Source organism: Pseudomonas sp. IPO3747 (assembly GCF_013385245.1).
Classification (GTDB): domain Bacteria; phylum Pseudomonadota; class Gammaproteobacteria; order Pseudomonadales; family Pseudomonadaceae; genus Aquipseudomonas; species Aquipseudomonas edaphica.
Map to the genome: position 1 here is coordinate 1,016,386 of NZ_JACAQL010000002.1, position 55,879 is coordinate 1,072,264.

Below are 55,879 nucleotides of genomic sequence, written 5' to 3' on the forward strand. Positions count from 1 at the left end.
GGTGGACGGTCGCCCACGCTCGGCACCTTGATGGTTTCACCGGCACCAGCCAGTTTGGCCAGGGCGCAGGCGTAGCGGATCTTGATTTCTTCGGCGTACTGGGTCGGTGTACGCAGCGCCATGGCGATGTCGTTGGTGACCTGGTCGCCCGCAATCGGGATCACGGCGGTGTGACGGATCGCACCTTCGGTGAAGATCGCGATGTCGGTGGTGCCACCGCCGATGTCGACCAGGCACACGCCCAGCTCTTTTTCGTCGTCGGTGAGTACTGAGTAGGCCGAGGCCAACTGCTCAAGAATGATGTCGTCGATTTCCAGGCCGCAGCGGCGCACGCATTTTTCAATGTTCTGTGCGGCGTTGACGGCACAGGTCACCACGTGAACCTTGGCTTCCAGGCGCACGCCCGACATGCCCAGCGGCTCACGCACGCCTTCCTGGTTATCGATCACGTAGTCCTGCGGCAAGGTGTGCAGCACGCGCTGGTCAGCCGGGATCGCCACGGCCTGGGCGGCGTCGAGTACGCGTTCAAGGTCGGCCGAGCTGACTTCACGATCACGGATCGCCACGATACCGTGGGAGTTCAGGCTACGGATATGGTTGCCGGCCACGCCGACGAACGCCGAGTGAATCCGGCAACCGGCCATCAGCTGCGCTTCTTCAATGGCGCGCTGGATCGACTGCACGGTGGACTCGATGTTCACCACCACGCCCTTCTTCAGGCCCCGGGACGGATGCGTGCCGATACCGACGATTTCGATCACACCGTCTTCCCCGACCTCGCCGACCAGCGCCACCACCTTGGAGGTGCCGATATCGAGACCGACGATCATTTTTCCGCTTTGCACGTTTGCCATGGGTCCTGCCTCTTCTTAATTCTTCGCGACAGCGGGTTTGGCTGTCGTCGGCGCAGCTGGTTCACGCCAGCCGACGGCCAGGCCGTTGGCGTAACGCAGGTCGACGCTCGCAATGTTCGTAATCTGTTCTTTCAAGGTCTTGTCATAGATGGCAATAAAGCGGCGCATCTTTTCCACCAAGCGGTCGCGTCCCAGCAACAACTCGATGCCCGGGCCGGAACTGCCTGCCCCGGTGGTCAAAAACCAGCTGCCCCGCTCACGCAATTCCAGGCGTGCGATGGAGAAACCCAGTGGCCGCAGCATCTGGCTCAGCGCCTGGTACTGCTGCATCACTTGCTGCTGCGCCCGCTGTGGCCCGAACAACTGCGGCAGGTGCTCATAGTTGGCCACCTCACGCGGCGCGAACGCCTGGCCCTGGTTGTTCAACAGTGCGCCATCGCCCCAACGGGCCACGGGCAGTTGTTCTTCCAGACGAATCGTCACCTGGTCCGGCCATACACGGCGGACTTCGGCGTGAGCGATCCACGGCATCTGTTCCAGTTCTGCGCGCATACCGGCCAGGTCGATGGTAAAGAAGCTCGCCGCCAGGTACGGGCCGATGCGCTGCTGTACCGCTTGCTGGCTGATGTAGCTCAAGTCGCCCTGTACGCTGATCTTGGTGATCGGCCGGTCGGCATACGGCAACAGGCGTTGTGCGCCCTCGTAAGTACCGAAGCCCAACGCCACCAGCAACACCGGCCAGAACAGCGCTTTAAGAAAACCAAAGTTGGCTTTCGGCAGGCGCGCCGACATCGGCTCTTTAGCCACCATTCGGCTGGCACCTCGAGGCACCGGCTTGCGGCTGGGCACTGGAGGTTGCTGATGACGAAGCGATGCGCCGTTCATGGGGTTAGCCTCTTGGCTCAATGCTTGCGGCCAGGATCGCCAGCACCAACTGCTGGAAATCCAGACCGGCAGCACGGGCTGCCATAGGTACCAGGCTGTGGTCGGTCATGCCGGGAGCGGTGTTGACTTCAAGGAACCAGAAATTCCCTTGGTCATCCTGCATCACGTCTGCCCGCGCCCAACCGGCGATACCCAGTGCCTCACAGGCTTTCGCCGTGAGGTCCATCAATTCCTGTTCCTTGGTTGCGTCGAGGCCACACGGGATCCGGTACTGAGTATCGGAAGCCACGTACTTGGCGTCGTAGTCGTAAAAGGTGTGGGGCGTGCCCAATGCGATAGGCGGCAATACCTGGCCACGCAGGGTGGCGATGGTGTACTCGGGACCCTGGATCCACTGTTCCACCAACACTTGCGAATCGTAGGTACTTGCCGCTTTCCATGCGTCGATCAATTCGGCGGCCGAGTTCACTTTGGCCATGCCGATACTGGAGCCTTCATGGGCAGGTTTGACGATCAAAGGCAGGCCCAGTTCCTTGGCTGCAGAAATACAATCGTCTTCGCTGCACAGCACGCTGTGACGTGGGGTTGGAATACCCAGGCTGTGCCACACCTGCTTGGTGCGCAACTTGTCCATGGCCAGTGCCGAAGCGAGGATTCCGCTGCCGGTGTAAGGGATGCCAGCGCACTCGAGCAAGCCTTGCATGCTGCCGTCTTCACCGCCACGGCCGTGCAGAATGATGAAGGCACGGTCGATCTTCTCGGCCTGCAAGCGGGCAAGGAAATCATCGCCCACATCGATACCGAATGCGTTTACGCCGGCGCTTTGCAGCGCTTCCAGTACGGCATTGCCGGACTTGAGCGAGACTTCGCGCTCAGCGCTCTTGCCGCCGAACAATACCGCTACGCGGCCGAAGTCGGCAGGCGTTATGGTCGAGAACAGAGTGTCGTAATGCGTGATCATTTCGACTTCCCCTTTGCAGCCGCAAACAGCGGGCTGGCGAGCAGCTTGGGCGCAAGGCCACCGATATCACCGGCGCCCTGGCACAGCAGGATGTCACCGGCACGCAGCAGCGGCTTGACGATCGGCGCCAGGTCCACACCGCGCTCGATGTAGATCGGGTCCAACTGGCCACGCTGACGGATGCTGTTGCACAGCTTGCGGCTGTCGGCGCCCGGAATCGGCTCTTCACCGGCCGGGTAGACTTCCATCAGCAGCAGCACGTTGGCATCGGCCAATACATTCACAAAGTCGTCGTACAGGTCGCGGGTGCGGCTGTAGCGATGCGGCTGGTAAACCATCACCAGACGGCGCTCCGGCCAGCCACCGCGCACGGCTTTAATAACGGCTGCAACTTCAGTTGGGTGGTGACCGTAGTCGTCCACCAGCATCACGTCGCCGCCTTCTACCGGCAGTTGACCGTAGACCTGGAAGCGCCGGCCGACACCGGCAAAGCGCGACAGGCCTTCGACGATGGCTTCATCGCTGACGCCTTCATCGGAAGCAATGCAAATGGTCGCCAGCGAGTTCAATACGTTGTGGTTGCCCGGCATGTTCACCGATACGTCCAACGGCTCGCGGTCAGGGCGCAGCACGGTGAAGAAGGTTTGCATGCCTTCCTGGCGCACATTGATCGCGCGCACGTCGGCGTCTTCGCTGAAGCCGTAGGTCACGGTTGGGCGTTTGACCGATGGCAGGATCTCACGCACCACCGGATCGTCCAGGCACACCACGGCCAAACCGTAGAACGGCAAGTTGTGCAGGAACTCGACGAAGGTTTTCTTCAACTTGTTGAAGTCACCGTCGTAGGTGGCCATGTGGTCTTCGTCGATGTTGGTCACCACAGCGACCAGCGGCTGCAGGTGCAGGAAGCTCGCATCACTTTCATCGGCTTCGGCGATCAGGTAACGGCTGGTGCCGAGCTGGGCATTGGTGCCGGCTGCATTCAGGCGGCCACCAATCACGAAGGTCGGGTCCAGGCCACCGGCGGCGAACACCGAGGCGATCAGGCTGGTGGTGGTGGTTTTGCCGTGCGTACCAGCCACGGCGATACCGTGGCGATAGCGCATCAGCTCGGCCAGCATCTCGGCGCGTGGCACCACTGGAATACGGCGCTCAAGGGCGGTGGCCACTTCCGGGTTGGAGGTGTTCACGGCGCTGGATACTACCAGCACGTCAGCCTCGGCGGCGTTCTCGGCGCGGTGGCCGATAAAGATCTGTGCGCCGAAGGTTTTCAGGCGATCGGTCACCGGCGACTCTTTCAAGTCCGAGCCGGATACCTGATAACCCAGGTTCAGCAGTACTTCGGCAATCCCGCACATGCCCACGCCGCCGATGCCGACGAAGTGGATACGACGGATGCGGCGCATTTCGGGCTGCGGCATGGCTTTCTGATTCTCAACCATGGGCCACCTCCAGGCAGATATCGACCACGGTGCGGGTTGCGTCAGGTTTAGCCAGGCGGCTTGCGGTGCTCGCCATGCTGTTGAGTCGTTCCGGTTGCATCAAAACCTCGGTCAGGCGTGCGGCCAAATCGGCGGCGCCAGTCGTTCTTTGCGGCAGCAGGAAGGCAGCGCCCTCCCCGGCCAAATATTCGGCGTTGCGGGTCTGGTGATCGTCGATGGCGTGGGGCAAAGGCACCAGCAAGGACGGCAGACCGGCGGCGGCCAGTTCACTGACGGTCAGCGCACCAGCGCGACAGACCACCAGGTCGGCCCAGCCATAGGCATGGGCCATGTCTTTGATGAAAGGCTGTACGTTCGCCTCGACACCGGCCTCGCGATAGCGGGCAGCGGTGATTTCATCGTGGTTTTTACCGGCCTGGTGGAACACTTCGGGACGCAGGTCCACGGGCAGCAGCGCCAAGGCTTCGGGCAGCAATTTGTTCAACGGCTCCGCGCCCAGGCTTCCGCCCAGGATCAGCAAGTGTGGCTTACGGCCCTCCAGCGCCTGACGGGCAATGGCCATGAACAGTTCGGTGCGCACCGGGTTGCCGGTGGTACGCAACTTGTCCGAGGCGCCAAAAGTCTTCGGGAACGCCTCGCACACTCGGCTGGCCAACGGCACCAACAGGCGGTTGGCAGTGCCGGCAACGGCGTTCTGTTCGTGCACGATCACCGGTACGCCGGCGAGCTTGGCGGCAACACCACCAGGGCCAGTCACATAACCACCAAAGCCCAGCACGCACACCGGCTTCAACTCACGAATCACTTTGCGCGCCTGCCACACCGCCTTGAGCAACACGAACGGCGCCTTGAGCAGGGACAACTTGCCCTTGCCACGCAAGCCGGTGACGTTGATCAAGTGCAGCGGCAAGCCGGCATTCGGGACCAATTCGTTTTCGATGCCACGTGGCGTACCGAGCCAATGCACGGTGTAGCCACGGTTCTGGAATTCGCGCGCGCAAGCCAGGGCCGGGAACACATGGCCCCCGGTGCCGCCTGCCATGATCAGCACATTAGCGCCCATGGTCCGGCTCCTCGGCAAAATCGCTCTCGCTGAATTCCATCTCTTCGCTGCCCAGGTGGGTGCGACTCTCCCACTCGATGCGCAGCAGCAAGCCCAGGCACACGCAGCAGATAACCAACGAGCTGCCGCCGTAGCTGAGAAACGGCAGGGTCAAACCCTTGGTCGGCAAGCGACCGATGTTTACCCCGATGTTGATCAGCACCTGACCAATCCACAAAAACGCCAAGCCGTAGGCGACATAAGCTGCGAAAAACTGCTTGGCTTTCTCGGCCCAAAGACCGATGTAAAGCGCCCGTACGCAGACGAACATGAACAGTGCAACGGTGCACAGGGAACCCACGGCACCGAGTTCTTCGGCCAGCACGGAGAACACGAAGTCGGTATGCGCTTCCGGCAGGTAAAACTGCTTCTGCACGCTATTGCCCAGCCCAACACCCAGCCATCCGCCGCGACCAAAGGCGATCAGCGCCTGGGTCAACTGGTAGCCGGAGCCGAACTGATCGGACCAGGGGTCGGTAAAGGTAATCAGGCGCGCCATACGGTACGGTTGTGCTTCCACCAGCAGGTAAACCGCGACCACCGCCAGCACCACCATCATGGCGAACCGGAACAAGCCCACACCGCCGAGAAACAGCATCGCCGCCGCCGCGCCCATCATTACGACGGTGGCACCGAAGTCGGGCTCCATCAGCAACAGGCCAGCCATGGGCAGCAGCACGATGAACGGCTTGAAGAAGCCCATCCAGCTTTCGCGTACTTCTTTCTGGCGACGGACCAGGTAACCGGCGAGGTAGATCACCACGAACACCTTGGCGATTTCCGACGGCTGCACGTTAAACGCGCCGAAGCCGATCCAGCGCATCGAACCGTTCACCTCACGGCCGATGCCGGGCAGGATCACCATGATCAACAAACCAAACGCGCCGATCAGCATCAGCCAACCCAGGCGCTGCCAGGTAGCGATAGGGATCATCATGGTGACGATGCAGGCGCCGAGACCGATCACCAGGTACACCAGGTGACGGATCATCATGTACAGGGTGTTGCCCGACTGCACTGCGGCCACTTCCGAGGACGCCGAAGTGATCATGACCAACCCCAGGCCCAGCAGCGCCAGGCAGCCGGCGAGCATTGGGAAGTCGAGGTCGATACCGCGACCTGTGATGATCGGCGACGGGTACGGCTTGATAATATTTCTGAAATTCATGCCAAGGCCTCCACGGCGCGAGCGAACAGCTGGCCGCGCTCTTCGTAGTTCTTGAACATGTCGAAACTGGCGCACGCCGGCGACAGCAACACCGCATCCCCCGGCTGGGCCAGGGCCTTGCATTGAGCAATCGCATCGTCCAGCGAGGTTGCGCGTACCTGCGGTACTGCGTCGCCCAACGCGGCGGCGATCAAGTCCGCGTCACGGCCGATCAGCACCACGGCGCGGCAATGTGCAGCCACCGGGCCTTTAAGGTCTTTGAAGTCGGCACCCTTGCCGTCGCCACCGGCGATCAGCACAAGCTTGCCGTCGATATCAGCGCCGAGCCCTTCGATGGCAGCCAGTGCGGCACCCACGTTGGTGGCCTTGGAATCGTTGTAGTAGCTCACGCCATTGAGGTCGCGTACCCACTGGCAGCGATGCTCGAGGCCGCCGAAGGTGCGCAGGCTCGACAGCATCGCATCAAATGGCAGGCCGACGGCGTGACCCAACGCCAGGGCCGCCAATGCATTGGATTGGTTGTGCGCGCCATGGATTTTCAATTCACGTACCGGCATCAGGTTCTGGAATTCGAAGGCCAGGTATTTCTCGCCGTTCTCTTCGCGAATGCCGAAGGCTTTGAAATCCGGCTTGCCCAGGCCAAAGGTCCAGCAGGGCATGCCTTCGCCCATCAGCGGACGGCTCAGGGCATCCTGGCGGTTGACCACAAATTGCCTGGCACCACGGAAAATCCGGTGCTTGGCCAGGTGGTACGCCGGCAGGCCGCTGTAGCGGTCCATGTGGTCTTCACTCACGTTCAACACGGTGGCGACTTCAGCCCCCAGATCGTGGGTGGTTTCGAGCTGGAAGCTCGACAGTTCCATCACGTACAACTCGATGTCGTCGCTGAGCAGGTCCAGCGCTGGCGTGCCGAGGTTACCGCCCACGGCCACGCGCTTGCCGGCCGCAGCCGCCATCTCGCCGACCAGGGTGGTCACGGTGCTTTTCGCGTTGGAGCCGCTGATGGCCACGATCGGTGCCTTCGCATAGCGCGCAAACAGGTCGATGTCGCCGGACAGCTTCACGCCACGCGCCGCTGCCGCTTGCAGGGCCGGTGTCGCCAGGGCCAGGCCGGGGCTCACGTAGAGCTCGTCGGCACGGCACAGAAACTCGACATCCAGCTCGCCACAACGCACTTCCACGTGCGGGTAGTCACGGCGCAGCGTGACCAGCTCCGGTGGATTTTCCCGCGTATCGGCCACGGCAAACGACGTGCCCCGGTTCGCCAGGAAGCGAACCAGGGACATGCCGCTCTTGCCGAGGCCGACAACGATGCGGAAGTGGTCTGAAGCGATCAGGGACACTCGTTTCTACCTCAGTTTCAGGGTGGCAAGGCCGACCAGTACCAGAATCACGGTGATGATCCAGAAACGGACAATCACACGCGGCTCGGGCCAGCCCTTGAGTTCAAAGTGGTGGTGAATCGGCGCCATACGGAACACGCGGCGCCCGGTCAATTTGAAGGAGGCCACCTGGATGACCACCGACAGGGTTTCCATCACGAACACACCGCCCATGATGAACAACACGATTTCCTGACGGACGATCACCGCGATGGTGCCCAAGGCTGCGCCCAGCGCCAGCGCGCCGACGTCGCCCATGAAGACTTGTGCGGGATAGGTGTTGAACCACAGGAAGCCCAGGCCGGCACCGATCAGCGCGCCGCAGAACACGATCAACTCACCTGCGCCCGGCACATACGGGATCAGCAGGTATTCAGCGAATTTCACGTTACCCGACAGGTAGCAGAAGATACCGAGCGCGCCACCGACCATCACGGTCGGCATGATCGCCAGACCGTCGAGGCCGTCGGTCAGGTTCACCGCGTTGCTGGAGCCGACGATCACGAAGTAGGTCAGCACCACAAAGCCAACGCCCAAGGGAATGCTGGCGTCCTTGAGCATCGGAATGATCAAGGTGGTTTCGACGGCGCTTGGCGCGGTCATGTACAGGAAGATCGCAGCGCCAAGGCCAAACACCGACTGCCAGAAGTACTTCCAGCGGCTTGGCAGTCCCTTGGAGTTTTTCTCGATCACTTTGCGGTAGTCATCGACCCAGCCGATCGCGCCGAACAACAGGGTCACCAGCAGCACCGTCCACACGTAGCGGTTATGCAGGTCGGCCCACAGCAAGGTGCTGATACCGATGGAAGACAGGATCAGCGCACCGCCCATGGTCGGGGTGCCGGATTTGGACAGGTGCGACTGCGGGCCGTCATTACGAACCGATTGACCAATTTGCAGGTTCTGCAGGGTGCGGATCATCCACGGCCCCAGGAACAGCGACAAAGACAGCGCAGTCAGCACACCCAGGATCCCGCGCAGGGTCAGGTACTGAAAGACCGCGAAGCCTTTGTGGAACTGTTGCAGATACTCAGCCAGCAGCAGCAGCATTAATGTTTCTCCGTACTTGAGCCACACAAGGCCGCGACGACGTTTTCCATCACCGCGCTGCGCGATCCCTTGATCAAAATGGTTGTGTGTTTGTCGTGTTCAGCCGCCACCAGTGCCTGGATCAGCTCGGCCTGGGTAGCGAAATGCCGCGCACCGAGGCCGAAGGCGTCAACGGCGTGGGCCATGTTCGGGCCAACGGCGTAAAGCGCGTCGACTTTACCGCTCGCGTAGGCGCCGACTTCACGGTGGGACTGCTCGGCCCAGTCGCCCAATTCGGCGATATCGCCCAGCACCAGCACCTTGCGCCCGGCGAAGCTTTTAAGCAGGTCAATAGCGGCGCAGACGGAGGACTGGTTGGCGTTGTAGGTGTCATCAATCACACGCATGCCATTGGTCGCCAGTTGTGCCACGGTGCGGCCTTTGACCGGCTGCACCGCGCCCAGGCCGGTAGCGATACCGAACAGCGATACGCCCAGGGCGGAGGCGGCAGCGGCGGCGGCCAAGGCATTGGCGACGTTATGGTTGCCCAGCAGGTTCAGTTGCACGTGCTCGCTGCCTTGCGGTGTGTGCAAGGTGAAGGACGGGCAACCACGGGCGTCGACGGTGATGTCGGCTGCGTGGAAATCAGCCGCCGCGTTGAGCACGGCAAACGTCAGCACCTTGCGACCGGCGGCGCGCACACGCCAGGTCTCGAAGGCCTTGTCGTCGAGGTTCAATACAGCCGTGCCCGAGGCATCGAGGCCTTCGAGGATTTCGCCCTTGGCTTCGACGATTTTTTCCGGGCCACCGAACTCGCCCACGTGGGCGGTGCCGGCATTGTTGATAATTGCCACGTGAGGCTTGGTCAGCGCCACGGTGTAAGCAATTTCGCCGACGCGCGAAGCGCCCAGCTCGATTACCGCCGCCGTGTGTTCCGGGGCCAGTTCGAGCAGGGTCAGTGGAGCGCCGAAATCATTGTTCAGGTTGCCACGGGTGGCGAGCACCGGCCCGCGCGTGCGCAGCACGCCGGCAAGCAGTTCCTTGACCGTGGTTTTGCCGCTGGAGCCAGTGATGGCGGCAACGGGCTTATCAAATGCGGCGCGGTTCAGCGCGCCCAACAGCCCGAGGGCCAGGCGGGTATCGGCGACCAGCAATTGCGGCAGCGTCGAGTCCGTGACTTCACGCTGCACCAAGGCACCCACGGCACCTTTGGCGGCTACTTCGTTCAGGTAGTCGTGCCCATCGAAACGCGGGCCGGCCAGTGCAATAAACAGTTGCCCCGGCTTGATGTTGCGACTGTCGATACTGACGCCGTCGAAGCTGCAATCGCTCGACACTACGCGGGCCGACAAGGCCTGGGTCAGTTCGCTGAACTTCATCGCTTTAAGCATGGGCGACCTCCCAGGCAGTCAGGGCGTGATCAGCCTCGACCAGATCGGAGAAGGCATGGCGTTCGCCGTTGATTTCCTGGTAGTCCTCGTGACCTTTACCAGCCAGTACCACCACGTCCTCAGCACTGGCGCTGGCGATCAGCTGGGCAATGGCGGCGCCGCGACCGGCAACGAAGGTGGCCTTGGTGGCGTCTTTAAAGCCGACACGGATGTCGTCGAAAATCTGGTTCGGGTCTTCGCTGCGTGGGTTGTCGTCGGTAACGAGTACGCCATCGGCCAGGCGCTCGACGATTTCAGCCATCAGCGGGCGCTTGCCGCGATCACGGTCACCGCCGCAGCCGAACAGGCAGAGCAATTTGCCCTTGGCGTGTGGGCGCAGGGCTTCGAGGACTTTTTCCAGCGCGTCCGGAGTGTGGGCGTAATCGACCACCACCAGTGGCTGAGAGCCGCCACCCAAACGCTGCATACGGCCGGCCGGGCCTTCGAGTTTGGGCAGCACGCGCAGGATTTCGTCCAGGGCGTAATCCAGGCCAAGCAATGCGCCAACAGCCGCGAGCACGTTGCTCAGGTTGAAACGCCCAAGCAAGGTGCTGCGCAAGTGGTGTTCGCCCTGGGGCGTGACCAGCGTGGCGAGCACGCCTTCGTCATTAAATTGGGCTTCACGGCAATACAGATACGCGCTGGAATCTTCCAGGCTGTAGGTGATCAGGCGTGCTTCGCTGTCTTCGGCAGCCAGTTGACGGCCGAATGCGTCATCCAGGTTTACCACCCGGCACTTCAGGTCATTCCAGGCGAACAGCTTGGCCTTAGCGGCGGCGTACGCCTCCATGGTGCCGTGGTAGTCGAGGTGGTCGCGAGACAGGTTGGTCATTACCGCCACGTCAAACGCCAAGGCAGTCACACGGCCCTGGTCCAGACCGTGGGATGACACTTCCATGGCAACCGCCTTGGCACCGGCCTTTTTCAGGTCGGCCAGGGTCGCTTGCACGGCGATCGGGTTCGGCGTGGTGTGCAGGCCGCTTTGCAGCGCACCGTAAAAACCCGTGCCCAGGGTGCCGACAATGCCGCAATGCTGGCCTAGCAGGTCGAGTGCCTGCGCAACCAATTGGGTCACGCTGGTCTTGCCATTGGTGCCAGTCACACCGATCAGGTTCAACTGACGGCTCGGGTCACCATAAAAACGCCCGGCGATGTCCGACAGTTGCGCGGCCAGGCCCTTGACCGGAATCAAGGGCACGTCGGTGATCGGCAGCACGGTGGCGCCTTCCACTTCATAAGCCACGGCGGCCGCGCCTCGTTGCAGGGCATCGGCGATATGTGCACGGCCATCGAGCTTGCCGCCGGGCACCGCCAGGAACAGATCACCGGCGCGTACATTACGGCTGTCCAGGCTCAATTCACGAATCAGCAGATCGCGTCCGGCGTGGGCAAAAATCTTGTTCAGGCTAAGAGACATCAGCCGCGCCCTCCATTGGCTTTGACAGCTGCGGCCGGTGGTCCTGCGTTCGCTTGTTGAGTCGGCGGCAGGTTATCCGGCGTGATATTCATCAGGCGCAGGGTGCCGGACATCACTTTGCTGAATACCGGAGCCGACACCAGGCCACCGAAGTAGCCGGCCTTGCTCGGTTCATCAATCACTACGACGATGGCGTAGCGCGGATCGCTCATCGGACCGAAGCCGGCGAACAGCGAGCGGTAAGAGTTTTCGGCGTAGCCCTTGGTGCCGACCGAGGTTTTACGTGCAGTACCAGACTTGCCGGCCACGTGATAAGCCGGCACCTGTGCCCGGAACACACCGCGCGGGGCTTCGATCACTTGTTGCAGCATGCCTTGTATGGTCTTGGCGACTTTTTCCGGGATTACCTGGGTGGCTTTCGGCGCTTCGTCGACGTGAATCAAGCTCAGTGGAACCATACGGCCATTATTGGCCAATACAGAGAACGCATGGGCCAGCTGGATCGCGGTTACCGACAGGCCGTAGCCGTAGGAGAGCGTGGCAGTCTCGGCTTTTTTCCAGTCGCGGTAGTTCGGCAGGTTGCCCACGCGCTCGCCTGGGAAATCCAGGCCGGTGGGTTGGCCCAAGCCGATTTTTTGCGCCAGGTGATAGATGGTTTCGCCGCCGATATCGAAGGCGACCTTACTCATGCCGACGTTACTGGAGTTGATCAGGATACCTGTCAAATCCAACACTGGCCCTTCGCTGCGGGACACGTCACGAATGGTGTATTTGCCCAACTGCAAGGTGCCTGGGTAAACCTCGACCTTGTCGCTCGGCTTCCAGCGCCCGGTTTCCAGGGCGGCACTCATGGAAATGGCTTTCATGGTCGAACCCGGCTCGAACACGTCGATCATGGCGCGGTTACGCATCATCGCCGGTTGCAGGTTTCGACGGTTGTTCGGGTTGTAGGTCGGCTGGTTGACCATGGCGAGGATCTCGCCGGTCTTGACGTCCATGATCACCAGGCTACCGGCCTTGGCGCCGTTCTCGATGATCGCGTTACGCAGCTCGCGGTTGGCCAGGTACTGCAGACGCAGGTCAATCGACAACGCCAAGGGCTTACCGGCCTTGGCGTTTTTGGTCACCTGGACATCTTTAATCAGTCTGCCGCGTCGATCCTTGATGACCTGCCGTTTGCCGGGCACGCCGGCCAGCCATTCGTCGTAGGCCAGCTCCACACCTTCACGGCCGTGGTCATCAATGTCGGTAAAGCCAACCATATGCGCGGTGGTTTCACCCGCCGGGTAGAAACGACGAAACTCCTCGATGCCATAGACACCGGGGACTTTAAGGTCGAGCACTTGCTGGCCCTGCTCAGGCGTCAGCCCACGCACCAGATAGATGAATTCCTTGTTGGCCTGGGCTTCCAGACGCTCGCTCAAGGCTTTAGGGTCCTGGCCCAGCGCGGCAGCCAGCTCAGGCCATTTGTCCTTGGCGGTTTGCAGTTCCTTGGCATTGGCCCACAGGGTGGTCACCGGCGTACTCACGGCCAGAGGCTCGCCATTACGGTCGGTGATCAGGCCGCGGTGCGCAGGAATCGGGATATGCCGCAGGCTACGGGCATTACCCTCGCCGATCAGGAAGTCGCGGTCGATCACTTGCAGGTCGATAATCCGCCATGCAATCGCGCCGGCCATCAAAGCCAAGATGCCGAGCATCAGGCGAAAGCGCCACGGGTAAAGTGCACCTTCAAGTTTCATCATGGCGCCACCATCCGCACTTCGGCCGCACCAGGAATGTGCATTTTCAGCTGTTCGGTGGCCAGCACTTCAATACGGCTATGGGCCGTCCAGGTGCTTTGTTCAAGGATCAACCGGCCCCATTCCGCCTGCGCTTTGTCACGCACGCTCAATTCCCCGTACAGGGTGTTAAGCAATTGACGGTTGTAGTGGGCGCTGTAAGACACCGCAATTGCGGACACCAGCACGCCGACAAACAACAGCAACATAAAGAAGCTGCCGCCCGGGAGGGGCTTGGCGAAAAGCTTGCTCACCGCAGCTTCTCCGCGACGCGCATAACGGCGCTACGGGAACGTGGGTTGGCCTTGAGTTCGGCTTCGGAGGCGAACTGCGCTTTGCCATGGATTTTGATTTTCGGCACAAAGGCTTCGAAACGCACCGGCAGGTTGCGCGGCAGGTTATCGGACTCGCCCTTGACCAGACGACGCATGAACAGTTTGACGATGCGGTCTTCCAGGGAGTGGAAGCTGATCACCACCAGGCGACCACCCACTTCCAAGGCGTCCAGTGCGGCTTCGAGCCCGGCTTCCAGATCGCCCAGTTCGTTATTGACGTGAATGCGCAGACCCTGGAACGCACGGGTTGCCGGGTTCTTGCCCTTTTCCCACGCAGGGTTTGCGACCTTGAGCACTTCAGCCAGGTCGGCGGTGCGCTCGAACGGCTGGATTTCACGGCGCTCAACCACGGCACGGGCCATGCGGCCGGCGAAGCGTTCTTCGCCGTATTCCTTGAACACGCGAGTAATTTCTTCATGGGGTGCAGTGGCGATGAACTGCGCAGCGCTGATGCCACGAGTCGGGTCCATGCGCATGTCGAGCGGGCCGTCGTTCATGAAACTGAAGCCGCGCTCGGGGTCGTCAAGCTGTGGCGAAGATACGCCCAAGTCGAGCAAAACCCCGGCTACCTTACCTGCCATGCCGCGCTCGGCGACTTCGGCACCCAGCTCGGCAAAGCTGCGCTGCACAACGACAAAGCGGCCGTCTTCGGCCGCTAGCGCTTGCCCGGTGGCAATCGCTTGAGGGTCTTTGTCGAACCCGAGGAGTTTACCGTCGGAGCCGAGCTGGCTGAGTATCAACCGGCTGTGCCCGCCCCTGCCGAAGGTGCCATCCACATAGCAGCCATCCGCGCGTACGGCGAGAGCCTCAACGGCTTCGTCAAGCAGTACGGTGATGTGGTTAAAGCCGCTATCAATAGTCACAGGATCAAATCACGCAGTTCATCAGGCATAGCGCCCGGTTGTTGAATAGCAGCCAGGTCTGCTGCAGAAACAGCATCCCAGGCATCTTCGTCCCACAATTGGAACTTGTTCAGTTGGCCCACCAGCATTGCGCGCTTATCCAGCTTGGCGTACTCGCGCAAGCGCGGCGGCACCAGGAAACGACCACTGCCATCGAGTTCAAGGTCGACGGCATTACCGATCAGCAGACGCTGCAGGCGGCGGTTTTCTTCACGCAATGAAGGCAGAGCGCGCAACTTGGTTTCGATCAACTCCCACTCATCGAGGGGGTAAACACACAAACAAGGGTCAACGGCGTCAATCGTGATGATTAACTGGCCTGAACTTCGCGAAATGAGCTCGTCACGATACCGGCTCGGCATGGCGAGACGGCCTTTTGCATCGAGACTGATAGCGTTAGCTCCGCGAAACACAGATGCGTTTCTCCAAATTTTAGCGTTTTACGTTCAAAAAACCCACTTTGTGCCACTTTCCGCCACTTGCGCACACTATAGGAATGCGCCCACCACACCGTCAAGGCGCGGATTCAAGGAAAAGCCTTACAGAACGGAGATTTAGGAACGTAAAAGGAGGAGAAACGCGAGTTTGGCGATGTTTTTGACTCAGCAACCGCAAATAGCTCATGGAGCTACGGCTTAAAGTTAAAGTAATTTATTAAGAGTAAGATTTTTTTGGTATTACGAAGATGCATCTGCCAATGATTTGGCAGGGAGGGATTCTTGCGTTACTACCGGTTTTCTGCCCGAGATTCGGGCAGAAGGAAAAAAGGTGGAGAGTCGATCTGTAAGCCGGGTTCTGTCTTGAACAGTCATTCGTCTACGATGGCCATCACTGGACATCTTTAGCAACCTACCCGGTCCCAGCGCGGGCCACGCCTTGGGACCCTATTTGGTCTTGCTCCAAGTGGGGTTTACCTAGCCACGAACTGTTGCCAGTCGTGCGGTGCGCTCTTACCGCACCTTTTCACCCTTACCGGCACCGAAGTGCTTAGGCGGTTATTTTCTGTGGCACTTTCCGTAGGCTCACGCCTCCCAGGCATTACCTGGCACTTCGCCCTATGGAGCCCGGACTTTCCTCCCCCCCCTAATTTTCATAGAGGGCAGCGACTGTCCAATCGACTCTCCGCCGCGCAGGTTAACGGCACGACGGCTTGAGGACAAGTATTAAAAGTGCAGCAATGCCATCACGTTCGGACGGGATACCGGCGTAACCCCGGAACTATTCGGCTTTCTGCTTATCCAGCGCGACTTGATACAGCACGTTCTTACGCAAGCCGGTAATTTCAGCCGCCAGGGCTGCCGCACGCTTCAGGGGCATTTCCTTAAGCAGCAGATCCAGGATGCGCATAGCCTCGCTGCCCACCGCGCCTTCATTTTCCGGTGCGGTCCAGCCGGCCACCAGCACCACGCACTCACCGCGCTGCTGGTTGCTGTCGCCCTCAACGAACGCACGCAGCTCTTCCAACGGCAAGCCTTTGAGGGTCTCGAAGGTCTTGGTCAGCTCCCGAGCCAACAGCGCCAGGCGTTCGCCGCCGAACACCAGCTCCATGTCCTGCAAGCACTCGAGAATGCGGTGCGGCGCCTCGTAAAAGATCAACGTACGCGGCTCTTCCTTTAACGCTTGCAGTCGCGCACGGCGCCCAACCGCCTTGGCGGGCAGGAAACCTTCGAAGATAAAACGGTCCGACGGCAACCCGGCGGCCGATAATGCCGCAATCAGCGCGCACGCTCCCGGAACTGGCACTACATTGATACCAGCGGCACGCGCCTGGCGAACCAGGTGATAGCCAGGGTCGGAAATCAACGGAGTGCCGGCATCCGAGATCAACGCCACATCGTCACCCGCCAGCAAGCGCGTGATAAAACGGCTGCCTTCTTCTCGCTCGTTATGCTCATGGCACGCGGCTAATGGCGTGCTGATACCAAAATGCTGCATCAAACGCTGGGAGTGCCGCGTGTCTTCCGCCGCGATCAATTTTACGTCACGCAACACTTTCAGCGCCCGAGCACTGATGTCGTCCAGGTTGCCAATGGGCGTCGCCACGACAAAAAGCGAGCCTGCAGTGGAATTCAAAGGACCTGGAGCAGTCAAAACGCACACCTCGATGGTAAGGAAAAGTCGCATTGTAGCGCGTAGGCGCCTCGATAATATGCCCTCGAGGTCGGCCATCGATGCCGGCTCGCAACATTTACACGACCTAAATCGATGGTTTCACGCCAGTAACATCGCGCCTGGGCCAGTGCTTGGGTACAATTCCACGCTAATTTGATCGGTATCAGGAACACTTACATGATCGCTTGCCTGCGGCTGCTCTCCGCCCTCTGCCTCGCTGCCTTACTGGCCGCGTGCGCCAGCTCGCCCTCGTCCAGCCTTGGCGACCTCCCCCGGACCCCGGATGCCAGTATCGAGCAACTGCTCGAACAGGCCACCAAGGCCAGTACGCCAGAAAAGGCCGCGATGCTGCGCCTGAGTGCGGCAGACCTGGCCTACCACCAGAACAACCCTGGCCGCTCGTCGCAGATTCTTGCGCAGGTGCCCCTGGATGTCCTGAAGCCGGCCGCACAAGTCTTTGCCAGCACCCTGGCCGCGGAACTGGCCATGGCGCGCAACCAACCCAAAGCGGCTCTGGCCGCCCTGAACCACCCCAGCCTGCAAAGCCTGAAGGAGCTGCCGACTGGCCAGCAGATCCGTACCGGCACCGTGCATGCTCGCGCCTATGAAGCCGATGGCCAGACTTTGGCTGCCGCGCGTGAGCGGGTGGCCATGGCCCCGTTGCTGACGGGTGATGCCGCCAAGAGCAACCACGAAGCCATCTGGGCGCTGGTCGCCGCGCTGCCTGCAGAGCAACTGCAAGCCAGCGGCAACCCGACCCTCGACGGCTGGATCACCCTGGCCCAGGCAATCAAAGGCGCCGGCACCCTGGAACAACAGCAAGCCGCCATTGATACCTGGCGCGCGCAGAACCCAGGCCACCCGGCGGCAGTCAACCTGCCGACCCCGCTGGCCAAGCTCAAGGAGCTGGCCAGCCAGCCGCTGACCAAAATCGCGTTGCTGCTGCCGCAGGAAGGCCCTTTGGCGGCGGTCGGCAAGGCGCTGCGCGAAGGCTTCATGGCGGCGCACTTCCAGGCTGAACAAGCCGGGCAGAAGCCGCCGGTGATCGAGTTCTATGACAGCTCGCGCCTGACCTCCCTCGACGACTTCTACGCCAAGGCCCAGGCTGCCGGCGTGCAACTGGTAGTCGGCCCGCTGGAGAAACCACTGGTCAAGCAGCTCGCCTCCCGCGGGCAATTACCGATCACCACCCTGGGCCTGAACTACAGCGAACTTAACGAAAACCCGCCGCAACTGTTCCAGTTCGGCCTGGCCGCTGAAGACGAAGCCCGCGAAGTCTCGCGTCGCGCCCGTGCCGACGGCCTGCACCGCGCCGCCGCCATGGTGCCGCGTGGCGAATGGGGTGAGCGCGTCTATAAAGCCTTCCGTCAGGACTGGGAAGCCAACGGCGGCACCGTGGTTGGCGTTGAGTACGTCGATCAGCCGGTGGCCCTCGCCCAGCAGATTGCTGACCTGTTCCAGCTGCGTAAAAGCGAAGGCCGCGCCAAGAGCCTGCAAAGCACCGTCGGCACCGACGTCGCCGCGCAACCTTCGCGTCGCCAGGACATCGAGTTCATTTTCCTGGCTGTGACGCCGCAACTGGCCCAGCAGATCAAACCGACACTTAACTTCCAGTACGCCGGTGATGTGCCTGTGTATGCGACGTCCCACGTGTTCAGCGCCAGCGGCGACAAAAACCAGTACCTGGACATGACCAACGTGATGTTCTGCGAAACCCCGTGGCTGCTCAACACCACCGACCCGCTGCGCAACCAGGTTGCCGCGCAATGGCCACAGGCCAATGGCAGCCTTGGCCGCCTGTATGCGATGGGCGTGGACGCCTACCGCCTGGCACCGCGCCTGGGCCAACTCAAGGCATTGCCGGACACTCGCGTTGACGGCCTGTCGGGCAACCTGGGTATCGGCGCCTACCAGCGTGTTGACCGCCAGATGCCATGGGCGAAGTTCGTCGGCGGCGAGATTCAACGCCTGCCGGACACCCCGCGCTGATGCTCGAGCGGTCCAGCGCTCAAAGCGGCAAGGACGCCGAACTGCAAGCTCTGAACTATCTGCAACAACAGGGTCTGCGCCTTCTGGCGCAGAACTGGTTATGTAAACGCGGTGAGCTTGATCTGGTCATGCTTGACGGCGATACAGTAGTATTCGTCGAAGTCCGCTACAGAAAACACGCACAATGGGGTGGCGCGCTCGCCAGTATCGATGGGCGCAAGCGTCAGAAGCTGATACTCGCCGCGCAGTTTTTCCTGCAAAAAGAGCATCGCTGGGCTGACAGCCCCTGCCGTTTCGATGTGGTTGCCATGGAAAGCACACCGGCAGGCCCAGCTGATTTGAACTGGCTCAAGAATGCCTTCGACAGCTGATTGCCCGGATATCTTCACCACACACTTTTGCTCTTTGCTTTGCGGGCTGCACATTTTTGTGCCAAACAGCCGCGCTACTTAAGGTCACACAGATGGACATGCAATCCCGAATTCGCCAGCTTTTCCAGGCCAGCATCGACACCAAGCAACAGGCGATGGACGTACTTGCACCGCACATCGAGCAAGCCAGTCAGGTCATGGTCAATGCCTTGCTCAACGAGGGCAAGATGCTTTCGTGCGGCAACGGCGGTTCGGCCGGTGATGCCCAGCACTTTTCCTCCGAGCTGCTCAACCGCTTCGAGCGCGAGCGCCCGAGCCTGCCGGCCATCGCGCTGACCACCGATTCGTCGACGATCACTTCGATCGCCAACGACTACAGCTACAACGAAATCTTCTCCAAGCAGATCCGCGCCCTGGGCCAACCCGGCGATGTGTTGCTGGCTATTTCTACCAGCGGCAACTCGGCGAACATTATTCAAGCGATCCAGGCCGCACATGACCGCGAAATGATTGTCGTAGCCTTGACCGGGCGCGACGGCGGCGGCATGGCCTCACTGTTATTGCCTGAGGACGTGGAGATCCGTGTCCCGGCCAACGTCACTGCACGCATTCAAGAAGTCCACCTGCTGGCGATCCACTGCCTGTGCGATCTGATCGACAGCCAACTGTTCGGGAGTGAAGAATGACCGTTAACCGCCTCAGCCTTTTGGCCATTACGCTGTGCCTCGCCATCAGCGGGTGCAGCACGGCAATCACTGCGACACGCGACACACCCATTCAGGATGACCGGGGCACACGCACTTTTGGCAGCACCATCGACGATTCGCTGATCGAAACCAAGGTCAAGGTCAACGTCGCCAAGGCCGCTACCGACCTGGGCAACGGCGCCTCGCGCATTGTAGTCACCAGTTTCAACGGCGTGGTACTGCTGGCCGGGCAGACGCCGCGTGCCGACCTCAAGGCCCAGGCCGAACAAGCCGCCTCGACGGTCCAGCGGGTCAAGAAGGTCCACAACGAGCTGCAGGTCATGGACCCGATCACCCTGCTGGCCATCAGCAACGATGCGCTGCTGACCACCAAGATCAAGGCGCAGATGCTCACCGACAGCGGTGTACCCGGCTCGCGCATCAAGATCGTCACCGATAATGGGATCGTCTACATGATGGGCCTGCTGACCCAGGCAGAAGCCACCCGTGCCGCCAACCTGGTACAGGGCGTGTCCGGCGTGCAGAAGATCGTGAAAGTGTTCGAATACATCGACTGATGTAATCGCCAGCCACAAAAAAGGGCGCCGTGCATTGACTGCACGGCGCCCTTTTTATTACCCAGGGTTTACTGGTATTGCTGGTACGGGTTGCCCTGGAACTGGTTGTTCTGCTGCGGCGCCTGTTGTTGCTGCTGTTGACCAGGCTGGCCGTATTGCTGGCCGGGGATCGGGCCGAGGTTAACTTCTACACGACGGTTCTGGGCACGGCCATTCACATCGGCGTTGCTGGCAATCGGGTTATCCGGGCCGGCACCGCGGGCGCTCAGGTTGGTCGGGCTGACGCCTTGAGAGGTCAGGTAGTTGGCCACGCTCTGGGCACGACGCTGGGACAGGTCCATGTTCAACTGGCGGCTGCCCGTGCTGTCGGTGTAGCCGACGATCTGGATGGTGTTCTGGTTAAACTGCTTGAGGGAGTTGGCCAGGTTGTTGAGCGGCTGGTAAAAACTGCTGGCGATGGCGTCGGAGTTGGTCGCGAAGGTAATGTTACCCGGCATGATCAACTTGATCTGGTCGCCCTGGCGCTGCACTTCAACACCGGTGTTGGCCATGCTTTCGCGCAGTTTCTTTTCCTGCTGGTCGGCGTAGTAGCCATAACCGGCGGCGCCCAGGCCTGCAATAGCACCACCGATCAGTGCGCCCTTGCCACGGTTGTTATGGTCGATGGCAGCACCCGCCAGCGCACCGGCCAGAGCACCCAGGCCGCCGTATTTGGCGGTTTTGCTGATACCCCCTTCGGAACCGTTGCTGGCCTGTCCCTGGCTGCCGCCATAAGGATTAGGTGAAGCGCAGCCGGACAACAGGGCTACGGCGGTAGCGACAACAAGCAGACGACGCGGAGTGAACATGAAGGGAGCTCCTACTTTTGCATTCTGTGGTGCAGAGGACATTGGCAATCGACCTGTGCGGAGTTTGGAACGCGACAAACGGTAAAAATTCCGTGGCCACGTCCCGAGCCAGAACAAAATACTGGCCCCTATCACCGCCAGGGAAACCGTAGCAGACGCAGGCTGAACGCGACCTGCGTTTTTTGCTACTGCGGTGGTTGTGAGAGAACAGCCCCCGCCCAGGAATTATTTCCAGGCGTACCCTCAAGCCCGCACAAACGGGTTCTCGCGCATCTCATCACCCAAACAGGTGTCCGGCCCATGCCCTGTCACCACGGTCGCGCCCTCATCCAGGGTGTACAACCGCTGCTTGATCGAGCGCACGATAGTCGCCTGGTCGCCACCCCACAGGTCGGTACGCCCCACGCCGCGCTTGAACAAGGTATCGCCGGCGATCAGCAGCTTGGCATCGGCAAACCAGAAGCTCATCGAACCCGGTGTGTGCCCCGGCGTATGCAGCTCCACCCCACAACCACACGCCAACTCCTCGTCGTCCTCCAGCCAGCGGTCCGGCGACGGCACCGGCGTGTAGGGCACACGAAACATCTGGCATTGCATTTCCAGGTTATCCCAAAGAAATTGGTCTTCTTTGTGCAAATGCAGCGTGGCGCCGGTCTTCTCTTTCAACTGGCCGGACGCCAGGAAGTGATCCAAGTGGGCGTGGGTGTGGATAATGCTCACCACCTTGAGGCCCAGCGCATCAAGGCGCGCCAGGATCAGCTCGTGATTGCCGCCCGGGTCGACCACAATGGCTTTTTTGCTGATCGGATCGCCAATGATGGTGCAGTTGCACTGCAAAGGGCCGACGGGGAAGGTTTCGCGGATCAGCACGGGTTTTTCGATATTCATGGGCGTTCCTGCAAGCTCTATGGCACATTCCAGGCGCAGTATGGTGGAGCTTGCTGCGGATTCGAAGAGCCTCAACTGCTAAGCTACTCCAGCGCCATGGAACCCGCACCGCAGCGTCGCATTTGGAGCAAGACGTATGGCCAATTCTCGGATCATCTGCGAACACTGCGATTGCGTGTACGAAAAGGTCACGCTCGCCAAACATCAAAAGGCCCTGTGCACCCGTTGCGCGGGCGTGTTGCAGCGCTACAACGGGTTGTCGGTGCAACAGCGCCTCGCGCTGACCGTTACCGCAGCGGTGCTGTGGACCTTTGCCAATTTCTATCCGGTGATGAGCATCAGCCTCAAAGGCTTGAAAAACAGCGCGACCCTGTGGGACTCGGTGGTCGCGCTGAGCCTGGGGCCGATCACTTTTATTGCGCTGGTCGCGGCGATCTCGATCATCATCGCGCCGGTGTTTCAGTTGCTCTTGCTGATGTGGGTGCTGAGTTTCGCCCTGGCCGGCAAGCGCTCGCCAGCGTTCAAACTGTGCATGCGCTGGCTGGAAGCGCTGAGGCCGTGGAGCATGCTCGAAGTCTGCCTGCTGGGCGCCATGGTTGCGGTGTTCAAGCTGGCCGGCATGCTCGACGTGATCCCCGGCACCGGCCTGTTCGCCCTCGCCGCCCTCGCCTTGCTGCTGATTCGCATCGCCGGGCGTGACGTACGCGACTTGTGGGACGCCGTATGAACTCACCACCGACCGCCCGTGAACTCAACCTGTGCCTGTGCCATACCTGCGGCCAGCCGTGCGACATGCGCGACGAACCCAGCGAGTGTGAACGCTGCGGCGCGCCGCTGCATCGGCGCAAACTCCACTCGCTGACCCGCACCTGGGCCTACATGCTCACGGCACTGGCGTTTTATATCCCGGCGAATTTATTGCCAGTGATGAACACCACCCTGCTTGGTTCCGGCGCGGACAGCACCATCATGAGCGGCGTGCTGGAGTTCTGGCAGCATGGTGCCTGGGACATTGCCCTGATCATTTTCATTGCCAGCATTGCGGTGCCGGGTATCAAGTTTCTCTCGCTGACCCTGCTGCTGGTCACCGTGCAGCGCAACAGCCTGTGGGCGCGCAAGGAGCGCTCGAAGCTGTTTCGGTTTGTCGAGCTGATCGGCTACTGGTCCATGCTCGATGTGATTGTGGTCGCGCTGGTGGCCGCGCTGGTCAAGTTCCAGGCGCTGGGCACCATCGAGCCGCGCCTGGGCATTTTGTTTTTTGGTCTGGTGGTGGTGTTCACCATGCTCGCGGCGATGAGTTTCGACCCGCGCCTGATCTGGGAAAACCCACACAACGAGGAGATCTCGGATGAGTTCACGCAACACTGACACCCCCGCCGGCTCACCGGCGATCAAGACGCGGCGCTTCAGCGTTTCGCTGGTGTGGATCGTGCCGATCGTGGCGGTGCTGGTGGGCATCTCGCTGGTGGTACACAGCGTGCTGCAACAGGGGCCTATCATCGTCCTCAACTTCAAGACCGGCAACGGCCTGGTCGCCAATAAAACCGAAGTCAAATACCGCAACGTGGTGATCGGCCAAGTCTCGGATGTGGCCTTGAGCGATGACCAGAAAAGCGTCAACGCCACCATCAAGTTGGCCAAGCAGGCGGAAAGCTTCACCCGTGAAGACTCCAAGTTCTGGGTGGTGCGCCCGCGCATCGGTGCCGGTGGCGTGTCGGGCATCGATACCCTGCTGTCCGGTGACTATATCGGTGCCGATATCGGCCAATCCGATACCCGCGCCAAACAGTTCAAGGGCCTGGAAAACCCGCCGCCCATCACCTATGGCGAGCCGGGCAAACGCTTCACGTTGCATACCCAGGGCCTGGGCTCCCTGGATATCGGCTCGCCGGTGTACTACCGCAAGATCCCGGTGGGCCAGGTGGTGGCCTACGAGCTGGATGACGATGGCAAGGGCGTGAAGATCGAGGTTTTCGTGCATGCGCCCAATGATGTGTACGTCACCGAAAACACGCGATTCTGGAATGCCAGCGGCATTGACCTGAGCGTCGGCGCCAATGGTTTTGCGCTGAAAACCGAGTCCTTGTCATCGATGTTGGCCGGCGGCATCGCATTCCAGGCACCGCCCTACAGCCCCAACGACAAACCGGCCAGCGAAGATCACACCTATGAACTGTTCGACGACCAGCAAAGCGCCCTCGCCCCGCCCAACGGTCAAGGGCAATACATGGCGCTGCGTTTTGATCAGGCATTGCGTGGGCTCAAGGTCGGCGCGCCGGTGGAATTTCTTGGGGTCGAGTTCGGCAAAGTGGTGTCGATCAACCTGGACTTCGATGCCAAAAAACGCAGTTTCCCGATCAACGTCGGCATCGTGATTTACCCGCAATTGCTCGGCGAAGCCAACACCAAGCTGCTCAAGGCCACCAACCATGACCCTAACGATGAAGCAGGCGGCGTGCGCCTGATCGGCACCTTTATCGAAAACGGCCTGCGCGCTCAGGCCCGCAGCGGCAACCTGCTGACCGGCCAGCTGTACATCGCCCTGGATTTTTTCCCGAAAGCCGACAAAGTCACGTTTGACCCGAACCTGCGCCCGGTCAACATTCCGACCATCCCCGGCAATCTGGAACAGTTGCAGGAGAAACTCGAAGGCATCGTCAACAAGGTCAACCAACTGCCGATGGAGCGCATCGCCGGCAACCTCGACGGCAGCCTGGTTGAGCTGCGCAAAAGCCTTGCCCAGTTCAACGCCAAGACCCTGCCTGGCGTGCAGAGCACCCTGGGTGACGTGAGCAAGACCTTGCAGTCGGCCAACTCAACCCTGGCCGAAGACTCGCCGCAGCGTGAACAACTGACCCAGACCCTGGATGAACTGGCACGCATGTCGCGCTCCTTGCGCGAACTGTCGGACTACCTGGGCCGGCATCCGGAATCGCTGATCCGCGGTCGCCCTGACAACGCCGCGCCAACAGACCTGCAAGGGCCGCCGCGCAAATGACCATTGGAGCCGCCATGACCTTTCCCTTGAAACTTACCCTGGTCGCCGCGCTGGTGCTGCTCGCGGCCTGTCGCAGTGAGCCGATTGCGTTCCACACTCTCACCCCGGTGCACTGGAATAACAGCACTCAGGCACAGGCCAGCGATATCCGCATTGAAAGCATCAGCGTGCCGCCCCAGGTCGACCGCGCACAAATCGTGATTCGCCAGGGCGACAGTGGCGTGGCGATCCTTGAAACCCAATGGTGGGCCGCAACCCTGGCCGATGAGCTGAAAAGCGCGCTGGTGGATCAACTGGCCAACAGTCACGCCCGGCAGCCCCTGTCGTTGCGCCTTGAAGTGCAGCGATTTGACTCGGCGCCGGGCCAATACGCGCTGCTCGATGTGCGCTGGCGCCTGCGGTCCACAAGCGGGGGAGATGCCGCACCGCTGACTTGCCGCACCACCTTGCAGACACCCGCAGGCCCGAGCATTGATGACTTGGTGGTGGCGCATCAGAACAACCTCAAGCGTTTTGCCGCGTTGGTCAGCAAAACCGCCGACACGTCGCTGAAAGCGTGCCCGACTGCGCCGTAGCGAGACAGTCAGACCAGTGTGGGAGCTGGCTTGCCTGCGATAGCATCACCTAAGTTTGACTGATAGACCGAGGTGCCTGCATCGCAGGCAAGCCAGCTCCCACATAAGCCAGTTCCCACACACACCAGCTCCTACAGGAAAGCTGGCCCATTATCAGGCCAGCAGCCCCATCGACTTGGCACGGGCCACCGCTTGAGTCCGGCGCTCTACACCCAGCTTACTGTTGATATGGCTGGCGTGGGTTTTCACCGTGTGCAGGGAGATAAACAACTGATTGCTGATTTCCTGGTTCGAACACCCCTGGGCGATCAGTTGCAGCACCGCCAGTTCGCGGACGCTGAGGGTTTCCTGGCCGGACGGTACTTGGGCGTCAGCTACAACCGGTAACAGCACCAACAAACTCTGGTTCAGCAAGCCATGAGCCTCCCGGCCAAGCTGCTCACGCATCCAGTCCGGATAACTCTCCAGCAGCCGCTGAAAGGGTTGCAACGCCCCACCGGCGCCCGCCTCAAGGGCGCGGGCCAATACTTGCCGGGCCTGGTCTTGCTGCCCACACTCCAGCAGCAACTGCACCTGCTGGGTCAGGGCCATTAGGGCAATCATTTGCCGCCCACTGTTATGCGCTTGCTGAGCCAGCTCCTCGAGGCGTTGCAACGCGGCGGCCGGCTGATGACGGGTGGCGTCCAGCGCAGCCTGTTGCAGCTCGATATGTTGTGGCAAGTGCGGGTGAAATTCCGGCGCTGCTGCTGCGTGTTCACCGTTGTAGGTTTGCCCCAGCCGGGTCAACCAGGCATCTGCCAAGTCAGTGCGGCCTTGAGCCAGCCACAGCTCGCATTTGATCAGGGTGATCATCGCCAGGTAGTAGATCGGCGGCACATCCCAGATGTGCATCAAGCGCTCAGCTTCGGCAAGCTCGGCAAACGCTGTGGGAAAGTCCCCACGGCGCCCTTCAAAGCTGGCAATTACACAATGCCCGATCAGCACGCTGATATCCCGGCAGGCGCGGGCTTCGTTCAGACCCGCGCGTAAACGGACAAGGCCGGCCTCGGGCTGATAGCGCACCAGCAGCAGATAGCCCTCGTACAGCGACAACCGCGCGCGCACCGCGTACAGCCGCTGCGGCGCCAAGCCATGCAGACGTTGCAGCCCCTGGCGCACTTCGTCCAGGGAACGCAGGATTTCGCCCCGCGCCTGCAACACCCGCGCGCGATCGTAATGGGCCAATGCCTCGAACAGCGGGTTACCGACGCGCTGCGCCAGCTCCAGGGACTCACGATTCAGGCCACGGGCACGCCACAGGTCGGCATCGACGATTGCCAGGTTTGAGAGGGTCGACAGGCACATCAGGCGCTGGCCGTAACGTTTTTGCGGCAAGCTTTCCAACGCCTCGCTGCAGTAGCGCAGGGTCAACTCACGATCGCCTCGGCCTCGAGCGATAATCCCGCTCAGCGCCAGCCACTGTGCCAGCATCGACTTTTGCGCAGTGGCCGACGGTGCCGGCAGGAAGCGGCTGAGGTAGCCGGACAGTTCTTCGGCCGCATCCAGTTGGCAGGCCAGCCCCAATGCCCAGCTGTAGAGCACGATCAAACGCGGCGTGCTGATCAGCAGGCTGTCGGGCAAGTCCATCTTCCAGCGCAGCAGCATGCCGACGTTCTGTTCGGCCAGCAGTTGCTCCTCCGACAGGTTCTGCACCAGGTTCGCCGCCACATCCAGGTGGCCGGCGCGCAACGCCTGTTCCACCGCTTCATCGATCAAGCCCTGGGTGTTGAACCAGCGGCAGGCACGCAGGTGCAGGCTGGCAATCGGCACGGTGGCACTGCTCGCACGGCGGGTACGCAGCAGGTCGGAAAACAGATGGTGGTAGCGATACCAGTGGCCCTGCTCATCGAGCGGCACCAGAAACACCTGATGGGCCTGTAAATAACCGAGGATATGCGCGCTGTCGTGGGCTTCGCGCACGGCGTCGCACAGCTCGCTGCAAAAACGATCCTGAGGCGCAGTGTCGTAGAGGAAGGCTTGAACTTCTGCTGGCAGGCAATCAATGACTTCTTCGAGCAAGTAGTCGCGGATCAGCCCTTCGCCACCGTGCAAATGTTGTGGCAACGCGGCCTCATTGCCGGCTTCGGAAAGGGCCAGCAACCAGAAGCGCAGGCCAGCCACCCAGCCCTCGCTGCGACGAATCAGGTTGTCAAGGGCTTCGCCGCGCAACGAGCTGCTGTGCCTATCGAGTACGGCCAGCGATTCGTCGTGGGTCAGGCGCAGGTCTTGTTCGTGCAGCTCCAGCAGGTGGCGCGAGAGTCGCAGCCGCGCCAGGTGCCAGTCCGGGCGCTGGCGGCTGGTGACCAAAACCAGCAGCCCATCGGGTAAATGATTGAGGAAAAATTGCAGGCAGCGATCCAGCACCGGGCCTTGGGCCAGATGGTAGTCATCCAGCACCAGCAGCAAGGGCGCATGTGTGGACAGGTGCAACGTCAGCTCGTCGAGCAAGCCGTCGAGCCATTCTTCAAAGGCAAAGGGTTGGTGACGCTGACGCATTTTCAGTAGGCCCAGGGATTGGGCGCCGAGTTGCGGGAAGTATTGCTGCAAGCCGTCGAGCAAGCGCTCAAGGAAGCGGCCGGGGTCGTTATCCCGTGGGCTCAGGCCCAGCCACAGGCTTTGCCAATGCGCCGGCAGACTCTGACAAAACTCCACCGCCAACGAACTCTTGCCGAACCCGGCCGGGGCGCTCACCAGCAACAGTCGCCCCGCAAGGCCAGCACTCAGGCGTTCGCACAGGCGAGGGCGCAGCACGTAGCCGTCAGGCAGCGGTGGCCTGTAGAAACGCGCTTCCAGGGTCGGAATCACCGCGCTCGCAGGCCCTTGGATTCGGGACAGATCAGTCATCGCCGGGCTCTTGTAGAAGGCTGTTGTCGGCATTGCAGATGTCCGCAGACTAGCGGTAAAAGCGGCGGGTTTGTAGATCTTTGCGGCATTTGCCTGAAAAAGAACTGCGACAAAAAATATCCCCACATAAAAAAGCCCCGAACCAGTCGGGGCTTCACGCTGAGGGTGCGGCCTCAGTTAAAGCAGCTTAGCGAACCCCATCCTGGCGCAAGGCCGCCGGGGAGAAGTCTGCGGTGGAAGCGGTGAAACCGAAGTCATAGGCCTGTTTCTCTTCGTTCTTCATGCCCAGGGCCAGGTAGCGGCCGGACTGCAGGTCGTAGAGGGTTTCGATGGCGTACCACGGCACTTGCTTGTCGTAGTAGTTCTCGGCATGGGCTTCGGCGACGCGCCACAGTTGGCCACGACCGTCATAGTGGTCGATGACCGCCGCTTGCCAGGTGTCTTCGTCGATGAAGAAATCACGCTTGGCATAGATGTGGCGCTGGCCTTCCTTCAGGGTCGCAACCACGTGCCAGACGCGGCGCAGCTCGTAGCGGGCCAGGTCCTGGTTGATGTGGCCGGCCTTGATGATGTCGGCGTACTTGAGCTTCGGATCGTCGATCTTGTAGCTGTTGGAGGCAATGTAGATTTCTTTCTTGCCTTCGAGCTTCCAGTCGTAGCGATCAGGGGCACCGTTGTACATGTCGAGGTTGTCGGAGGTACGCAGGCCATCGGCGGCGGTACCTGGCCCGTCATAGGACACTTGCGGCGCCCGGCGCACACGGCGCTGGCCGGCGTTGTAGACCCACGCCGAACGCGGCTCTTTCACCTGGTCCAGGGTTTCGTGCACCAGCAGCACGCCACCGGCCAGACGCGCCGGTGCAGTCACTTGCTGCTTGAAGTAGAACAGCACGTTGCCCGGGTTTTTCGGGTCGTAGTCCTTCATTTTGTCGCGGAACACGAACTGATCGCGGAAGTACACCAGGCTGAACGAGCCATTGGTTTGCGGCGTGGCCTGGGTTACCAGGCGGGTCACGCTGCCACCGCGATAGCGGGTGATGTGGTTCCAGATGACTTCCACGCCGCTTTTGGGAATCGGGAACGGAATCGCGGTTTCGAAGTTTTCCAGGCCGTTGCCGCCGGACACCAGGTTGGTGCTGGTGGCGTTCTTCTTGATCGAGGCAAACACATCGGCCGGCACGGTAGCGCCGCGATGGGTCGGGTAGACCGGCATCTTGAAAGTGTCAGGGTAGCGCTTGAACATCGCGTACTGCCCCGGCGCCAACTTGTCTTTGTACTGCTCGACGTTCTGCGCGGTGATGGTGAACTGCGGCTGTTCGCTGGCATACGGGTTGGCCAGGAAGCCACGGGCATCCACGGCGCCGGCGTTGGTAGGCAGCGGCGACCATTTAGGAATGGTGCCGGCCGCGTTACCGGCCATTTCAGCGCCCATCGGCGTCAGGGTCGTGCCCAACTTGGCGGCTTCATCCGCCGAGACTGCCGCCATGACGTTGCTCGCCAGGATCGACAGCCCAAGCACACCCACGTGCAACAGACTTTTAGTTATTTTCATGTTCTGGTTCTTCCTGAAAACAGACTGCTTAAAGAGGTTGTGCTTAGAAGTTCACGCCGGCGCTCAGCGCGATGAAGTCACGGTCATCCACGGTGGTGAACTTGCCACCAAAGAAGTTGGTGTAGTTGAGGCTGACGGTGTAGGTGTTCTGGTACTCGGCATCCACACCCAGGCTGACGGCCTTGCGACCTTCTTCAAAGTTGCCGCCAGGGCCAGGCGAATAACCTTTGACGTCATGGGACCAGGCCACGTTGGGCTTGAGGTTCACACCGGCAAACACATCCGGGTATTCCCAAATGGCCCGGGCGCGATAACCCCAGGACGTGGCGGTGGTGTAGCCGTCGTTGTTGCAATTGGTGTTCAGGCCGGACGCATTGGGCAGGCCTGCGCCGTTGGCTGTCGAATTGTTAAGCGCATTGCAGAAGCCGCCGGGTAGCGTGCCAGGGCCGAAGACCGGATCACGGCCATAACGTGCCTGGTTTTTGCTCTCCAGGCCGCCCACATGGGTCACGCCGATTTCGCCCACGGTTGTCAGGCGAGAAGCGCCCATGACCTGGTCGAAGAAGTGCGTGAAGGTGGTCTGGAACTGGGTCACTTCCTTACGGTTGTAGCCGTGCAGGTCCTGGCCCGGTGTGCCCTTGAGCACCGATGCATTGCCAAAGCCCGGAATCGGCGTGACGCCCGCGTACAGGATATCGGTGGTGCTCAGTTGCACCGGCGCGTTTGGCCGGTAGCTCAATTCACCACTCCAGGCGGTGCCGGTAGGCAGCGTGGTGGAGAAGCTCAAGCCGTAGAGGCGGATATCTTCCGGGTACTCAACAAAGTACTGGGAGCTGCCTGCTACGATCAACGGACGCAAAGCCGCCAGCGGCCCCAGCGGACGGGTGTAGGCCGAGTTTGGCGCGCCGGTGGCGCTGAAGATCGGCGCACGGCTGTGATAGTTCATGAAGTACGCACCGAACTCCGTGTCCAGCGGCTCGAAGTTGTAGTGCATGGCCACGCCGAACTGGCCGCTGTCGCGTGCATCACGGTCACCGCCGCGACGTACCAGCACACCTTCGTTGTTCACGTCCACGCCCAGGGCGTTAAGGGTGGGCAAGGCCGCGCCAGGGATGGTGGAGCGCTTGTTCAGCACCCGCAGGTTATTGCTGCAACCATCCGAGATGACGTCCGGCTGGGAGAAGAATGTGCCGCAGTTATCGGTGACGGTCTGGTCCCACTCCAGCTGATAAAACGCTTCTGCGGACAGGTTATCGGTCAGGGTCTGCGAGACGTAGAACATGTTGACCGGAATCAAGCCTTCCTTGATCTCGGCGCCCGGACGACGGAACGCGGACACGTCGATCGGGTTGATGGAGTTGATACCGCCACCAATGAAGGTGCTTTCACCCCAGCTCACCACCTGCTTGCCAAACCGCACGTTACCCGGCTGATCGGCGATGGTGTAGTTGTGGTAGATGAAGGCATCGAGGATCTGCCCACCGGAAGACTTGGCGCCCTCTTTGCGGTTGTTGTTGCTGACGTTCTTGAAGTCCAGGTCTTCGTTTTGCAGCGCGAAGTCATACCAGTACTTGCCACGCACAAAGATGCCGGTGTCGCCATATTTCAACTCAAGGTCATGGATACCCTTGAAGATCTTCGAGAAGGAATCGCCCTTGTCGAAGTTCAAGTGGCCGTCATCGGAGGTCTGCGACAACCCCCTGCCACCGTTGTTGGCACCGATCAGGTCTTTATTGCGACCGGCAGTCGACCAGCTCGCCCCCACCGACAGGGATGAGTCGAAGCTGCCTTCGATTTCACCGATGTTGAAACTGACGCCGAATGCGGGCCCGGCGAGCGTAGAAGCGAGACTGACGGCCAGGGGCAGTCTTGCCCGGCGCCAGAACTGGTTTACTGAGGTCATCGACGCTACTCCATGTGCATTATTGTTATGGCAGTGAGTTCTTTCTTCTGGATGCATGTAACGGCCGGAATACAACGATCCCAATGCCGAACGGCAACCGGGCCCCCATGGCCCGCAGCGCAACATCCGTGAAAAACTCTGAGTGGGACTATAGCCAGCAGGGGGTAGCGCTTGATCCCTCTAAAGTGTGATTTGCATCACCAACCTGTCTGCCACAACCCTTTCGCCACGCCGACGAAGGCCGGCGCGGGAAGGATGGCTGAAAATTCTGAAATCACAAGTGAAGCCGCGAGTTAGAGCATTGCCGCGCCCGAACGGGCGCGGCGAAGGGGGTCAGAGCGTGGACAGGAACGTACTGTTGTTGGCCTGCCACTCGATGATGTCAACGCGGATACGTTTTTTGTCGAGTTTGCCGACACTGGTCTTGGGAATTTCAGTAACAACGGCGATCTGGCTTGGAATCGCCCACTTGCTCAAGTGCCCCAACTCCACGAACGGCTTGAGGTGCTCCTTAAGCTCTCGGGCACCTATCACATGGCCATCACGCACCACCAGCAACGCAAACGGGCGCTCGCCCCATTGCGGGTCGGCGATGCCCACCACCGCTACTTCGCGTACCGCCGGGTGACGGCTGACCAGATCTTCGAGGGCCAATGACGAAATCCACTCGCCGCCGGTCTTGATCACGTCCTTGATGCGGTCGCGAATATCGATCACGCCAAACGCGTCCAGGGTGGCCACGTCACCGGTGTGCATCCAGCCGCCTTCCCACAGTTCGGCGCCCTTTTGCGGCTCATTGAAATAACCTTCACTGAGCCACGGCGCACGCAGCACCAGTTCACCCTGGGACTCGCCGTCGGCGGGCAAAAAGTTGCCGTCGCCGTCGATAATTGCCGCTTCCACCAACGGCCCGGGCACGCCGGCCTTGATGCGGTAGGTGGTGCGCTCGTCTTCGGTGCCGGCCATCAACTCTTCGTTGAGATGGGCGCAGGACACCAGCGGCCCGGTTTCGGACATGCCATACGCGGCCGTCAGCTGAATGCCCCGCGCCTTGGACGCTTCATACAACGTGCGGTTGAGCGCGCTGCCGCCGATGACGATTTTCCAGCCGCCAAAATCCACGTTTTGGGCGGCCTTGGCGTTGAGCACCATTTGCAGGATGGTCGGCACACAGTGGGAGAAGGTGACCTTTTCTTTGCGCCACAGCTCCACCAGGTATTCCGGGTCGTAACGGCCGGGGTAGACCTGCTTCAAACCGAGCATGGTTGCCACATACGGCAAGCCCCAGGCGTGGACGTGGAACATCGGTGTGATCGGCATGTACACGTCGTTGGTGCCCAGCAGGCGCACGCTGTCGACACTGCCCATGATGGTGGCCACGCCCATGGTGTGCAGCACCAACTGGCGATGGGTGAAGTACACACCCTTGGGGTTGCCGGTGGTGCCGGTGGTGTAGAAGGTGGTGGCGACGGAGTTTTCGTCGAAGTCCTGGAAGTCGTACTTGGGGCTGGCGGCCGCCAGCAGGGTTTCGTACTCGCCGACCAGGTTCGGCAACTCGGCAGTCTTGGCGTCAGCGTCGGTGAGCAGCAAGGTCTTGTCGACGGTGGTCAGGTGCCCGGCAATCGCCTGGTAGAGCCCCACGAACTCGCTGTTGACCAGCACAAAGCGGTCCTCGGCGTGATTCATGGTGTAGAGAATCTGTTCCGGCGACAGGCGCACGTTGATGGTGTGGATCACCGCGCCGATCATCGGGATGGCGAACATGCACTCCAGGTAACGGTGGCTGTCCCAGTCCATCACTGCCACGGTGTCACCGGCCTTGACCCCGGCTTGGGTCAGCACATTGGCCAGGCGCGCGACCCGCTCGATCAGGGTTGGGTAGGTGTAACGCAGCTTGTCGCGGTAGATGATTTCCCGGGTCTTCTCGTAACGCGCCCCGGACATCAACAGGCGTTTGATCAACAACGGGTATTGGTAAGCGCCTTCGGCGGGCGGGATAACACGGGTCTGCAACATACGAATCCCTTATCTGACTGCACGGTCTTGGCTAAGACCTGCACTGTAGAGCGCTAATGTTTCAGCCAAATCAGCCAAAGGAATGATTTGCAGCGGCCAATGAATGCTAGCTTTGCGCCACTACTGGAGCCTTATAGCGATTCCCTGTGGGAGCTGGCTTGCCTGCGATAGCGTCGCCTCGGTGCAACTGATACACCGAGGCGCCTGCATCGCGGGCAAGCCCGGCTCCCACAGTGGCCGTGTGTTACCCGTGTGGCTTTATTTCATGCTGGTAAACGCCAACTTCACACCAATGGCAATCAGCACCGCGCCCATGGTCCGATCAAACCAATGCCCCATCCGCGCAAACCCGGCGCGCACGCGCTGCTGGCTGAACAGCATGGCCACCAGGCAGAACCACAACGCCGTCGCCACTGCCAGGTACACACCGTAACCAGCCTGGATCGCCAGTGGCGTGTGCGGGTTGATCACCACCGTGAACAGCGACAGGAAGAACAGCGTGGCCTTCGGGTTCAAGCCATTGGTGACGAACCCTGCGGTAAACGCCCCGCGTGGGGTGCGCTCGCCGACTTCACGGTGCAACTCGCCCTCGGCGGGCGGCTTGGCCGGCTGCGCGCGCAAAGCCTTGAAGCCGATGTACAGCAGGTACGCAGCGGCGGCCCACTTCAGCGCGTTGAACAGCACAATGGACTGCGACACGATCAAGCCGATGCCCAGCAGCGAGTACCCCACGTGCAGGAAAATCGCCGAGCCCACGCCCAGCGCAGTCCAGGTGCCGGCGCGACGGCCATGGGTAACACTTTCACGCACCACCACGGCGAAATCCGGGCCGGGGCTGGCCACTGCCAACAAGTGAATCAGGGCTACGGTCAAAAACTCGGCGACGTACATGCTCACTCCATTAAGTAACTGATTATTTCATCTGATAGGCTCGGCAGATTACGCCTTCGAACCTCGTCGCAAAAGGTACAGTTGAGAATGAACAATCGCCGCGCCGTCTTCCTTGATCACCCGTCCCTGGACCTGGGCGACCTCGACCTCAGCGAGCTGCGCAACAGCTTCAGTGATTTGCAGCTGTTCACCGACACCACGCCACAGAATGTGCTTGAACGCGTGCAAGGCGCCCAGGTGGTGATCAGTAACAAGATCCCCCTCAACGCGCAAACCCTGGCGGCCTGCCCTGAGCTCAAGCTGATCCTGGTGTCGGCCACCGGCACCAACAACATCGACCTCGACGCCGCCCGCGCACACGGCATTACCGTGAGTAATTGCCACGGCTACGGCACGCCATCGGTGGCGCAACACACGATCATGCTGCTGCTCAACCTGGCGACGCGTCTGAAGGACTATCAACAGGATGTAACGGCAGGCAAATGGCAACAGGCCAAGCAGTTCTGCCTGCTGGACTACCCGATTGTCGAGCTGGAAGGCAAAACCCTCGGCCTGCTCGGCCATGGTGAACTGGGCGGCGCGGTGGCACGCCTGGCCGAAGCTTTTGGCATGCGCGTGGTGCTCGGCGCCATTCCCGGGCGCCCTGCCCGCGCCGACCGCGTGCCGCTGGATGAGCTGCTCGCACAGGTCGACGCGCTGACCTTGCACTGCCCGCTCAATGAACACACTCGCGACTTTATCGGCACCCGTGAACTGGCACTGCTCAAGCCGGGCGCGTTTATCGTCAACACCGCGCGTGGTGGTTTGATCAACGAACAGGCGCTGGCAGATGCCTTGCGCAGCGGCCATTTGGGCGGCGCGGCCACCGACGTGCTGAGCGTGGAACCACCCGTGAATGGCAACCCGTTGCTGGCCGGCGACATTCCCCGCTTGATCGTCACCCCGCACAACGCCTGGGGCAGTCGCGAAGCGCGCCAGCGTATCGTCGGCCAACTGGCCGAAAACGCCCGAGGCTTTTTCAGCGGTGCCCCGCTGCGCGTCGTCAGTTGATAAACTGCGCCCCTTTTCAAGGAGCAGACTATGGATCCGCGCAGTGAAGTACTGCTTCGTCAGGCCGAACTTTTTCAAGGCAACCTGCTGCTGGTAGGCTTGCCCGCTGACGACTTGCTCGGCCGACTGCCCAATGCCCACGGCTGGAGCTGGCATGCCGGCGATCAGGCCGCACTGGATGCGCGCTTTCCCGAGCGCAGCCAGTTCGGCGTGAACGTGCCCGAACGCGGGTTTGATGCGGCAGTGATTTTCCTTCCAAAATCCAAAGACCTCACCGACTACCTGCTCAACGCCGTGGCCGCACGCTTGCCCGGCGCCGAGCTGTTTTTGGTCGGGGAGAAAAAGGGCGGCATCGAAAGTGCCGCCAAGCAGATGATTCCGTACGGCAAGCCGCGCAAGCTCGACAACGCGCGGCATTGCCAACTTTGGCAAGTCACCGTGGCCAACGCCCCGCAAGCGGTCGAGCTGGAAAGCCTGGCGCAAGTCTTCGAGGTGCCGCTGGCCGAAGGGCCGCTGAAGGTGGTGAGCCTGCCCGGCGTGTTCAGCCATGGTCGGCTGGATCGCGGCACCGAGCTGCTGCTGGAGCACCTGGATAAGCTACCGAGCGGGCATCTGCTCGACTTTGGTTGCGGCGCCGGCGTGCTCGGGGCTGCGGTCAAGCGCCGTTACCCGCATAACAGCGTGACGATGCTCGATGTGGACGCCTTCGCCGCCGCCAGCAGCCGCCTGACTCTGGCGGCCAACGGTCTGGAAGCCGAGGTGTTGACCGGTGACGGTATCGACGCCGCGCCGATGGGTTTGAACGCGATTTTAAGCAACCCGCCGTTCCATGTCGGTGTACATACGGATTATTTCGCTACGGAAAACCTGCTGCGAAAAGCGGCGAAACACCTGGCAAAAGGTGGCGAACTTCGCTTGGTCGCCAACAGTTTCCTCAAGTATCAACCGTTGATCGAAGAGCACTTGGGCGTGTGTGCGATCAAGGCCGAGGGCAATGGTTTTCGCATTTACCGTGCCAAACGCGGCTGAGGGCGATTTGAAAAAGAACGCTTGCCGAATGGGTTTTGCCTAGGCAGAATCCGCTCCGTCCTAGGGGAGTAGTCTCCCACGAGCGCCATGCTCGTCCGGCATACGTCAACATACTTGGTCAACAGACCATGGCGTATGCGACCCAGGAGTCCGCACAGACGGACCGGGGTTTGACAAGACCTATGACACGCACACCTTACCCGGGGCGGGAAGGCTGTACGTGTCATAGCCGTGTCGGCCCGCCCCTGGAAACCTACCTGATGCTGGATTCATTACTCGTTCCTACCGCAATCGTTGCCTTGGCCGAAATCGGCGACAAGACGCAACTGCTCGCGCTCATCCTTGCCGCACGCTTTCGCAAACCCTGGCCGATCATCGCCGGCATTGTCGCCGCGACCCTGGCCAACCATGCGGCCGCCGGTGCCGTGGGGGCCTGGTTCGGCAGTTTCTTCTCGGATGCGGTGTTGCACTGGATCCTCGCAGCGAGCTTCTGTGCCACCGCGCTGTGGACTTTGGTGCCGGACAAACTCGACGATGACGAAGCCAGTACCACGCGCAAGTTCGGGCCGTTCCTGACCACGCTGATTGCGTTCTTCCTCGCCGAAATCGGTGACAAGACCCAGATCGCCACGGTGATGCTGGCGGCGCAGTACCCGGAGTTGTGGCTGGTGATTATCGGCACCACGCTGGGCATGCTGATTGCCAACGTGCCGGTGGTATTGGCGGGGAATTTTGCGGCGGAAAAACTGCCGCTGACTTTGATTCGTCGACTGGCGGCTACGGCGTTTTTCGTCCTGGCGGTGGTGGCGGTGTACAAGGCCATGCAAAGCAGCGGCTGGATCTAAACTCGATGTAAACCTGTGGGAGCTGGCTTGCCTGCGATGGCATCACCTCGGTACACCTTACAAACCGAGTCGCCTGCATCGCGGGCAAGCCCGGCTCCCACACTGGACCGCGTTAACTCAGGACTTTTTGGCCTGCTGGTACAGCGGCATCACCTTCGGAATCGCCGCCTGCAACGAGGCGATTCGGCTGTCGGAGGCCGGGTGAGTGCTCATGAACTCCGGTGTCCCGCCCTGGGAAGCCTTGGCCATCTTGTTCCACAAGGTGATCGCGGCATTCGGGTTGTAGCCGGCGCGGGCCGAAAGCTCCAGGCCGATCAAGTCGGCTTCATTCTCGTTGCCGCGACTGTTGGGCAACGTCAGGCCGTATTTAACGGCAGCATCACCAATCGCCATACTGTCTTGGCCCAACCCCAACAAGGCTGAGGCGCCCTGCTTGGCCATTTCGATACCGTACGCTTTGGACATGGCCTCACGACTGTGCTCGCGCAAGGCGTGGGCGATTTCATGCCCCATCACCGCCGCCAACTCGTCATCGGTCAATTTGAGGTCGTCGATCAGCGCGCTGTATACGAATATCTTGCCGCCTGGCCCGCAGTTAGCGTTGATCTCGTCGCTTTTGATCAGGTTCACTTCCCATTGCCACTGCGCCGCGTCCGGGCGGAACGCCGGTACTTGCACGATCAAACGCTTGGCAATCGCCTGCACGCGCTTGGCGTTGGCACTCGTCTTGTCGACGACACCTTTGCTGCTCGCCTCGCCCAAGGTCTTTTGATAGGACTGGGCATACATCTGGTCGACTTCCTGACTCGACAACAGGCTGTACATGTATTGCTTGCGCTCAACGCCAACGGCACCGCCACTGGTGGTGTTGACCACCTGGCAACCGGCCAGCAGCATCGCTGCACTGAGTACACTTACCACCAATGACTTTTTCATGACGCTCTCCCTGAAATCCTGGCGCGTATCCTAGGCGGTCATGTGTATCTGCGCCAGATACACACGACGTGTAACCACTAACTTTCAGATACATCCCACACACCCACAGCGGCGGCGAACTGCCCGTTTGCGACATCTCGCACTATTTCGCCCGCCAAGCCTTAAGCCTCCAGTGCCCATGGCCGATACAAAAAGGCAGCCCACCTGCCCTGCGCCTGGAGCCTCCATGAAATTCAAGTCGATTCAGTTTTCTGTCGCCGCATTGACCGGGGCCATCGTGCTGAGTGTGGTCGCAGTGCTGGTGCTCTATGCAGTGTTTGCCGGTGCCCGCACCCAGGAGCTGGTGCAGGAGCGCACCCAGGCGCAATTTGAGCAGATCATCGAGCAGCGCCTCACCGCTTTGGCGCAAACCCAGGCCACGCTGATTCAGCGCGAACTGGAGGCACCACTGGTGACCGCCAAAGGCCTGGCCACCGCCAATGCCCTGCTGGCGATGAAAGACGCCAAGGGCGAACCCGCGCTGCAGGTCGGCCGCGAGCAATTGATCAACCTGCTGCATGAAACCGTGGCGCGCAACCCGAAAATCCTCGGCGCCTACATCGGCTGGGAACCCAATGCCATCGACCATAACGACGCCGCCTACGTAAACACCCCAATTGTCGGCATGGCCGCCGACGGCCGTTTCCTGCCGTGGTGGTACCGCAACGCCGATGGCAGCCTGGGCCTGGATAAGCTCGCTGACGTCAACGATCAGAAGATCCTGTCAACCGGCGTGCGCGCCAGTGAGTACTACCTGTGCTCCAAAGAGAGCAAGAAGCCCTGCGCCATCGACCCGGCGCCTTATAAAGTCGGGAATGCGATGGTGATGCTCGCCTCGTTTATCGAACCGATCATGGTCGACGGCACGTTCCAGGGCATCGTCGGCGCCGACCTGTCGGTGAACTTCATCCAGGACATGCTCACCCGCGCCGACCAGAACCTGTACAACGGCGCCGGCGAACTGGCGCTGATCTCCAGCAACGGTCGCCTGGTGGCCTATACCAAGGACGCCAGCAAGCTTGGCGAAAAAGCCAGCGACCTGCTCGACAGCAACGAGCTGGCCAACCTCGGCCAGTTGAAAGTCGGCGAAGTGCGCTACGACATCGACAAGGAGCACGGGCATATCGAGCTGTTCCTGCCCTTCAACATCGGCCAGGCCGAAGCGCGCTGGACCTTGATGCTGCAACTGCCGCTGAGTGCGGTAATGGCCGACTCGCAGAAGCTGCAAAGCGACCTGCAAGCCCAGCGCAAGACCGACACCTTCGGCATGGCCATGGTCGGCCTGTTGATCGCCGGTATCGGTTTGCTGGTGATCTGGCTGGTGGGCCATGGCATCGCCCGCCCGCTCAAGCAAATGGTGGCCATGCTCAACGATATCGCCCAGGGCGAAGGCGACCTTACCCGCCGCCTCACCAGTGATCGCGCCGATGAACTGGGCGCGATTGCCAACGGCTTTAATACCTTCCTGATCAAGTTGCAGGGCATGATCACTCAGGTCGTGAGTTCGGTGCAGAAGGTCAGCGACTCGTCGGAACACACCGCCGATATCGCCATCCGCACCAACCAGGGCGTGCATAAACAGATGGTCGAGATCGACCAGGTGGCCACCGCTGTGCACGAAATGACCGCCACTGCGCAAGACGTGGCACGCAACGCCACCCAGGCCGCGCAAGCCGCCAGCCATGCCGACCAGGCCGCAAGCCAAGGCATGCGTATTGTGCGCGACACGTCCACTTCCATCGGCGCGCTGGCTGAAGAAATCGGCAAGGCGGTCGGTGTGGTGCAAACCCTGGCCAAGGACAGCGAAAATATCAACGCGATCCTCACGGCGATTCGCGGGATTGCCGAGCAGACCAACCTGCTGGCGCTCAACGCCGCCATCGAAGCGGCCCGCGCCGGTGAGCAAGGGCGTGGCTTTGCGGTGGTGGCCGATGAGGTGCGCAACCTGGCGCAGAAAACCCAAAAAGCCACTGAAGAAATCCAGACCATGATCCAACAGCTGCAACAAGGCACGCGCGATGTGGTGCGGGTGATGGAAGACAGCCAGCACCGTACCGACGAAAGCGTGCAGCACGCGGCGAAGGCGGCCGAAGCGCTGGAGACCATTACCCAGGCGGTGTCGGTGATCAACGACATGAACACGCAAATCGCCAGCGCGGCCGAAGAGCAGAGCGCCGTGGCCGAGGACATCAATCGCAATGTGATCAATATTGGCCAGGTGGCCAATGAGGTGGCGGGTGGTGCGGATGAGTCCAGCGCAGCGAGTGCGGATTTGACCAAGTTGGCGGAGCAGCAGCGGCGGTTGATCAATCAGTTCAAGGTCTGAGGCCGCTATCGCAGCGATGCGGCGACCCGACAAGCCAGCTCCCACATTTGGATTTGTGAATACACTCAACATGTGGGAGCTGGCTTGCCTGCGATGAGTCCAGCAAAGCCAACCTCAACCTGGGGTCAGACACTCCGGCCCATTCAACTTCGGATCATTGACCATATTGGCCAACACCCGCTCGCGCAACGCGGCAGGCTCGCTGGCCAACAAGCCCTGCAACACGTGCAGCGGCGTCTCAGGATTCAACCACGCCTCTTGCCCTGCCGCCTCCAGAATCAACGGCCGCCGCTGACTCTGCGCGGCCTGGGTCACCACCGCCGTACTCAGCCACACCTGCTCTTGCACCGGATACGCTTCCCAGATCGCCGCAAAAAACAGTGTCGAGCCTTCACCCGGCGTCAGCCAATACGGGCGTTTACGCTGGGTGCCGCGCCATTCGTAGAAACCGTTGGCCGGCAGCAGGCAACGGCGCTGGCGCAAGGCTTCGCGAAACATCGGTTGTTCGGCCAGGGTTTCGGCGCGCGCGTGGGCTGGCGTGCGCGAAAGGTCGGTGAGCCACGGTGGCGTGAGGCCCCAGCGCGCACGGGCCAGGGTGCGCTGGCCTTCGCTCAGGCGCTGGATCAGCACCGAATCATTCGGGGAGATGTTCCACTGGGCCTGCTGGTCGGCCGGGAAGCCCGGCAAGGCAGCAAAGGAAGGGTTCCAGCGAAACAGGGCATAACGTCCACACATGGGGCAACACGACTCTTGGGGTAAACCGACCGACAGCCTAACAGACCAACACGTCGGGGAAGCTGTCGGGTTCATCGCCGGGCATGGGTTGCGCGCCGTTATAGGCCGTAATCAATTCGCGGGCGTAGGCGGCCTGGTCGTTGTCGACTTCCAGGCCCAACAGGCCGAAGATCGGCAACTCGCCGGTCCCACCGAGCAAATGGCGCCCCACCAGGTGCGCCTCGATGCCTTCACTGGCAAGCATCTGTTGCAGCAGCTCGCCCTCCATCAGGTTTTCCGGTTCGTAGATTCGCTGCATGGGGTGTACCTGTTACTCGTTTTCGCTGCGCACGTTCAGCATCCATTCGTCATCATGCACCTGTAGCTCGAAAGTAATGGGCCGGCAGCACACCGGGCAATCCTCTATATATTGCTGATCGCCTCCCGACAGGTCCAGCAACGCCGTGACCACCTCTCCACAATAAGGACATTCGTACGACTCCTCTTCCATCGCGGTCTCCCAGGTGACTTGTGCGTATAATCGCCGGTCTATTTACAGGGCTATTCACGGCAGAGCCAATATTGCGGCCGCACCCTGATATTTCCTTTACTTACCCTAGCCGTTTCTAACAAGAGAGCATGATGGGCGAATTCGATACCATCCGACCTTACAACGACAGCGAAGTCCCGGCCGTGCTGGCGCGCCTGTTCAGTGACAAGGCCTTTCTGGACATCCTGACTCACTTTCGCTTCCCGCGCTTTGCCGGCGCCCTGGGCTGGCTGCTCAAGCCGATGATCGCCCGCAAACTGCGCCGTGAATTTGCCGGCGTCACCACCGTGGCCACGCTGCAGGACAAAGTCGAGTACTACGTCGATCACACCATAGATCGGGCGACCGACGGCGTGACTTATACCGGCGTCGAGCAGCTCAAGTCCGGCACCGCCTATCTGTTTCTGGCCAACCACCGCGATATCGTGATGGACCCGGCCTTCGTCAACTATGCCGTGTACCACGCCGGCCTGCCGACGCCACGCATCGCCATCGGCGACAACCTGCTGCAAAAGCCGTTTGTCAGCGACCTGATGCGCCTGAACAAGAGCTTTATCGTGCACCGCTCGATCACTGGGCGAAAGGAGAAGATGGCGGCGTATAACCTGCTGTCGGCCTATATCAACCATTCGATCCGCAACGACTGCCAGTCGATCTGGATCGCCCAGGCCGAAGGGCGGGCCAAGGACGGGGATGATCGCACCGAGTCGGCGATCCTCAAGATGTTCCACGTCAGCCGCAAGGACGAGCCGTTTGCAGAGGTGATCCAGTCGCTGAACCTGACGCCGGTGTCGATCAGCTATGAATACGACCCATGCGACAGCGCCAAGGCCCGCGAGCTGTACATCCGCGCCACCACCGGCACCTACAGCAAGGCGCCAGGTGAAGACGATGTGAGCATTGCGCTGGGCATTACCGGCTACAAGGGCCGCGTGCACGTGAACTTCGCACCGCCGATCACCGAACGCTTTGAAGACACCAAACTGTTGGCCGTAGAAATGGACCGCCAGATTCTCGGCGGTTATCGCCTGTTCCCGGTGCATTACCTGGCGTATGCGCAGTGGAGCGACGCCGACCCGCAATTGCAGGTGCCGGCGGCAGCCGAGGTGTTCCCGGCCGATGAGCTGGCCAAGGCCAAAGCGGAGTGGGAGCGGCGCTTGAATGAATGCCCGGTGGAACACCGGCCGTACTTGGTGACGCAGTATGCGACGCCGGTGAGGAATCAATACCGGGTCAAGGCCGGGATTCCTCTGTAAATACCAAACCAAAATGTGGGAGCGGGCTTGCCCGCGATGGCGGCGTGTCAGAACCGAATCTATCGACTGGCACACTGCTATCGCGGGCAAGCCAGCTCCCACATTGGTCTTTCGGTGGTTTTAGAGGTGGGTGCTGAGCCAGGACACGGCCAGCGCCAGGCCGAGGCAGGCAAACCCGAGGCGGTAAGCCAGGCGATGCGACCGTTCGGTACGCACATCCAGAAACAACATCGGTTGGTCGATCGCGCGGTCTTCGCTTTGGGCGGTCAGGTCGGCCAGCGCTCGCTGCTCGCGCAGGCGGGTAATGAACAGCAGCGCTGCACCCGGGCAGGCCACCAATAAAGCCACAGCATTGATCAGCAGTGCGGGCAGCGCCATCGCAAACCTCGGTAGACGAGTGTCTTGGTATCAATTCAGATACAAACCTGAATGATATTGGCCTCCTGCCGCTGAAACGTTCCGTCCCCCATGTACGGTTAATGTATCCAGTAATTTACAGCGTCACCTGAACGTCACCTTAACAAGCCACTCTGTTGCCCTTCGAACGCTTGGGAGCTTGTCATGCTGCACGCACAAAACCAGGATCGGCTGTACCTGATCGCCCAGAACGATGAACAGGAAGCGCTGGTCGGCGGCCTCGCATTCAACGTCCAGGACCGCCACTGGCTGGTGTATTGCGCGCTCGGCGGGCACCAGCATGCCGACCTGCCGGAGCTGGACCTGCTCACTGGCGTGAGTGTGCTGGACTTTTATGTCGAAACGGCTGCATGAAGGCTACAGGCATAAAAAAACCGGGCTCATTGCTGAGCCCGGCGATGGGGGCGTTGCGCCCGCCTGACGGTTACTGCGCGTTGAGAAGCGAACCGATGCTCGGGTCTTTGAACAAGCGCGTCAGGGCATCACTCAACACGTCGCTGACCAGCTTGGTGTTGGTTTCCTGGTTCGGCGACATACCGAAGCGCTGGTTCAGGGACGCGCCGTAGCGGCCACTGTAGCGGCGTGTGCCGGCGCTGACGTCGGACTTGAAGGTCGCGCCGATGGAGGCTTCCGTCACATACAGGCCTTCTTTGGGCGACTGGTACTTCAGCTCAGCCAGGGTGATGGTCAACTGCGGCGCGCCCGGCGAGTTGGCCGGGGTGAAGCCCAGCAGGCGCACGGCGGCTTCAGCCTGGGCTTGCAGCTTGGGCAGCACGTCCTGGCCTTGTACCGAAATCAGCGCGGTCTCAGGGTACAGACCACCACGGGAACCCAGGGTTGGCGAAGGACGACCATCTACCACGCGCACCGATACCGGCTGGCCGTGGCCGACAGGCGCCAGTTGCGCCGTGACTTTAGGTTGCGGGCTGAGTTGTTGCGGGCTGTTGGCGCAGCCAACCAGGGTCAAACTGGTCACAGTGATCAAACCGAACAACAGGCGTTGCAACATACTCATTTCTCCAGGACTAGGTGCAAACAGGCCGCCAGTATAACGGCGCATGTGGGCCACTCACCAGCCATCCTGAACGGCAGCTGAAGGCGGGCTGAAATTACAATTTCGCATAATTTCGTCACTCCACTGTCATGGCACACTGGCAACCTTCAAGCATGTAACGTAACAGGTACAAAGCCATGCGCCTTCTTAAATCATTGTTCATGTCCCACCCCCGCCATCGCCACTACGCACGGCTCGATGCCAATGGCCATTGCGTGGCGTTCAAGCAGTGCAGCCTGCCACCCGTGGGCGAGGGCTGGGTGGAAGTCACGGAGACACATCTGGGCTGGATGCACCGCCCACTGCCAATGAACGCCCGAATCAGCCCACGGGTTGCCCACACGCACTCGCGGCACGCACTGGCTTCCTGAACGCCCTAATAAAAGTCACAAAACACGCCCATTTCCCTGGCGTTCTTCGCTACAATCTCCCCCCGATTATAAGGACGTCTCCTGATCGGGCCTCGCAGCATCGTTAATGCCTCGGTATTAACCCCCCAATCGCCCACAGAGAGCCGCCCACACAGATCGAGTGAAGCTGGCGCGCTTGCTGTTTTCTTTGCAAACCACCCCTCTTTACCGAATCTGCCAGAGCTGCCATTGCGCTCGGCCACTTGAGTTGTTTGCCCGTCTTGCCGCGTGTCGGCAGGGGTTTACGGGCCAGGTGCCAGGCTGGGGCAGCCCTTTTTTGAGGTTCACGTCTTCAAAAGAGCGTGAAAAAAACGGGTTTTCACAACTTCACAAGAGTGTGGCGAGCAAATGAATAGTTTGGCGTTTGTACAAGCACCATCAGCGTCTGGAACAGCCCAACCACACAGGACCGAGTACTCCTCAAACACCGGAGCTTGAGCCTGTCCGCTACGGTTTGATTGCACAAATCGCACGTTTTGACCATAAGTCGAATTGCCACAGGCGCCCATGAATGCGTTCATAGGCAGATTAGCCTGGCAGGAAGCGTGTGCTGAAGTTGCAAAGAATTGCGAAACGGACATGGCGATCCTGGCCATGGGTAACCTGGGGCAACACGTGAACCGCCCCGTCACTCCTGGCAGCCATGCCGTCAATTTGGTGCTGCAGATTTTGGAGACGCGTTAAATGGCGCATAACGAAGCAGTCGACGTAGTACTGGTAGGGGCCGGCATCATGAGTGCCACCCTGGCCGTATTGCTCAAAGAGCTCGACCCCGGCCTCAAGCTGGAAGTCGTTGAGCTGATGGATTCGGGTGCCGCGGAGAGTTCCAACCCGTGGAACAACGCCGGCACCGGCCACGCCGGGCTGTGTGAGCTGAACTACACGCCGCAGGCTGGCGACGGCTCCATCGACATCAAGAAAGCCGTGCACATCAACACCCAGTTCGAGGTGTCGAAGCAGTTCTGGGCTTACCTGACCAAAAAGGGCACCTTTGGCTCGTCCAAGTCCTTTATCAGCCCGGTGCCGCACCTGAGCTTCGTGCAAGGCGACAAAGGCGTGTCTTTCCTCAAGAAACGCTTTGAAACCCTCAGCCAGCACCATGCGTTCTCGGACATGCATTACACCGAAGACCGCAATGAGATGGCCGAGTGGATGCCGCTGATGATGCCGGGCCGCCCGCTCGACGAAAAAATCGCGGCCACCCGCGTGATGAACGGCACCGACGTCAATTTCGGCGCCCTGACCAACCAACTGCTGTCGCACCTGACCAGCGCACCGGATGCCCAGGTCAAGTACAGCAAGCGCGTTACCGGCCTCAAGCGCAATGGCGCGGGCTGGACCGTGAGCATCAAGGACGTCAATAGCGGCAACACCCGCGAAGTCGACGCCAAGTTCGTGTTCCTCGGCGCCGGTGGCGCGGCCCTGCCGCTGCTGCAAGCTTCGGGCATCGAAGAAAGCAAAGGCTTCGGCGGCTTCCCGGTCAGTGGCCAGTGGCTGCGTTGCGACAACCCGGAAGTGGTTAAGCACCACCAGGCCAAGGTCTACAGCCAGGCCGCCGTGGGCTCGCCGCCGATGTCCGTGCCGCACCTGGACACCCGCGTGGTCGATGGCCAGAAATCCCTGCTGTTCGGGCCATACGCCGGCTTCACCACCAAGTTCCTCAAGCACGGCTCGTTCCTCGACCTGCCGCTGTCGGTTCGCGCCGGCAATATCGGCCCGATGCTGGCGGTCGCTCGCGACAACATGGACCTGACCAAATACCTGGTCAGCGAAGTGATGCAGTCCATGGAGCAGCGCCTGGAATCACTGCGTCGCTTCTACCCGCAAGCCAAAGCCGAAGACTGGCGCCTGGAAGTGGCCGGACAACGGGTGCAGATCATCAAGAAAGACCCGAAAAAAGGCGGCGTGCTGCAATTTGGCACCGAGCTGGTCGCGGCCAAAGACGGCTCGCTGGCGGCCCTGCTGGGTGCGTCCCCAGGCGCTTCGGTGACGGTTTCGATCATGCTGGAACTGATCGAGCGCTGCTTCCCGGCCAAGGCTGCTGGTGAGTGGGCGGCCAAGCTGCACGAGATCTTCCCGGCGAGGGAAAAAGTGCTGGAGACGGACGCTGAGCTGTATCGCAAGATCAATGCGCAGAACAACATCAGCCTGGAGCTGGTTGCGCAAAGCAACGAGGCTGAAAGCTTCGCTTGAGGTCTTGACGCGGAGCGTCAGTGGAGGCATTCCCACGCGGAGCGTGGGAACGATCAAACGCCCTTCGGGGCGTTTTTTTGTGGCCGGGATAATCAGCCGCGAGCGTTTTCGATCAGCTCGATGTACTCAGGCGCGTTGCGCTGGTCCTTGATCAGCTCGACGAAGGTCTTGCCGTGCTCGTCCTTACCATCCAGGTCCAGGCCAGCTTCCTTGAAAAAGCCCAGGAAGCGCTCGAAGTCGTCGATACGCAGGCCACGGTAGGCCTTGATCAGCTTGTGCAGGGACGGTGAAGTCGCGTCGACTGGCTCAAAATCCAGGAACAACTTGATCTGGTCGTCGCCGATCTCGTCACCAATCACCTGTTTCTTATCTTTACGCATTACCGACTCCAGCCTGCAGACATTTACACGGGATTGGGAGTCTACCTGCCAGACACCACCTTCGAAAACAACCAAACACTCATGTGGGAGCTGGCTTGCCTGCGATAGCGGTGCATCAGTGACAGTTGGGCCAACTGACCCGCCGCCATCGCAGGCAAGCCAGCTCCCACATTGACTGCATTCGGCTTAATTACTTTGCGCGTACGGCGCCGGTGTGAAGATCCGCCCAGATATGCCCATTGGCGTAACTGAGGAACTGCACATACACCGTGTCATTGCGCAGCAGGTCGACAATCACTCGATATTGCGCCATTGGGTAAGACAAGGTCAGGGTTTTGCTGGCGTCATCGAACATCGGCTTTTTCAGGCTTTTGCTTTCGGCATCAAAATTGAGCACCACCTGACTGATCGTCGCGCCCTTGTTCAGGGATTTCCCCTTGAGGCGGATCATCAACGGCGAGGTCACCGGAATCGGCTGTTGCGTCGACTGCCGCTGGTTACCCACCACCACCGCATATTCGGTAACTTGCAGCAGTTGCTGCTGGTCGGGCGTTTGCGCACGCAGGGTCAGGTCATCGGGCGGCAGGAACTGGCTGTGCATCGGCGCGGGCGCGGCAGCCAGTGGCAAACTGAGAGTCAACGCCAGGGCGGCGCAGGTGTGTGTCAACAGGCTCATGGGCCGCTCCGTAGAAGAAGGCCGAGCACTGTAGCTCAATCGAACTGGGCGAGCATCCAGCGTTGATACTCGGCCACACCGGAATCGCCTTCGCGGGGCGCCCAGTCGGGTGACTCGCCCTCGCCTATCGGGCGATACGGCCCGGCCTTGCATTCAAACATCACACTGTCGGGCTCCAGCACCACCAGGCCATGAAACACGCCTGGCGGCAGATCGACGCCTGCACACTCACCGCCCGCCTGCAGAATGCGCTTGGCAATCACCTCGCCGGTATCGCTGAACACCAGTAAGCCGAGGCTGCCCTTGAGCACCAACAGGGTTTCCGCCTTGTCGGCACGCAGGTGCCGATGCGGCGGCACATAGGTGTCGGGTTGCAGGCCAACGGCCAGGCGATGGCAGGGTTCTTCCATCTGATGGAAGTTGTGATGGTGCCGGCCGCGAGGGCTGGCGGCGGCTTTCTCGGCCAATTGCGCGAACAGCGTCTGATCAAGAAAGCGCACCATGGTTTACATCCCTTTAACCGCATAGATGCCATTGGCGTTACGCCAGTAGCCTTTGTAGTCCATGCCATAACCGAAGATGTAGCGGTCGATGCACGGCAGGCCGACGTAATCGGCTTTGAGGTCCGGACGGGCTTTGCGGTCGTGGTCTTTGTCGATCAGTACGGCGGTGTGCACTTTGCGCGCGCCGGCATGTTTGCAGAAGTCGATGATCGCGCCCAGGGTGTGACCTTCATCGAGGATGTCGTCGATGATCAGCACGTCGCGATCGATGAACGACACTTCCGGCTTGGCTTTCCAGAACAGGTCGCCGCCGCTGGTCTCGTTGCGATAACGGGTGGCGTGCAGGTAGGAGGCTTCCAGCGGGAATTGCAGATGAGTCAGCAATTTGCCGGCGAAAATCAGGCCGCCGTTCATCACGCAGAAGACCACCGGGTTGGTGTCGGCCATTTCGCGGCTGATGTGTGCGCCGACCTTGGCGATCGCTTCTTCGACTTGCGCTTCGGTGTACAGGCAGTCAGCCTCGCGCATGATTTGACGGATATGCTCGAGATCAGCGGACATGGCGCTCTCCAAGGGGGTGCTGTGGCAAGAAAAGCGGGCAAAGGTACGCATGTGAGGCGCAACGATCAAGCCTTAATGGACTAACGTACTAGATGTCTATAGGACAACACCCTCGGATAGATTAATCTAGGCCGGTTTTTTTGCCCGCCGCCGGAGCCTTTCCCATGCCCACTCGCGAGATCCGCCACCCGCTGATCCGACACAAACTCGGCCTTATGCGCCGTGCCGACATTAGCACGAAGAATTTCCGTGAGCTTGCTCAGGAAGTCGGAGCGCTGCTGACTTATGAAGCGACCAAGGATTTGCCGCTGGAAACCTACGAGATCCCCGGTTGGGCCGGTCCCGTACAAGTAGAGAAAATCGCCGGTAAGAAAATCACCGTAGTGCCTATCCTGCGCGCCGGTATCGGCATGCTCGAAGGCGTGCTCAGCCTGATCCCGGGCGCCAAAGTCAGCGCCGTGGGCGTGGCCCGCAATGAAGAAACCTTGCAGGCGCACACCTACCTGGAAAAACTCGTCCCGGAAATCAACGAACGCCTGGCAATGATCATCGACCCGATGCTCGCCACCGGCAGCTCCATGGTTGCCACCATCGACCTGCTGAAAAAAGCCGGTTGCAAGGACATCCGCGCCATGGTGCTGGTGGCTGCCCCCGAAGGCATCGCTGCCGTCGAAAAGGCTCACCCGGACGTGCAGATCTACACCGCCTCCATCGACGAGCGCTTGAACGAACACGGCTACATCATCCCAGGCCTGGGCGATGCCGGTGACAAGATCTTCGGCACCAAGCAGAAGGACGCGTGAGCATGCAGGATGAATTCAACGACCCGCTTTGGCGCCAGATCCTGTCTGGCGCACAAATGCTGTTTGTAGCATTTGGCGCGCTGGTGTTGATGCCACTGATCACAGGTCTTGATCCAAACGTCGCACTGTTCACCGCAGGCCTGGGCACGCTGCTGTTCCAGGTGGTGACAGGGCGGCAGGTGCCGGTATTCCTGGCATCGAGCTTTGCGTTTATCACCCCGATCATTCTCGCCAAAGGCCAGTTCGGCCTCGCGGCGACCATGGGCGGGGTGATGGCGGCCGGTTTCGTTTATACCTTCCTGGGCCTGGCTGTTAAGGTCAAAGGCACGGGTTTCATCGACCGCCTGCTGCCGCCGGTGGTGATTGGCCCGGTGATCATTTCCATCGGTCTGGCCATGGCGCCGATTGCCGCCAATATGGCAATGGGCAAAGCCGGCGATGGCAGCGAGCTGATCCATTACCAGACGGCGATGCTGATTTCGATGCCGGCGCTGCTGACCACCTTGATCGTCGCGGTATTCGGTAAAGGCATTTTCCGCCTGGTGCCGATTATCTCCGGCGTGCTGGTCGGCTTTGCCATGTCGTTCTACTTTGGTGTGGTCGACACGGCGAAGATCGCCGCCGCGCCGTGGTTCGCCCTGCCCCACTTCACCGCGCCGGAGTTCAACTGGCAGGCCATCCTGTTTATCGTCCCGGTGGCCCTGGCCCCGGCGATCGAGCATATCGGCGGTGTGATTGCGGTGGGCAGCGTGACCGGTCGCGATTACCTGAAGAAGCCCGGCCTGCACCGCACCCTGCTGGGTGACGGGATTGCCACCACCGCTGCCGGCCTGTTCGGCGGCCCGCCAAACACCACTTACGCCGAAGTGACGGGCGCAGTGATGCTGACCAAGAACTACAACCCGAAAATCATGACCTGGGCGGCAGTGTTTGCCATCAGCCTGGCGTTTATCGGCAAGTTCGGCGCGTTGCTGCAAAGCATCCCGGTACCGGTGATGGGCGGGATTCTGTGCCTGCTGTTCGGCTCGATTGCGGCGGTTGGCATGAACACGTTGATCCGCCACAAGATCGACCTGGGTGAGGCGCGCAATCTGGTGATTGTGTCGGTGACTTTGGTGTTCGGGATTGGCGGTGTGCTGGTCGGCACCGGCACTGGCCCGGATGATTTCGGCCTCAAGGGCATCGCCCTGTGTGCGGTGGTAGCGATTGGTTTGAACCTGCTGCTGCCGGGCAATGATGGCTGGAAGAACAAGAAGCCGGATGAGCCGTTGATCTAACTGGCTCAACGCAAAAAAAAGTGGGAGCTGGCTTGCCAGCTCCCACTTTTTTTTATCTTCAGTGTGGCTTAGAGCTCGCCGAGGCCATCGATCAGCGCCTGGTTCTGCTCCGGCGTACCGATGCTGATCCGCAGGAACTGGGCAATCCGCTCCTGCTTGAAGTGCCGCACGATCACGCCTTGCTCACGCAGCTTTGCGGCCAAACCCGCGGCGTCGTGCCGTGGGTGACGGGCAAAGATGAAGTTGGCCGCTGAAGGCAACACTTCAAAGCCCTTGCCTTGCAACTGCGCGACCACCGTGTTGCGGCTGTCGATCACCCGCTTGCACGTTTTCTCGAAGTACTCACGGTCTTCAAACGCCGCCGCCGCGCCGACAATCGCCAGGCGATCCAGCGGGTAGGAGTTGAAGCTGTTCTTGACCCGCTCCAGCGCCTCGATCAGGTCCGGGTGGCCCACGGCCAGGCCTACACGCAAACCGGCCAGTGAGCGCGATTTGGACAGGGTCTGGGTCACCAGCAGGTTCGGGTAGCGATCCACCAGGCTGATGGCGGTTTCGCCGCCGAAGTCGATATAGGCTTCATCGACCACCACCACCGAATCCGGGCTGGCCTTGAGGATCTGCTCCACTGCATCCAGCGCCAGCACGCAGCCGGTCGGCGCGTTCGGGTTGGGGAAGATGATCCCGCCGTTGGGCTTGGCGTAGTCGGCCACGCGGATCTGGAATTGCTCGTCCAGCGGCACCGGGGCGGACTTGATGCCGTAAAGGCCGCAGTACACCGGGTAGAAGCTGTAGCTGATGTCCGGGAACAGCAGCGGCAAGTCGTGCTGGAACAGGCCGTGGAAGATGTGCGCCAGCACTTCGTCGGAACCGTTGCCGAGGAACACCTTGCTGGCGTCGACCGCGTAATACTTGGCCACGGCCTGCTTGAGCAGGTCGCTGTTGGGGTCCGGGTACAGGCGCAAATTGTCGTTCAACTCGGCCTGCATCGCGGCCAGCGCCTTGGGCGAAGGGCCGTAGGGGTTTTCATTGGTGTTGAGCTTGACCAGCTTGGTCAGCTTCGGTTGTTCGCCGGGTACGTAAGGCACGAGGTCCTTGACGAAGGGGCTCCAGAATTTGCTCATGCCTCATTTCCCCTCTTCAAGGATGCGATATTCGGCGCTACGCGCGTGAGCGCTCAGCGATTCACCACGGGCCAGCACCGAGGCAGTCTTGCCCAGTTCGGAGGCGCCTTGTGGCGAGCAGAAGATAATCGACGAGCGCTTCTGGAAGTCATACACCCCCAGCGGCGACGAGAACCGCGCGGTGCCGGACGTCGGCAGCACGTGGTTGGGGCCGGCGCAGTAGTCGCCCAGGGCTTCGCTGGTGTGACGGCCCATGAAGATCGCACCGGCGTGGCGGATCAACGGCAGCCAGGCCTGTGGGTCGGCTACGGACAACTCCAAGTGCTCTGGCGCAATGCGGTTGGCCACTTCGATGGCCTGTTCCATGTCACGCACCAGAATCAGCGCACCACGGCCATTGATCGACTTCTCGATGATCTCGGCGCGCTCCATGGTCGGCAGCAGCTTATTGATACTGGCGGCGACCTTGTCGAGGAACTCGGCGTCCGGGCTGACCAGAATCGCCTGGGCGTCTTCGTCGTGCTCAGCCTGGGAAAACAGGTCCATGGCGATCCAGTCCGGGTCGGTCTGGCCATCACACACCACGAGAATTTCCGAAGGGCCGGCGATCATGTCGATACCGACCTGGCCAAACACGTGGCGCTTGGCGGTGGCGACATAGATGTTGCCGGGGCCAACCACCTTGTCGACCTTCGGCACGCTTTCGGTGCCGTAGGCCAGGGCTGCAACGGCTTGCGCACCACCAATGGTGAACACGCGGTCGACACCGGCGATGCAGGCAGCGGCCAGCACCAGCTCGTTGATTTCACCACGCGGGGTCGGCACCACCATGACCACTTCGGTCACGCCCGCCACTTTGGCCGGAATCGCGTTCATGAGTACCGATGACGGGTACGAGGCCTTGCCGCCGGGCACGTACAGACCGGCGCGGTCCAGCGGCGTGACTTTTTGGCCCAGCACGGTTCCGTCGGCTTCGGTGTAGCTCCAGGAATCCTGTTTCTGTTTTTCGTGGTAGCTGCGCACCCGCGCCGCCGCCACTTCCAGGGCTTCGCGCTGGGGTGCAGTGATGCGTGTCAGCGCCAGCTCCAGGCGTTCACGGGGCAGGATCAGGTCGGCCATGGACTTCACGTCCAGGCCATCGAACTGACGGGTGAAATCCACCAGCGCCGCATCACCGCGCTCGCGCACGGCCTTGATGATGTCGAGCACTCGCTGGTTGACCGAGTCGTCAGACACGCTTTCCCAGCTCAGCAGATGATCCAGATGATGGGCGAAATCCGGGTCGGCAGCGTTGAGTCGGGCAATTGCAGTGGACGTGGTCATAGCGAGGGCCTCAATAGAATTGGCAAAAACTCAGGCGCCCTAAACTAGCAGTCATTTCCGCTTGGGCACCTGAGAATTCTGGCTATGAGGCGGATAGACGGGCGCGGCCTAAGGCCGCGCGGGTGAGTCAACCGCGGTGTCGAGACTCCACTGCCTTGCGCAGGGTGTCGATCAACGCCTGGATACGGGCGTGCTGCATTTTCATGGAGGCTTTGTTGACGATCAGGCGGGAGCTGATGTCGGCAATGAAGTCCTGGGGTTCGAGGCCGTTGGCGCGCAGGGTGTTGCCGGTGTCGACCACGTCGATGATCTTGTCGGCCAGGCCGATCAGCGGCGCCAGCTCCATCGAGCCGTAGAGCTTGATGATGTCGACCTGACGGCCTTGCTCGGCGTAGTAGCGCTTGGCGACGTTGACGAACTTGGTGGCCACGCGCAGGCGGCCTTTAGGCTCAACGTCACCGACACGGCCGGCGGTCATCAGCTTGCACAGCGCAATACGCAGGTCCAACGGCTCGTAAAGGCCCTGGCCACCGTATTCCATCAGCACATCTTTACCCGCAACACCGAGGTCGGCGGCGCCATGCTCAACGTAGGTCGGCACGTCGGTAGCCCGCACGATCAGCAGGCGCACATCGTCCTGGGTCGTGGGGATGATCAGCTTGCGGCTCTTGTCCGGATTCTCGGTTGGCACGATGCCCGCTTCAGCCAGAAGCGGCAAAGTGTCGTCAAGGATGCGGCCCTTGGACAGTGCGATGGTCAACATGGGAAACGTCAGTCCTTCATCAGGCTATTGCTGCCCGGTCGCAAACGGCGCCAGACACAGATCGAGGCCATTACAGCCTCGACTTGAAACAAATTCAGCAGGATTAGCTGAAAACACAACCCTGTGGCGAGGGAGCTTGCTCCCGCTGGGTCGCGAAGCGGCCCCCAAGAACGGGACTGCTGCGCAGTCCAGCGGGAGCAAGCTCCCTCGCCACAGGTGACGGTGTTTACAGTTCCAGGAGCTAGCCCGGTACGCGGCGGATTTTAGCGCCGAGCATCTGCAGCTTTTCTTCGATGCACTCGTAACCACGGTCGATGTGGTAGATGCGGTCGATCAAGGTGTCGCCGTCGGCGCACAACGCCGAAATCACCAGGCTGGCCGAGGCACGCAGGTCGGTCGCCATCACTGGCGCGCCCTTGAGCTTGTCGATGCCGGTAACGATGGCGGTGTTGCCTTCGACCTGGATCTTGGCGCCCATGCGGTGCAGTTCATACACGTGCATGAAGCGGTTTTCGAAGATGGTCTCGATCACGGCGCCTGTGCCTTCGGCAATCGCGTTCAAGGAAATGAACTGCGCCTGCATGTCGGTCGGGAACGCCGGGTAAGGAGCCGTACGCACGTTTACGGCTTTTGGCCGCTTGCCGTGCATGTTCAGCTCGATCCAGTCTTCACCGG

General features: G+C 60.8%; 54 protein-coding genes, 1 other RNA gene, 2 pseudogenes and 1 riboswitch (2 of these 58 running past the window's edge). Of the genes and pseudogenes, 20 read left to right on the plus strand and 37 right to left on the minus strand.

Annotated elements, in window-relative coordinates; all coding sequences use genetic code 11:
• The 16 genes from ftsA to rsmI all read right to left on the minus strand — a co-directional run.
• A protein-coding gene (ftsA, locus tag HX790_RS05975; protein ID WP_017138181.1) for a cell division protein FtsA crosses the window boundary here: on the minus strand, positions 1–854 show its 5' portion. The gene continues 412 nt to the left of window position 1, outside the view; 854 of the gene's 1,266 nt are visible here — the first part of the coding sequence; its start codon is at positions 852–854; the stop codon falls past the left edge of the window.
• A gap of 15 nt (positions 855–869) precedes the next feature.
• The gene (locus HX790_RS05980) at positions 870–1,739 is read right to left on the minus strand and encodes a cell division protein FtsQ/DivIB (protein ID WP_017138182.1); all 870 of its coding nucleotides are present in this window, start codon (positions 1,737–1,739) and stop codon (positions 870–872) included.
• 4 nt (positions 1,740–1,743) lie between these two features.
• The gene (locus HX790_RS05985) at positions 1,744–2,700 is read right to left on the minus strand and encodes a D-alanine--D-alanine ligase (RefSeq protein WP_017138183.1); all 957 of its coding nucleotides are present in this window, start codon (positions 2,698–2,700) and stop codon (positions 1,744–1,746) included.
• A complete protein-coding gene (gene murC / locus HX790_RS05990) occupies positions 2,697–4,142 on the minus strand; it encodes a UDP-N-acetylmuramate--L-alanine ligase (RefSeq protein WP_017138184.1) in 1,446 nt (481 codons plus the stop codon). Before murC ends, HX790_RS05985 begins: the two co-directional genes overlap by 4 nt.
• Positions 4,135–5,205: an undecaprenyldiphospho-muramoylpentapeptide beta-N-acetylglucosaminyltransferase gene (gene murG, locus HX790_RS05995; RefSeq protein WP_017138185.1), complete on the minus strand. Its 1,071-nt coding sequence runs from the start codon at positions 5,203–5,205 to the stop codon at positions 4,135–4,137. Before murG ends, murC begins: the two co-directional genes overlap by 8 nt.
• Positions 5,195–6,412: a putative lipid II flippase FtsW gene (gene ftsW, locus HX790_RS06000; protein ID WP_020372698.1), complete on the minus strand. Its 1,218-nt coding sequence runs from the start codon at positions 6,410–6,412 to the stop codon at positions 5,195–5,197. Before ftsW ends, murG begins: the two co-directional genes overlap by 11 nt.
• A complete protein-coding gene (gene murD, locus HX790_RS06005) occupies positions 6,409–7,755 on the minus strand; it encodes a UDP-N-acetylmuramoyl-L-alanine--D-glutamate ligase (protein ID WP_176991344.1) in 1,347 nt (448 codons plus the stop codon). Before murD ends, ftsW begins: the two co-directional genes overlap by 4 nt.
• Before the next feature lie 6 nt (positions 7,756–7,761).
• Positions 7,762–8,844, minus strand: coding sequence for a phospho-N-acetylmuramoyl-pentapeptide-transferase (mraY, locus tag HX790_RS06010; RefSeq protein WP_017138188.1), 1,083 nt, complete (start codon positions 8,842–8,844; stop codon positions 7,762–7,764).
• Positions 8,844–10,214 carry a UDP-N-acetylmuramoyl-tripeptide--D-alanyl-D-alanine ligase gene (gene murF / locus HX790_RS06015; protein WP_017138189.1) on the minus strand — a complete coding sequence of 457 codons (1,371 nt, stop codon included), beginning with the start codon at positions 10,212–10,214 and terminating at the stop codon, positions 8,844–8,846. Before murF ends, mraY begins: the two co-directional genes overlap by 1 nt.
• Positions 10,207–11,670, minus strand: coding sequence for a UDP-N-acetylmuramoyl-L-alanyl-D-glutamate--2,6-diaminopimelate ligase (locus tag HX790_RS06020; RefSeq protein ID WP_017138190.1), 1,464 nt, complete (start codon positions 11,668–11,670; stop codon positions 10,207–10,209). The genes murF and HX790_RS06020 overlap by 8 nt, the downstream gene beginning before the upstream one ends.
• Positions 11,670–13,412 (minus strand): penicillin-binding protein 2, encoded by a 1,743-nt coding sequence (locus HX790_RS06025; RefSeq protein ID WP_169986985.1) that lies wholly within the window; start codon positions 13,410–13,412, stop codon positions 11,670–11,672. The genes HX790_RS06020 and HX790_RS06025 overlap by 1 nt, the downstream gene beginning before the upstream one ends.
• On the minus strand, positions 13,412–13,705 hold the full coding sequence (ftsL, locus tag HX790_RS06030) for a cell division protein FtsL (protein WP_003216203.1): 294 nt from the start codon (positions 13,703–13,705) through the stop codon (positions 13,412–13,414). Before ftsL ends, HX790_RS06025 begins: the two co-directional genes overlap by 1 nt.
• Positions 13,702–14,649 carry a 16S rRNA (cytosine(1402)-N(4))-methyltransferase RsmH gene (gene rsmH, locus HX790_RS06035; RefSeq protein ID WP_017138192.1) on the minus strand — a complete coding sequence of 316 codons (948 nt, stop codon included), beginning with the start codon at positions 14,647–14,649 and terminating at the stop codon, positions 13,702–13,704. The genes ftsL and rsmH overlap by 4 nt, the downstream gene beginning before the upstream one ends.
• Positions 14,646–15,101 (minus strand): division/cell wall cluster transcriptional repressor MraZ, encoded by a 456-nt coding sequence (gene mraZ, locus HX790_RS06040; protein WP_003171868.1) that lies wholly within the window; start codon positions 15,099–15,101, stop codon positions 14,646–14,648. Before mraZ ends, rsmH begins: the two co-directional genes overlap by 4 nt.
• Positions 15,102–15,456: 355 nt before the next feature.
• Positions 15,457–15,810: RNase P RNA component class A (gene rnpB, locus HX790_RS06045), an RNA gene on the minus strand.
• A 96-nt stretch (positions 15,811–15,906) separates the two neighbouring features.
• Positions 15,907–16,812 (minus strand): 16S rRNA (cytidine(1402)-2'-O)-methyltransferase, encoded by a 906-nt coding sequence (gene rsmI / locus HX790_RS06050; protein ID WP_176991345.1) that lies wholly within the window; start codon positions 16,810–16,812, stop codon positions 15,907–15,909.
• Between the two features lie 165 nt (positions 16,813–16,977).
• Between rsmI and HX790_RS06055 the strand changes: the two genes are divergently transcribed.
• From HX790_RS06055 to HX790_RS06070, 4 genes are all read left to right on the plus strand, one after another.
• A complete protein-coding gene (locus HX790_RS06055; protein ID WP_176991346.1) occupies positions 16,978–18,789 on the plus strand; it encodes a penicillin-binding protein activator in 1,812 nt (603 codons plus the stop codon).
• Positions 18,789–19,160: a YraN family protein gene (locus HX790_RS06060; RefSeq protein WP_017138195.1), complete on the plus strand. Its 372-nt coding sequence runs from the start codon at positions 18,789–18,791 to the stop codon at positions 19,158–19,160. Before HX790_RS06055 ends, HX790_RS06060 begins: the two co-directional genes overlap by 1 nt.
• Positions 19,161–19,252: 92 nt before the next feature.
• Positions 19,253–19,846 (plus strand): phosphoheptose isomerase, encoded by a 594-nt coding sequence (locus HX790_RS06065; protein ID WP_007904374.1) that lies wholly within the window; start codon positions 19,253–19,255, stop codon positions 19,844–19,846.
• Entirely contained in the window at positions 19,843–20,424 is a 582-nt protein-coding gene (locus tag HX790_RS06070) for a BON domain-containing protein (RefSeq protein WP_017138196.1), read from the plus strand. Before HX790_RS06065 ends, HX790_RS06070 begins: the two co-directional genes overlap by 4 nt.
• A 68-nt stretch (positions 20,425–20,492) precedes the next feature.
• Here the strand turns inward: HX790_RS06070 and HX790_RS06075 are convergent, their stop codons facing one another.
• Both HX790_RS06075 and HX790_RS06080 read right to left on the minus strand, forming a co-directional pair.
• A complete protein-coding gene (locus HX790_RS06075; RefSeq protein WP_017138197.1) occupies positions 20,493–21,272 on the minus strand; it encodes an OmpA family protein in 780 nt (259 codons plus the stop codon).
• A 243-nt stretch (positions 21,273–21,515) separates the two neighbouring features.
• Positions 21,516–22,160, minus strand: a complete 645-nt coding sequence (locus tag HX790_RS06080) for an MBL fold metallo-hydrolase (RefSeq protein WP_176991347.1) — start codon at positions 22,158–22,160, stop codon at positions 21,516–21,518.
• A 136-nt stretch (positions 22,161–22,296) separates the two neighbouring features.
• On the opposite strand from HX790_RS06080, the gene HX790_RS06085 reads away from it, so the two are divergent.
• The 4 genes from HX790_RS06085 to HX790_RS06100 are packed head-to-tail and all read left to right on the plus strand — an operon-like array spanning position 22,297 to position 25,733.
• Positions 22,297–22,887, plus strand: coding sequence for a paraquat-inducible protein A (locus HX790_RS06085; RefSeq protein ID WP_169986918.1), 591 nt, complete (start codon positions 22,297–22,299; stop codon positions 22,885–22,887).
• On the plus strand, positions 22,884–23,528 hold the full coding sequence (locus tag HX790_RS06090; RefSeq protein WP_017138200.1) for a paraquat-inducible protein A: 645 nt from the start codon (positions 22,884–22,886) through the stop codon (positions 23,526–23,528). The genes HX790_RS06085 and HX790_RS06090 overlap by 4 nt, the downstream gene beginning before the upstream one ends.
• A complete protein-coding gene (locus tag HX790_RS06095) occupies positions 23,509–25,158 on the plus strand; it encodes an intermembrane transport protein PqiB (RefSeq protein WP_017138201.1) in 1,650 nt (549 codons plus the stop codon). Before HX790_RS06090 ends, HX790_RS06095 begins: the two co-directional genes overlap by 20 nt.
• Positions 25,159–25,172: 14 nt before the next feature.
• Positions 25,173–25,733 (plus strand): membrane integrity-associated transporter subunit PqiC, encoded by a 561-nt coding sequence (locus HX790_RS06100; RefSeq protein WP_170036283.1) that lies wholly within the window; start codon positions 25,173–25,175, stop codon positions 25,731–25,733.
• Positions 25,734–25,886: 153 nt separating this feature from the next.
• Here HX790_RS06100 and HX790_RS06105 read toward each other — a convergent pair whose 3' ends face one another.
• The 5 genes from HX790_RS06105 to HX790_RS06125 form a co-directional block, all read right to left on the minus strand.
• Positions 25,887–28,616 carry a LuxR C-terminal-related transcriptional regulator gene (locus HX790_RS06105; protein ID WP_176991348.1) on the minus strand — a complete coding sequence of 910 codons (2,730 nt, stop codon included), beginning with the start codon at positions 28,614–28,616 and terminating at the stop codon, positions 25,887–25,889.
• A 187-nt stretch (positions 28,617–28,803) separates the two neighbouring features.
• On the minus strand, positions 28,804–30,168 hold the full coding sequence (locus tag HX790_RS06110; protein WP_017138204.1) for a DUF1329 domain-containing protein: 1,365 nt from the start codon (positions 30,166–30,168) through the stop codon (positions 28,804–28,806).
• 43 nt (positions 30,169–30,211) lie between these two features.
• Positions 30,212–32,071 carry a DUF1302 domain-containing protein gene (locus HX790_RS06115; RefSeq protein ID WP_017138205.1) on the minus strand — a complete coding sequence of 620 codons (1,860 nt, stop codon included), beginning with the start codon at positions 32,069–32,071 and terminating at the stop codon, positions 30,212–30,214.
• 333 nt (positions 32,072–32,404) lie between these two features.
• The gene (locus HX790_RS06120; RefSeq protein WP_017138206.1) at positions 32,405–34,087 is read right to left on the minus strand and encodes a fatty acid--CoA ligase; all 1,683 of its coding nucleotides are present in this window, start codon (positions 34,085–34,087) and stop codon (positions 32,405–32,407) included.
• A 258-nt stretch (positions 34,088–34,345) separates the two neighbouring features.
• Positions 34,346–34,978: a LysE family translocator gene (locus HX790_RS06125; protein ID WP_056859000.1), complete on the minus strand. Its 633-nt coding sequence runs from the start codon at positions 34,976–34,978 to the stop codon at positions 34,346–34,348.
• Between the two features lie 87 nt (positions 34,979–35,065).
• Between HX790_RS06125 and HX790_RS06130 the strand changes: the two genes are divergently transcribed.
• From HX790_RS06130 to HX790_RS06140, 3 genes are all read left to right on the plus strand, one after another.
• Positions 35,066–36,028 (plus strand): 2-hydroxyacid dehydrogenase, encoded by a 963-nt coding sequence (locus HX790_RS06130; RefSeq protein WP_138449571.1) that lies wholly within the window; start codon positions 35,066–35,068, stop codon positions 36,026–36,028.
• A gap of 30 nt (positions 36,029–36,058) precedes the next feature.
• Positions 36,059–37,057 carry a class I SAM-dependent methyltransferase gene (locus HX790_RS06135; RefSeq protein WP_017138209.1) on the plus strand — a complete coding sequence of 333 codons (999 nt, stop codon included), beginning with the start codon at positions 36,059–36,061 and terminating at the stop codon, positions 37,055–37,057.
• 51 nt (positions 37,058–37,108) lie between these two features.
• Positions 37,109–37,228: riboswitch (yybP-ykoY riboswitch) on the plus strand.
• An 89-nt stretch (positions 37,229–37,317) separates the two neighbouring features.
• On the plus strand, positions 37,318–37,902 hold the full coding sequence (locus HX790_RS06140) for a TMEM165/GDT1 family protein (RefSeq protein ID WP_016974259.1): 585 nt from the start codon (positions 37,318–37,320) through the stop codon (positions 37,900–37,902).
• Between the two features lie 117 nt (positions 37,903–38,019).
• Here the strand turns inward: HX790_RS06140 and HX790_RS06145 are convergent, their stop codons facing one another.
• Positions 38,020–38,838, minus strand: coding sequence for a M48 family metallopeptidase (locus HX790_RS06145; protein WP_017138210.1), 819 nt, complete (start codon positions 38,836–38,838; stop codon positions 38,020–38,022).
• 1,312 nt (positions 38,839–40,150) lie between these two features.
• Here HX790_RS06145 and HX790_RS29790 point away from each other — a divergent pair.
• Positions 40,151–40,345: pseudogene (locus HX790_RS29790) on the plus strand (HAMP domain-containing protein); the annotation flags it as partial.
• 114 nt (positions 40,346–40,459) lie between these two features.
• Positions 40,460–41,203 (plus strand): methyl-accepting chemotaxis protein, encoded by a 744-nt coding sequence (locus HX790_RS29795; protein WP_371318487.1) that lies wholly within the window; start codon positions 40,460–40,462, stop codon positions 41,201–41,203.
• A gap of 114 nt (positions 41,204–41,317) precedes the next feature.
• On the opposite strand, the gene HX790_RS06155 is transcribed toward HX790_RS29795, so the two are convergent.
• Genes HX790_RS06155 through HX790_RS06165 form a run of 3 tightly spaced genes read right to left on the minus strand, consistent with a single transcriptional unit; the run spans position 41,318 to position 42,428 of the window.
• A complete protein-coding gene (locus tag HX790_RS06155; protein ID WP_176991350.1) occupies positions 41,318–41,938 on the minus strand; it encodes an SOS response-associated peptidase in 621 nt (206 codons plus the stop codon).
• Between the two features lie 37 nt (positions 41,939–41,975).
• Positions 41,976–42,236: a putative signal transducing protein gene (locus HX790_RS06160; RefSeq protein WP_017138212.1), complete on the minus strand. Its 261-nt coding sequence runs from the start codon at positions 42,234–42,236 to the stop codon at positions 41,976–41,978.
• 12 nt (positions 42,237–42,248) lie between these two features.
• Positions 42,249–42,428 (minus strand): CPXCG motif-containing cysteine-rich protein, encoded by a 180-nt coding sequence (locus HX790_RS06165; RefSeq protein WP_017138213.1) that lies wholly within the window; start codon positions 42,426–42,428, stop codon positions 42,249–42,251.
• Between the two features lie 131 nt (positions 42,429–42,559).
• On the opposite strand from HX790_RS06165, the gene HX790_RS06170 reads away from it, so the two are divergent.
• Positions 42,560–43,723 carry a 1-acyl-sn-glycerol-3-phosphate acyltransferase gene (locus tag HX790_RS06170; protein ID WP_026013785.1) on the plus strand — a complete coding sequence of 388 codons (1,164 nt, stop codon included), beginning with the start codon at positions 42,560–42,562 and terminating at the stop codon, positions 43,721–43,723.
• 120 nt (positions 43,724–43,843) lie between these two features.
• On the opposite strand, the gene HX790_RS06175 is transcribed toward HX790_RS06170, so the two are convergent.
• Positions 43,844–44,101, minus strand: a complete 258-nt coding sequence (locus tag HX790_RS06175) for a hypothetical protein (protein WP_176991351.1) — start codon at positions 44,099–44,101, stop codon at positions 43,844–43,846.
• Between the two features lie 183 nt (positions 44,102–44,284).
• Here HX790_RS06175 and HX790_RS06180 point away from each other — a divergent pair, with 183 nt between their 5' ends.
• A complete protein-coding gene (locus HX790_RS06180; RefSeq protein WP_017138216.1) occupies positions 44,285–44,494 on the plus strand; it encodes a hypothetical protein in 210 nt (69 codons plus the stop codon).
• A 70-nt stretch (positions 44,495–44,564) separates the two neighbouring features.
• Here the strand turns inward: HX790_RS06180 and HX790_RS06185 are convergent, their stop codons facing one another.
• Positions 44,565–45,149, minus strand: a complete 585-nt coding sequence (locus HX790_RS06185; RefSeq protein WP_017138217.1) for a YajG family lipoprotein — start codon at positions 45,147–45,149, stop codon at positions 44,565–44,567.
• A 182-nt stretch (positions 45,150–45,331) separates the two neighbouring features.
• Here HX790_RS06185 and HX790_RS06190 point away from each other — a divergent pair, with 182 nt between their 5' ends.
• Together HX790_RS06190 and mqo are read left to right on the plus strand one after the other, a co-directional pair.
• Positions 45,332–45,565: a hypothetical protein gene (locus HX790_RS06190; RefSeq protein WP_017138218.1), complete on the plus strand. Its 234-nt coding sequence runs from the start codon at positions 45,332–45,334 to the stop codon at positions 45,563–45,565.
• Between the two features lie 723 nt (positions 45,566–46,288).
• Positions 46,289–47,797 carry a malate dehydrogenase (quinone) gene (gene mqo, locus HX790_RS06195; RefSeq protein ID WP_138451634.1) on the plus strand — a complete coding sequence of 503 codons (1,509 nt, stop codon included), beginning with the start codon at positions 46,289–46,291 and terminating at the stop codon, positions 47,795–47,797.
• 92 nt (positions 47,798–47,889) lie between these two features.
• On the opposite strand, the gene HX790_RS06200 is transcribed toward mqo, so the two are convergent.
• The 4 genes from HX790_RS06200 to HX790_RS06215 form a co-directional block, all read right to left on the minus strand.
• Positions 47,890–48,177, minus strand: a complete 288-nt coding sequence (locus HX790_RS06200) for a PA4642 family protein (protein WP_017138220.1) — start codon at positions 48,175–48,177, stop codon at positions 47,890–47,892.
• A gap of 190 nt (positions 48,178–48,367) precedes the next feature.
• Positions 48,368–48,853, minus strand: coding sequence for a hypothetical protein (locus tag HX790_RS06205; RefSeq protein ID WP_176991352.1), 486 nt, complete (start codon positions 48,851–48,853; stop codon positions 48,368–48,370).
• A 35-nt stretch (positions 48,854–48,888) separates the two neighbouring features.
• Positions 48,889–49,356 (minus strand): WbuC family cupin fold metalloprotein, encoded by a 468-nt coding sequence (locus tag HX790_RS06210; protein ID WP_017138222.1) that lies wholly within the window; start codon positions 49,354–49,356, stop codon positions 48,889–48,891.
• Positions 49,357–49,359: 3 nt separating this feature from the next.
• Positions 49,360–49,917, minus strand: coding sequence for a hypoxanthine-guanine phosphoribosyltransferase (locus HX790_RS06215; RefSeq protein ID WP_003216150.1), 558 nt, complete (start codon positions 49,915–49,917; stop codon positions 49,360–49,362).
• Positions 49,918–50,081: 164 nt separating this feature from the next.
• Between HX790_RS06215 and upp the strand changes: the two genes are divergently transcribed.
• Entirely contained in the window at positions 50,082–50,720 is a 639-nt protein-coding gene (gene upp / locus HX790_RS06220) for a uracil phosphoribosyltransferase (protein WP_017138223.1), read from the plus strand.
• Positions 50,721–50,722: 2 nt separating this feature from the next.
• Complete coding sequence (locus tag HX790_RS06225) at positions 50,723–51,997, plus strand: uracil-xanthine permease family protein (protein WP_017138224.1); 1,275 nt, start codon at positions 50,723–50,725, stop codon at positions 51,995–51,997.
• A 68-nt stretch (positions 51,998–52,065) separates the two neighbouring features.
• On the opposite strand, the gene hisC is transcribed toward HX790_RS06225, so the two are convergent.
• The 3 genes from hisC to hisG form a co-directional block, all read right to left on the minus strand.
• Positions 52,066–53,118 (minus strand): histidinol-phosphate transaminase, encoded by a 1,053-nt coding sequence (hisC, locus tag HX790_RS06230; protein ID WP_170036275.1) that lies wholly within the window; start codon positions 53,116–53,118, stop codon positions 52,066–52,068.
• Positions 53,119–53,121: 3 nt separating this feature from the next.
• Positions 53,122–54,441, minus strand: coding sequence for a histidinol dehydrogenase (hisD, locus tag HX790_RS06235; RefSeq protein WP_017138226.1), 1,320 nt, complete (start codon positions 54,439–54,441; stop codon positions 53,122–53,124).
• Positions 54,442–54,568: 127 nt separating this feature from the next.
• A complete protein-coding gene (gene hisG, locus HX790_RS06240) occupies positions 54,569–55,204 on the minus strand; it encodes an ATP phosphoribosyltransferase (protein WP_003188599.1) in 636 nt (211 codons plus the stop codon).
• A 121-nt stretch (positions 55,205–55,325) separates the two neighbouring features.
• Between hisG and HX790_RS29800 the strand changes: the two are divergent.
• Positions 55,326–55,421: pseudogene (locus HX790_RS29800) on the plus strand (N-acetyltransferase); the annotation flags it as partial.
• Positions 55,422–55,445: 24 nt separating this feature from the next.
• On the opposite strand, the gene murA reads toward HX790_RS29800, so the two are convergent.
• Positions 55,446–55,879, minus strand: the 3' portion of a protein-coding gene (gene murA, locus HX790_RS06245; protein WP_017138227.1) for a UDP-N-acetylglucosamine 1-carboxyvinyltransferase. It continues 832 nt past the right edge of the window; 434 of the gene's 1,266 nt are visible here — the last part of the coding sequence; its start codon lies beyond the right edge, outside the window — the gene reads right to left on this strand; it ends in the stop codon at positions 55,446–55,448.

Excerpts from the sequence above, each read along its gene's own strand:
- HX790_RS06115 (WP_017138205.1), bottom strand. The coding sequence starts at position 32,071 with ATGACCTCAGTAAACCAGTTCTGGCGCCGGGCAAGACTGCCCCTGGCC.
- hisG (WP_003188599.1), bottom strand. The coding sequence starts at position 55,204 with ATGTTGACCATCGCACTGTCCAAGGGCCGCATCCTTGACGACACTTTG.
- HX790_RS06130 (WP_138449571.1), top strand. The coding sequence starts at position 35,066 with ATGAACAATCGCCGCGCCGTCTTCCTTGATCACCCGTCCCTGGACCTG.
- HX790_RS06215 (WP_003216150.1), bottom strand. The coding sequence starts at position 49,917 with ATGTCCGCTGATCTCGAGCATATCCGTCAAATCATGCGCGAGGCTGAC.
- HX790_RS05980 (WP_017138182.1), bottom strand. The coding sequence starts at position 1,739 with ATGAACGGCGCATCGCTTCGTCATCAGCAACCTCCAGTGCCCAGCCGC.
- HX790_RS06140 (WP_016974259.1), top strand. The coding sequence starts at position 37,318 with ATGCTGGATTCATTACTCGTTCCTACCGCAATCGTTGCCTTGGCCGAA.
- HX790_RS06155 (WP_176991350.1), bottom strand. The coding sequence starts at position 41,938 with ATGTGTGGACGTTATGCCCTGTTTCGCTGGAACCCTTCCTTTGCTGCC.
- HX790_RS29795 (WP_371318487.1), top strand. The coding sequence starts at position 40,460 with ATGGTCGAGATCGACCAGGTGGCCACCGCTGTGCACGAAATGACCGCC.
- hisC (WP_170036275.1), bottom strand. The coding sequence starts at position 53,118 with ATGAGCAAATTCTGGAGCCCCTTCGTCAAGGACCTCGTGCCTTACGTA.
- HX790_RS06120 (WP_017138206.1), bottom strand. The coding sequence starts at position 34,087 with ATGTTGCAGACCCGTGTTATCCCGCCCGCCGAAGGCGCTTACCAATAC.
- rsmI (WP_176991345.1), bottom strand. The coding sequence starts at position 16,812 with ATGCGACTTTTCCTTACCATCGAGGTGTGCGTTTTGACTGCTCCAGGT.
- HX790_RS06080 (WP_176991347.1), bottom strand. The coding sequence starts at position 22,160 with ATGAATATCGAAAAACCCGTGCTGATCCGCGAAACCTTCCCCGTCGGC.
- HX790_RS06060 (WP_017138195.1), top strand. The coding sequence starts at position 18,789 with ATGCTCGAGCGGTCCAGCGCTCAAAGCGGCAAGGACGCCGAACTGCAA.
- HX790_RS06085 (WP_169986918.1), top strand. The coding sequence starts at position 22,297 with ATGGCCAATTCTCGGATCATCTGCGAACACTGCGATTGCGTGTACGAA.
- HX790_RS06190 (WP_017138218.1), top strand. The coding sequence starts at position 45,332 with ATGCGCCTTCTTAAATCATTGTTCATGTCCCACCCCCGCCATCGCCAC.
- mraY (WP_017138188.1), bottom strand. The coding sequence starts at position 8,844 with ATGCTGCTGCTGCTGGCTGAGTATCTGCAACAGTTCCACAAAGGCTTC.
- HX790_RS06170 (WP_026013785.1), top strand. The coding sequence starts at position 42,560 with ATGGGCGAATTCGATACCATCCGACCTTACAACGACAGCGAAGTCCCG.
- HX790_RS06160 (WP_017138212.1), bottom strand. The coding sequence starts at position 42,236 with ATGCAGCGAATCTACGAACCGGAAAACCTGATGGAGGGCGAGCTGCTG.
- ftsW (WP_020372698.1), bottom strand. The coding sequence starts at position 6,412 with ATGAATTTCAGAAATATTATCAAGCCGTACCCGTCGCCGATCATCACA.
- HX790_RS06075 (WP_017138197.1), bottom strand. The coding sequence starts at position 21,272 with ATGTTCACTCCGCGTCGTCTGCTTGTTGTCGCTACCGCCGTAGCCCTG.
- HX790_RS06210 (WP_017138222.1), bottom strand. The coding sequence starts at position 49,356 with ATGGTGCGCTTTCTTGATCAGACGCTGTTCGCGCAATTGGCCGAGAAA.
- HX790_RS06200 (WP_017138220.1), bottom strand. The coding sequence starts at position 48,177 with ATGCGTAAAGATAAGAAACAGGTGATTGGTGACGAGATCGGCGACGAC.
- HX790_RS05985 (WP_017138183.1), bottom strand. The coding sequence starts at position 2,700 with ATGATCACGCATTACGACACTCTGTTCTCGACCATAACGCCTGCCGAC.
- HX790_RS06065 (WP_007904374.1), top strand. The coding sequence starts at position 19,253 with ATGGACATGCAATCCCGAATTCGCCAGCTTTTCCAGGCCAGCATCGAC.
- HX790_RS06025 (WP_169986985.1), bottom strand. The coding sequence starts at position 13,412 with ATGAAACTTGAAGGTGCACTTTACCCGTGGCGCTTTCGCCTGATGCTC.
- HX790_RS06055 (WP_176991346.1), top strand. The coding sequence starts at position 16,978 with ATGATCGCTTGCCTGCGGCTGCTCTCCGCCCTCTGCCTCGCTGCCTTA.
- murG (WP_017138185.1), bottom strand. The coding sequence starts at position 5,205 with ATGGGCGCTAATGTGCTGATCATGGCAGGCGGCACCGGGGGCCATGTG.
- HX790_RS06225 (WP_017138224.1), top strand. The coding sequence starts at position 50,723 with ATGCAGGATGAATTCAACGACCCGCTTTGGCGCCAGATCCTGTCTGGC.
- mqo (WP_138451634.1), top strand. The coding sequence starts at position 46,289 with ATGGCGCATAACGAAGCAGTCGACGTAGTACTGGTAGGGGCCGGCATC.
- HX790_RS06205 (WP_176991352.1), bottom strand. The coding sequence starts at position 48,853 with ATGAGCCTGTTGACACACACCTGCGCCGCCCTGGCGTTGACTCTCAGT.
- HX790_RS06105 (WP_176991348.1), bottom strand. The coding sequence starts at position 28,616 with ATGACTGATCTGTCCCGAATCCAAGGGCCTGCGAGCGCGGTGATTCCG.
- HX790_RS06125 (WP_056859000.1), bottom strand. The coding sequence starts at position 34,978 with ATGTACGTCGCCGAGTTTTTGACCGTAGCCCTGATTCACTTGTTGGCA.
- upp (WP_017138223.1), top strand. The coding sequence starts at position 50,082 with ATGCCCACTCGCGAGATCCGCCACCCGCTGATCCGACACAAACTCGGC.
- HX790_RS06070 (WP_017138196.1), top strand. The coding sequence starts at position 19,843 with ATGACCGTTAACCGCCTCAGCCTTTTGGCCATTACGCTGTGCCTCGCC.
- hisD (WP_017138226.1), bottom strand. The coding sequence starts at position 54,441 with ATGACCACGTCCACTGCAATTGCCCGACTCAACGCTGCCGACCCGGAT.
- HX790_RS06165 (WP_017138213.1), bottom strand. The coding sequence starts at position 42,428 with ATGGAAGAGGAGTCGTACGAATGTCCTTATTGTGGAGAGGTGGTCACG.
- HX790_RS06180 (WP_017138216.1), top strand. The coding sequence starts at position 44,285 with ATGCTGCACGCACAAAACCAGGATCGGCTGTACCTGATCGCCCAGAAC.
- HX790_RS06185 (WP_017138217.1), bottom strand. The coding sequence starts at position 45,149 with ATGTTGCAACGCCTGTTGTTCGGTTTGATCACTGTGACCAGTTTGACC.
- HX790_RS06020 (WP_017138190.1), bottom strand. The coding sequence starts at position 11,670 with ATGTCTCTTAGCCTGAACAAGATTTTTGCCCACGCCGGACGCGATCTG.
- HX790_RS06100 (WP_170036283.1), top strand. The coding sequence starts at position 25,173 with ATGACCTTTCCCTTGAAACTTACCCTGGTCGCCGCGCTGGTGCTGCTC.
- HX790_RS06175 (WP_176991351.1), bottom strand. The coding sequence starts at position 44,101 with ATGGCGCTGCCCGCACTGCTGATCAATGCTGTGGCTTTATTGGTGGCC.
- HX790_RS06110 (WP_017138204.1), bottom strand. The coding sequence starts at position 30,168 with ATGAAAATAACTAAAAGTCTGTTGCACGTGGGTGTGCTTGGGCTGTCG.
- HX790_RS06145 (WP_017138210.1), bottom strand. The coding sequence starts at position 38,838 with ATGAAAAAGTCATTGGTGGTAAGTGTACTCAGTGCAGCGATGCTGCTG.
- HX790_RS06095 (WP_017138201.1), top strand. The coding sequence starts at position 23,509 with ATGAGTTCACGCAACACTGACACCCCCGCCGGCTCACCGGCGATCAAG.
- murC (WP_017138184.1), bottom strand. The coding sequence starts at position 4,142 with ATGGTTGAGAATCAGAAAGCCATGCCGCAGCCCGAAATGCGCCGCATC.
- HX790_RS06090 (WP_017138200.1), top strand. The coding sequence starts at position 22,884 with ATGAACTCACCACCGACCGCCCGTGAACTCAACCTGTGCCTGTGCCAT.
- HX790_RS06135 (WP_017138209.1), top strand. The coding sequence starts at position 36,059 with ATGGATCCGCGCAGTGAAGTACTGCTTCGTCAGGCCGAACTTTTTCAA.
- murF (WP_017138189.1), bottom strand. The coding sequence starts at position 10,214 with ATGCTTAAAGCGATGAAGTTCAGCGAACTGACCCAGGCCTTGTCGGCC.